Here is a 57671-nt window from a genome sequence, read left to right as displayed (position 1 = left end):
TTCGACACAGGCTTACAGGAAGCAGGCACTGAACTCATGACTAGCAAACGCGCACAACTGGCCAGGTGGAGTACTCTGGTCGCCGACACCGGGGACATGGATACGATCCGCGCCCTGCAGCCCGAAGACGCCACGACCAACCCGTCCCTGCTGCTGGCAATCGCCCGGGAACCGCGCTATCAGAGCCTGCTTGAGGATGCGGGCCTGCTGGCTCGGCAGCTGGGCCGCGAGGACAGCATTGTCCTGCGCTGTGATGCCTTCGCCACCCTGACCGGCCGCACCATCCTTGATACGGTGCCCGGCCTGGTGTCCACGGAAGTCGATGCGCGACTGTCTTTCGATACCATGGCCACCGTCGAGCGCGCTCGCAGCCTGATCGCGCTGTACCGCGAACTGGGCGTCGATACGGGCCGCATCCTGATCAAGATAGCGGCCACCTGGGAAGGCATACAGGCGGCAGCGATCCTTGAGCAGGAAGGCATCCGCTGCAACCTCACGCTGGTGTTTTGCCTTGAACAGGCACTCGCAGCCGCCCAGCATGGCGCCACGCTGATCTCTCCGTTCGTTGGCCGCATCTACGACTGGTATGTCAAACACGGCACCGTTGTCGAGAGCGCCGACACTGATCCTGGCGTGATATCGGTCAAGGCGATCTTCCACACACTCAAAAGCCAGGGGCTGGACACCATCGTCATGGGTGCCAGCTTCCGCAATGCCGGCCAGATCGAGGCGCTGGCGGGCTGTGATCGCCTGACTATCAGCCCGGCCCTGCTTGAAACACTGGAAAACGACACCGGCTCACTGACGCAGCAACTGAATGCCGATACGGTTGTTCCCGCAGAAGACCCGACTTCGACAGAGCAGCGGCCGGCACAGCTCAACGAGGCTGTGTTCCGCTGGGCCATGAACGACAACCCCATGGCCTGCGATCTGCTCAGTGATGGCATCCGGCGCTTCGCTAGGGACCAGGAGGCACTGGAGGCACTGCTGGCATGATAGCGATGCTGCGACAATTGCTTGGCGAGGCCGCTGCACCAGACGCCGACAAGCACGACCTGCATCTGGCCGCCGCCGCGCTGCTGTATGAAGTGGCACGGGCGGATGGGCAGATCGACCGGGACGAGCTCGACACCCTGCTTGACCGCCTTGAGCAGCGCTGGCAGTTGCCCAGAGCCCAGGTAAAGGAAAAATTCCAGCAAGCAGAAACGGCCGCCGAAGGTGCCACGGACTATTTTCAGTTTACGCGCTCACTGCGCGCTCACTGGTCCGCAGAACAGCGCCTTGAATTGATCGTTGATATGTGGGCGGTCGCCCATGCCGACGGGGAAACACACCCTCATGAAGAGTATGTGATCCGCAAGGTAGCGGATCTTCTGTACGTGGCGCACAGTGATTTTATTCGGGCACGGCATCTGATTCGCGGGCATTGATCCGTCGCGCTTACCAGTCGTCATCATCCCAGTCGTCTATATCCGAACCGAATTCGAAATCGTCGTCAACGGATCGCTGACCCGCCGCAGAGCGGCGGCTCTGCAGATAGAAATCGCGCAGGAAAGCATAGCGATCGCCACTGATGGCATCCTCAAAGTCCAGCACCCTGGCGCGCACATCCAGCAAATAGATCCCCGTATAGGTCCAGCTCGTCAACGTGTGGTCTATCTGCCGAGCCGGCCCCAGATAATAGTCCGGGTACATGGCCGGGGTGTCACGCACCGTTGAAGGCCCCAGACCCGGTAACATCAGGTAAGGCCCCTCCGGCACGCCCCAGCGCGCCAGAGTAATACCGAAATCACTGTCGCGTTTGCTCAGCTCGACACTGGTGGCCACATCAAAAAAGCCGGCGACGCCAAGCGTGGTATTAAGACCAAAACGGCCCAGATTGTTGCCCGCATCACGCCAGCGCCATTGCAGCAGGTTGTTCACGCCACTGCGCAGGTCACGCACGTTCTCGAAGAAATTGCCTATGGGCCGCCGGACAAAACCGGGCACAACTCGCCGGTATGCCTTCGCAGCGGGTTTGGCGGTGTATTGATCGACCGTTTCATTGAACGAAAAGATGCGCCGGTTCATGGCTTCCCAGGGATCATTGGGGTGACTCGCGGTACCTTGATAGCGCTCCCCGGTCTCAGCAGCACGGAGCGCGTCAGCATAGTCTGCCGCCGCCGCCATCGGCAGCAAGCTCACCAGGCCCAGCGCATATATCAGTACTGCTTTTACTTGTCTCACCCTGCCTCCCGGGCAGCTCCGCAACTGCCGGAGTATAGCAGGCCTGACGTGATCAGCCAGCCACGCCAGAAACCGTCTGCTCGCCCCGCTGAACGCGGCATGTCACGGCACTTCCGCGGGCGCAACACCCGCCAGAACACCCCGCTCGCGCAGCCCGGCGAGCAGGTCTGCGCCAAAGCGCAACACCGCCTCCGGATCAGGGTGGGCCAGGTCCGTGGCCAACTGCCGCAGCAATGCCTCCCCGGCACGACCGGGCCATTGCGTGATGAGCGCCAGCAGCTGTGCGGTCACGCTGTTTATTTCCATGAACCGGACACTGTCTGTGGCATCCCGATAGATCAACAACCACACCGGCGCCGGCAATGGCGCGTCGGGCTGATACTCGGCACCTATCTGATGAACCGGCCAGTCGTAGCTGAGAACCTCCACCAACGGCGACAGCACGGGGGCGCCTGCCAGCAGATCTCCGGACGGATCGCACTCCTGCGGCGTCACATCCCGGGTATCGAGTACCAGTTCCATCCACTCATAGTGCGCAAGCTGCTGCACAAACGGCGGATCGTCGGCGGTCAACGTCTCGCCGGCATCCAGAAAAGCAAGAAACGCCTCGGGAATATCGCGAAAGTACGGGGAGTGGCAAGTATGGTTGCGCATGAAATCCCGCACCAGCTGCTGCCAGCGCAGCTCCGGTAACAGGCTGTGCAATACAGGAAAACCGGTGCGCAGAAAATTGTCCAGATTATTGAAAAACAGGTCGCGGTATATGCGCAGACGACGGTCTTCGAGCCCCTCGGGAGGCAGGTTGTGCTCCGGATCCCGCAGGTGTCCGGCAAACATGCGCTGTACGCGTTGAAAATCCTGTTCGGTCATCGTACCGCAGCCCCACCGGCAGCGCTTTCCCCTGCAGATTGCAAAGCGCGGATCTGGCGCACCTCGGAAAGCAACTCCGGCACCGACGGAAAATTGAAATCACGCTCCAGCAGTGTGGGGAGCACTCCGAACTCAGCATAGGCATGTGACAACAGCGCCCACACCGGGTCTGTCACCGCACTGCCATGGGTATCGACCTTGAGATCTGCCGCTTCGTCAAAGTGCCCTGCAACATGCACATACATGATCCGCTCACCCGGCAGACCGCTGATGTACTGCGCGGCATCGTAACCATGATTGATACTGTTCACGTAGGCGTTGTTGACATCAAGCAGCAAACCGCAGTCGGCTTCCTCCAGTACCGCGCACACGAAATCCAGCTCACTCATCTGCTGCCCCGGTGCCGCGTAATAGCTGACATGCTCAATACCGATACGTTGACCGAGGAAATCCTGCACTTGCCGAATCCGTGCGGCGGCATGATGTACCGCCTCCTCGGTAAACGGAATCGGCATCAGGTCATACAGATGGCCGTGATCGCTGCAGTAACTCAGGTGTTCTGTATAACAACGCACATCGTTGTCACGCAGAAAATGCCTGACATCGTGGAGAAAACCCATGTCCAGAGGTTCCGGCCCTCCCAGGGACAACGACAAACCATGACTGACCAGGGGATACTGATCTGAAAATTCAGCGAAACGCCGCTTCCAGCGCCCGCCGAGCCCCACCCAGTTCTCGGGTGCGACTTCCATAAAATTCACCGCTGACGCTACCGCATCCGCGTGCTCTGACAAAGGCGCCATAAGGCCACGGCGCAGGCCAAGGCCCGCGCCGTGTATAGCAGGATCAATACGCCAGGGCTCAGGCTGAACCACACTTGCCCTCACCGCACTTACCTTCGCCGCACTTGCCTTCACCACACTTTCCCTCGCCGCATTTTCCTTCTGCATCCTTGTCATGATGCTCGGCCAGTTGATAGCCGGCGCTCAGGTCCTTGGCGGCAAACGGGTTTTCCGCAGCCTGGACCGGTGCCGCTGAAGCGCCCGCCAGCATGGCGGCACCCAGCGCTGCTGCCAGGGTATGACGTCTGGTTGATTGAGACATGGGGAACTCCTTCTTTTGTCAGTGGGATACTGCACACTACTCCGACGGCAGTTGCAGGTAAATACTGTCCCAGCACACCGGTGTGCATACCGTGAAGGGTGTGTAAACAGCAAAAAGCCCGGCTGTACCGGGCTTTTTGCTTCTTACGTCCTTGTAATCAATACAGCGCGCTTACCAGCCCGGCTGCTGCGTCCCTTCTTCGTCATCGTCTTCGGTTTCATCTTCACCGGTATCCCAGCCCTGCTCAGCCTGATAGCTGGTCGGGCCCTGTGCGCCATTATCGGAAGCGACCGCCGCGTGGGTGGCCGGAGCAAACATGGCGCCAACCAGGAAGGCGATGGCGGCAATGGCAGCGAACGGGTTCAGCTTTTTGATATCCATGGTGCTTCTCCTCTCAATTGACGGTATGCCAAATGAATTGTGGGTTGCATGGTTTTCGTCATTGGCAACACCACGATGTTCCAGAAGCAGCATGGAAACGGCCGATGTTTTACACGCGTTTAATATTCCGCGGAACAGGTTCACATTCTGACGTGCGCCAGCGCGCTTTCTGGCTCACAGCTTCTCCAGCACCACGCTACCAATGGAGTAGCCCGCCCCAAATGAGCAGATAACACCGCGATCACCGGCTTTCAGGTCCTGATTGTATTTGTGAAAGGCAATAATGGAGCCGGCAGAACTGGTATTGGCGTATTCATCCAGAATAACCGGTGCCTCTTCACGAGTGGCCGGGCGCCCGAGCACACGGCGGGAAATAAACTCGTTCATGCCCAGATTGGCCTGATGCAGCCACATGCGGCTGAGCGCATCCGAGGTCATACCCAGATCGCTGATATGGCTGCTGATCTGCTCGGCCACCATCGGACACACATCCTTGAAGACCTTGCGCCCTTCCTGACGGAACAGTTTGTCACGCGCGCCGACGCCGGATTCATCTGCTCTGTTGAGGAAGCCGAAATTATTGCGGATATTATTGGAGAACTTTGTTTGCAAGCGAGTACCCAGCACTTCCCACTGATTGCCGGACGTTGCATCCTCCCGCGCCTCCAGTACCAGCGCCGTGGCCACATCACCGAAAATAAAGTGACAGTCACGATCTTCCCAGGCCAGATGCGCCGAACAGATTTCCGGGTTCACCACCACGACACAGCGAGCACTGCCGGTACGAATCGCATCCACCGCCGCCTGCAGGCCGAACGTCGCCGCAGAGCACGCCACGTTCATGTCGTAACCCCAGCCCTTTTCCATGCCCAGGTAGTGCTGTATCTCGATGGCCATGGCGGGATAAGGTCGCTGCAGGTTGGAGCACGCGACCAGCACGGCGTCCACGTCTGCCGGTGTGCGCCCGGCACTCTCCAGCGCCCGATGGATCGCGCGCACCCCCATTTCGGCCTGCACGGACATCTCATCATCGCTGCGTTCGGCGATATGCGGCGCCATCCGCTCGGGGTCCAGTACACCGTCCTTGTTCAGCACATAGCGCTGACGAATCCCCGACGCCTTCTCGATAAACTCGGCGCTTGACGGTTGCAGGGGTTGCAGGGTGCCCGCTTCGATGTCCGCCGCGTTGCGGCTGTTATACAGCTCTACATAGCTGTTGTAGGACACCACCAGTTCCTCGTTGGTGATGAACTCTTCCGGGGTCCACAAACCGGTCCCGCTGATAACCACTGCCCGCTGTGTCACTGCCCTGTCCTCGCATCGAAAAGGCCAGCCGGTGCCCCGACTGGCAAAAAGAAGGTCTCAAGCCACGGATTATCGCGGTTACGGCGGCGATAGGCAAAGACACCGTCGACTCAGCCACTCAGCAGGCTTCCCATTGCTGACGCAGACGTTTGGCAGAGACCGGCAGCTGCGTGCCCAGTTGCTGGGCAAACAGGCTGACCCGATACTCCTCCAGCATCCAGCGGTAGTGTGCCAGCGGTTCAGGCCACTGCCACAGCGGCTTGTCGCCACTCCGGGTGCTCAGCTGTGCCTGCAACACGTCCAGTTCGGCCACCACGGTGCGGTCGCGCCCCAACTGCCCGCCGAGACGGTCAAGCCGGTGGGCCAGCGCACTGATATAACGGGGATACTCGGCTAGCCATTGCGCCGGCACCTGCTGCAGGAAACCGGGAAAGAACAAGCCTGCCAGCTGGGTCTTGATGTCCCGATGGGCATGCGCCCAGGCCAACGGGAAGTGCTTCTCCAGCTTCACGGCAATTGCCCGATACTCCGCCAGCAAGCGCCCCCACTCCGCCAGGCGCTGCTCCGCCACGGCCACGAAATCGCCACGCCCCTGTTGCAGGCACGCCCGAAAGGCGGCCTCGTCACGCACCGAGGCGGCCGCGGGGAAATGATCACGGGCGCAGCGCAGCAAGGCATCGTCCAGCACGCTACGTCCCAGCGCCGACTTCTCCGCTGCCATCTTCTGAAAACCGGCTTGTTGGCCCGCGAAACGCTTGAGCAAACGCACCTGCTCGCCCTGACGCAGCAACAACAGACGCGCCACACCCCAGCCATGCACCCAGGCGGCCTCATCACTGCTCGAGCACAGGATGGCCGCCACCTCACGACCACGGTCCTCGAGCGCTGGCCAGGCCCGCATGACGACCCCGCCACGGTCGCGTTCTTCCACGGCAGGCAACGTATCGAAAACCCAGTCAGTCCCGGATAACGGGTCCGCCCCTTGCTCTGCTCCGACGGCAGCCACAGCGTGTTCAGCAAACCGGGCCTGCAAGGCCACCAGATCTCGCCCCTCCGCCAGTACCCGCTCGCCCTGGATCACGCGGATATGGCATTGCAGGTGCGGTGGCAGCGCTGCCGGCTGCCATTCCTCGATCTCGACGCGCACGCCGGTGATCCGGGCCAGCTCGCGGATCACCACCGGCAGCAGCGGTCCGTCACCCGGCACCAGCACCTCCATCAGCGCCCGCACATAGTCCGGCACCGGGACGAAATGCCGTCGTCGCGCCTTCGGCAGCCCACGAATCAACGCCTCCAGCTTGTCCGGCAACAGACCGGGAACCAGCCATTCCAGACGCTCGGCAGAGACCTGGTTCAGCACCTCCGCCGGCACGCAAACCGTCATGCCATCGCGGCTACCGGTGGGATCAAAGCTGTACTCCAGCGGCAGACGCAGGTCACCGCACAGCAGGTCATCCGGAAATGCATCTGCAGCCATATCCGGCACCCGTACCAGCAGGTCCTCTCTGGTCATGTGCAAGGCCTGGCGTTGCGCCGCATCCGCCTTGCGCCGGTACCAGGTTTCAAGATGCCGCAGCGTGTACAGATCCTTGTCCGGCAGACGGGCGTCATAGAAAGCAACGCAGGTGTCCTCATCAGCCAGCAGATCCCGACGTCGGAGCTTGTGCTCGTAAGCCTCCAGCTCCTCGCGCAACGCGCGATTGGCCGCCACAAAATCAGGTTCGCGGGGCAGCGCCCCGGCCACCAGCCCTTCGCGGATCAGCATCTCCCTGGCCAATACCGGATCATGCGGGCCGTAATGCACCCTGCGACCGGCGACCAGCAGCAAACCGAACAGATTCACCTGCTCTTTGGCCTGCACCGCGCCCTGCTTTTTCGACCAGTAAGGCTCGACATATTTTCGCTTCACCAGGTGTGCACCTTCCTGTTCGATCCACTCGGGTTCGATCTGGGCCACACAGCGGGCAAACAGGCGGCTGGTATCTACCATTTCTGCGGCCATCAGCCAGCGCGCCTTGCTTTTCGACAGGGCCGAGCCGGGCCAGATCACCGGCTTGCGATTGCGCGTGGACAGCCACTCTCCTTCGTCTGTTCTGAACATCACCTGCCCGAGCAGACCGCACAGCAGCGATTGATGAATCGCGGTATAGCTGGCCTCCACGGTATTGCGAGCCCAGCGCATTTCGCGGCACAGCAACAACAGTTGCCGGTGCGTATCACGCCATTCGCGCATGCGCGTCGGCGACAGGAAGGTTTTCTTCAGCAGTTTCTCGTACTGATTGCGGCCCAACTCTTCGCGCTGTATTTCGGCCCAGCGCCAGAGCCGCACGAAAAACAGGAAGTCCGACTGCTTGTCGACAAACGGCTGATGCGCCTGGTCTGCCTGCTGCTGGAGTTCATGGGGGCGCTCACGGGGGTCCTGCACGGCCAGCGCCGAGACAATGATCAGCACTTCCTCCAGCGCGCCATGATCCACGGCTCGCAGCAGCATGCGGCCCAGGCGCGGGTCCAGCGGGAAGCGCGCCAGCTGCCGCCCGACCGTCGTCAGGGTGCGCCCGCTGATCGCGCCCAACTCTTCGAGCAAACGGTAACCATCGCGCACCAGACGGCCATCCGGTGCATCGATAAAGGGAAATTTTTCGACATCGCCAAGACGCAAATCCGCCATCTGCAAAATCACAGCGGCGAGATTCGTGCGGCGGATTTCCGGGTCGGTAAATGCCGGGCGTCCGAGATAATCCGCCTCGCTATACAGGCGATAGCAGATGCCCGGCATCACACGGCCACTGCGCCCCTTGCGCTGGTCGGCGCTGGCGCGGGACACGGGCTCGATGGGCAGGCGCTGCACTTTGGAGTGCACGCTGTAACGGCTGATGCGGGCAGTCCCGGCGTCAATGACATAACGCACACCGGGCACCGTCAGGGAAGTTTCTGCCACGTTCGTGGTCAACACGACCCGACGCCCGCGATGGGCCGTGAATACCTTGTGCTGTTCCTGCTGACTCAGGCGCGCATACAAGGGCAGAAATTCCGTGTCACGGAAATTACAACGGCGAAGATGATGATGCAGTTCGCGAATATCCCGCTCACCGCTGAGAAACACCAGCACATCCCGGGCCGGCGGCACCTGGCCGCGTTCTTCGCGCTCGATGTCACGCAGCACGGCCTCCACATCCTGACGCAGATCCCGTTCGCCCTCTTCAGCACTGTCACGGTATCGCACTTCCACCGGGTAGGTGCGCCCGGACACTTCGATGACCGGAGCCTGCCGGAAGTGCGCGGCAAAACGCTCGTGATCAATGGTCGCGGAGGTGATGATGACCTTGAGATCCGGGCGCTTTGGCAACAGTTGCCGCAGGTAGCCAAGCAGAAAATCGATATTCAGGCTGCGCTCATGCGCTTCGTCGATAATCAGGGTGTCGTACTGATCCAGCGCGCGATCCTGCTGCATTTCTGCCAGCAACATGCCGTCGGTCATCACCTTGATCAGGCTCTGCTCGCTGAGTTGCTCCTGAAAACGCACCTTGACGCCAACCTGCTCGCCGACCCGCGTCTGCAATTCTTCTGCCAGACGGGTTGCCACCGCCCGCGCTGCCAGCCTGCGGGGCTGGGTATGACCGATCATGCCGGCACGCCCGCGCCCCAGTTTCAGGCACAGCTTGGGCAGCTGCGTCGTCTTGCCGGACCCGGTCTCCCCGGCCACAACCACCACCTGATGCGCGCTGATAGCTGCTTCCAGCTGGTCCAGGCACTGCACCACCGGCAGATCCGGCCAGCTCAACACCACCGGAAGCGCCTGGCGACGCGCCAGATGCTCGGCCGACGCGGCGATAGCCGCTGCCAGCTTGCTGGCCTGCCCCGCATCAAAACGCTTCTCCAGCTGTTGCAGGCGACGCTGCAAACGTGGCCGGTCGCGACTCAAGGTCGCGCTTAGTGCACGCTTGAGATGGGGAAGATCCGTCGTCATGCCGGTATTCGACTCACGTGCCTCACTTGCCATCGGGGTAACGCAGCCACAGCTTCGCCGCCTCGTTCAGGGTGTCTCCCTCAAGCGTCAACACGGCTGTATCGGGTTCACCAACACTGAGCAGGACCTCATGCTGTAACAGCTCGTCACCACGGAAGGCATGGATGCGAATACGTTCACCCGGCTGGTACGCCGCCAGTTGTTCATCAAAACGCCGCGCGTCCGTTTTCAGCCCGTCCAGGGCAACAATCACATCACCCGCCGACAAGCCGGCGGCCATGGCTGCGCCCTGATCATGGGCTACCTGGATGCGTGCGCCCATGGGGTCTTCCGCGAGCCGCATGCCCAGATACACAGGCGCCCGGGTTGCCGGCTTGCCACCGGTGTCGGCATGTCCCGCAGGAGAACGCCACTGCAACTGCACCCCTCGCTTTGCCAGCAGATCAGCCAGCGGCAAAGGATCCGTGCTGTAAAGCGCCAGATCAAAGAAGTCGGACATCGGCTGCTGGACCAGCTCTTCCGACAACATGCGAATGCCTTGCTCGGGCAGGCCTACTCCGCGCTGGCCGTAGCGACGCCAGAGCATCCGCATCAGGTCATCCAGCGATTTTTTCTCGCCGGTCATGTCTCGCAGGGTCAGGTCCAGCGCCAGCGCGATCAGTGCGCCCTTGGCGTAATAACTGACGATGGCGTTGGGCGCGTTCTCATCCTGTTTGTAAAACCGGGTCCAGGCATCAAAACTGGATTCGGTCACCGTCTGTTTGTCTGTACCACTGCCCCGCTGCACCCGTGTCAATGTCTGACCCACCAGCTCAAGATAGGCTTGCGGGGTAATCAGTCCCGTGCGCACCAGCGCGAGATCGTCGTAATAACTGGTGATGCCCTCGAACGCCCAGAGCAGCTCGGTATAGACCTCCTGGCTCAGATCAAATGGCGTGAAGGCTTCCGGTTTGATGCGCTTGATATTCCAGGTGTGAAAGTACTCGTGGCTACAAAGCCCGAGATAAGTCCGGTACCCGTCTCTGAGGCTGTCAGGCGCATCGGTGCGTCGCGGCAGATCATTGCGGGCGCACATGAGGCTGGTGGAGTTGCGGTGCTCAAGCCCGCCATATCCATCCCCGGTCACCAGCGTCATGAACATATAGTCCTCCACCGGCGCGGGCTCGCCGAACAGACGGATATGCTCTTCACAGATCGGCTTCAAGTCTCGGCAAAGCCGTGCCATATCGGTCTGATGGCGGCCACTGATGACAACCTGATGGGGCACGCCGCAGGCTTCGAACGTGGCATGCTCGAAACGCCCCATCTCCACCGGGTAATCGATCAGTGCATCATAGTTTTCCGTCACGAAAGTGCCGAACCCCAGCGCCGGGCCGCTGACTCTGGGCATGCCGGTTGCCAGTTGCCATCCGCTGCACTGCGGGTGCTCGGGAGCAATAACCGTCATTTCACAGGGCAGATCCTCGTGCCCTTTCGCCGCAGGAAACACACAGCTGCCGTTAAAATAGCCCCGCTGCAGATCCAGGTAAGCGCCACGTACCGACAGGTCCCGGGCATACACTTCAATGCGCACCATGATCGGGCCCTTGACGGGCGCCAGCTGCCAGGTCTGCTTGTCCAGCTTCGCCCAGGACACCGGAGCATCGGCCGCGCTGGCACGAAAGCTGACTACATGACGCGCAAAATCACGGATCATATAGCTGCCGGGAATCCAGGCCGGCATTGCGAAGGCCTGCCCTTCGGGAGTGGGTTCCGCAACAACTATTTCGATGACAAACAGATGCGCTTCTGGGCGCAGGGGCTGGATACGATACTGAATCACAGGTGCTCCGGTTTACTGCACAGGAAAGCCATAGTATACAGGTCTGCCTGCGTGTTTCAGGAGAACCCATGCCCATCCAGGAGGCACCATGCCAAGTTCTGCATCATTGTCCGCATCAGACCCTGTAGTGAAGCGGGTCACTGCCAAAGACGGGCACGAGATCACCGTGCGCCTCTGGCCCACCGCAGCCGTTCCGTGCGGCGTAATCCACTGGCTGCATGGCATGGCAGAACACAGTGGCCGCTACGCCTCGCTCGCAGCGGCCTTGAATGCCGGGGGGTGGCATGTCTGTGTGCACGATCACAGAGGACACGGTGAAAGCGTCTCTGCAAACTGCCCCCAGGGGCATTTTGCCGATCTCGGTGGCTGGCAAAGCGTGCTGGGAGACATCAGTTGCGTGCAGCACTGGTTGCGTGAGCAATACCCGGCTTTGCCGCATGTACTGGGCGGACACTCCATGGGCAGCTTCACGGCGCTGGCGTGGGCAGAGCAGCATGCCAGCGACCAGGATACGTCCCTTGCCGGGTTGATACTCTGCGGCAGTGATTACAGCCCCGGCTGGTTCTACCGTCTCGCAAGACTGCCCATACTGTTTGAACGCCGCCGAAGAGGGCCTCGCGGCACCAGCCCCCTGATTCGTGGCATGACGTTCGATGCCTGGGCCAGGACGCTGAAGGCGCGACACACGGACTTTGACTGGCTCAGCCGCGACAGCGACGAGGTCAGCGCCTACATCAAGGACCCTGCCTGTGGTTTCGACTGCACCACCCAACTCTGGTGCGATCTGATGGGCGGCCTGATCCGTGCTCATGCACCCGCCAACTTGCGCCGTCTGCCGGCAGCGCTGCCCATACTGCTCATTGCCGGTGACAGCGACCCCATGAGCCGGCACGGCAAGGGCATGCAAGGGTTGTACAAGGCACTGCAGCGAACAGGCAGTGCCGTCATACGGTTCACCGAGTTCCCCGGTGCGCGGCATGAAATCCTGAACGACTACTGTCGCGCAGAAGTACACGCCACCCTGCGCGGATGGCTGGATGATGTCATTGCCGCGCCCGCAAACTGAACCGGCCGGCCAGGCAATGTCAGGCGCGCTCCTGATCCTCCTGAAAAAGCGCATGCCAATACTGCGCCTGGCTTCGGGCCAGCTTTGCCAGCACCAGTGCTCTTCGCACCCCGGCATCGCTGCCGGATGACTGCTCCAGCGCATCGACGATGGCGGCATTGAGCATCTCGAGATACTCCAGCTGCTCGATCGAGAGTGTCAGGGTTTCTCTGAGGCGTGTCTGATAGCAGCCCTGTGGAGAACGGGCCACAAACGGGCTTTCACGAAGAGGTCGACCACTGAAGTGAGCGTAACTGGCACCCGCGCCGCGGGTACTTGCGCAAAGCGCTTGTGGATAGCGTGCTGTGGTTTGCATAAGAACTCCCTGTCCTGGTGCTCCGAACTGACAGGGCTACTATAACGAAACAACTGTCCATATGTACAGCTGTTTGACGTGCCCCGGCACCCGCCAGGACACGTCAGGGGCTCAGCCGAACAGCTTGTCCTTCATATCCTTGATACCCCGGGAGACAGAATCCCAGGTTTCATCCATGTTCTTCTTCAGATCGCCCCATGTGTCATCCGCGCTGTTGCGCAGCTTTTCCAGGCGGCTACTCAGATCCTGGCGCTTCTCCTGCAGATCAAGCTTTCGCTTTTCCCACTGATGTCGCAGGTCCTCGTTGGATTGCCGTGCCTTGATCTCGAGCTTGTCGATTTCCTTGTCCCACTCGTCCAGTTTGGTCTTGAGCTTGTCGATATAATCCTGACGGGCTGACATATAGAACCTCCTGTAAGTGAACGATCCACCGAAAGCTTAGGTATTTAAGCTGACGTCTCAAGCCATCGGCAGTTAAAAGAGGTTAAACCTGTTCTGATTCCGTGGCGCCTTCAGCTGGCTGCGACGCTGTACCTGGCGGGCGATACACACGGCGATCTTGCGAGAGCATGGTCATGAAATTTCGCCCAAGCTGCTCAAAGCGAATCATGTCGGCGAGCATGGCGCTGGCCTCACGCAACAGATGACGGCGCGGCAACAGCCGCTCGAACCCGAATCCGGCCACAAACGCCACCGGCAGCCATTCCGGTCTGGCTATACGCGGATACCATTTACGCCGCGTATCAATCAGGTGAACGTTGAGTACCGTTCTGCGGTCCAGCACTCTCTGCAGCGCCGCCTCGGCCCGGTGTCGGTCCTGAATCTGTTTGATTATCACCTTGCTCCTCCTCGGGCAGCGTCCAGCGCAATGTCGTCAGCGCAAGCATTGCATTACGCGTGCCCCTGAACATCAGATCCTTGCTCAGGCGTCGCGTCCAGATGTAGGCCAACCCGGTCAGCGTCAGCAGAAAAACGACCAGCAACAAACCGGCAATCACAGGGCTCGCGAGGCCTGTCGTGACCAGCATCCAGGCAGCACTGCCACCCAGAAAAATGAATGCGCCTGCCACCAGAAGCCCGCTCATGGCAGCAAGCGCTATCATCACCAGTATTGTGGACAGACTGAGGCGCAGCTCGGCGACAAAAAGCGCCAGCATATCCCGGGCGAGACCGGAAGCGTCTTTCCCCAACTGACGAAAGTCGCTGCCGGTTCCGCTCGGGCCGCGCTCGCCCTGATCATCTCCTGCATCGGGCAGTGCGCCATCCGGCCCTTCCCCGGCTGCGGGTGCCACCGGATCGTTATCTTGTGCGGACCGTGGCCGTTCCGGCTCTCTTTCGGTCTGTACCATTCATACCCCTCGGCCCTTGGGCTTCAGCAGTGACCGACTTCAACGGCGACGAGTCAGTGCCGAGAACAGCGTGCCCGCAGCAAATGCCAGACCCAGTGCCATCAGAGGATTCTCTCTGACATAGCCGGTGACATTGCCCGCCAGCTCCTCGGTACGGCTTCGTGCATACTCTGACCCATGCCGCAGTCGTTCGCTGGCGTGAGCTGCCTCCTGACGCAAGCGCTCTTCTGTCGTTGCTGCGCGAGCTGCCGCTGTGTCGACAGCGCCATGCAAGGACTCGGCCACGCGGTCCGTGGTCTGATGATGAGTTGTATTTCCTTTGGCCATGATGTGTGCCTCCTTATGAAATGATGCGTTCATTCAGTGAATAATCCATTCCGTGATTCGCACTGTCCCGCTACACGTCCATACAAACATACCCCTTCCGCGGACGAAAAGGGATATATCGACAAAGCACCGGTAAAACACTGTAAAGAGGCGGGTATGGAGGCCCTTGCGGAGGCCTCTGTGGAGTCCTCTGTTGGAGAGGCTGACCGCACGCCAGGGCGGCTGCGGCCTGACGGTCAGTCAGCGACTGAGGTAGCGCATGGCATCCTCAAGCCCCTTGATGGTCAGCGGATACATATGGTGGTCCACCAACTGCTTGGTCCATACCGTGGAAGTCGTCATATCCCAGCCACGCTGGGGCTCCGGATTCAACCAGGCAACCTTGTCGAAGGTTTCCACAATACGTTGCACCCAGACCGCACCGGGTTCGTCATTCCAGTGTTCGACGCTGCCGCCCACCGAGTTGATCTCATAAGGGCTCATCGCCGCATCCCCGATGATAATCACACGATAGTCCGAGGCATATTTATGCAGCAGATCCCAGGTCGCGGTCTTTTCATCCCAGCGCCGGCGATTATCCTTCCAGACATATTCATAGATGAAATTATGGAAATAGAAATATTCCATATGCTTGAATTCAGTACGTGCCGCAGAAAAAAGCTCTTCGCAGGTGCGGACATAGGGGTCCATGGAGCCACCCACATCGAAAAACAGCAGCACCTTGACGCGATTCTCTTCTTCCGGCCGCATGCGAATATCGAGCAGCCCCGCATTGCGCGCCGTGGAGCGGATGGTATCGTCCAGGTCCAGTTCTTCTGCGCGGCCAGTGCGGGCGAACTTGCGCAGTCGACGCAAGGCCAGCTTGATATTGCGCACTCCCAGCTCGGCGGAATCATCCAGATTGCGGTATTCCCGCTTTTCCCAGACCTTGACCGCACGTTTGTTGCGGGATTCGCCTGTCAGCCGGATACCTTCCGGGTTGGCACCGTGCCCGCCGTACGGCGAGGTACCACCGGTGCCTACCATCTTGTTACCACCCTGGTGCCGTTTGTGCTGCTCCTCCATGCGCTTGCGAAATTCGTCGAGCAGTTTCTCCAGGCTGCCCATTTTCTGAAGCGCATCAAGCTCCTCAGGAGAGAGGTTCTTCTCCAGTTGCTTGCGCAGCCACTCCTCCGGGATTGCCTTGGAAAACCAGTCGGGATCAATGCTCTCAAGGCCTTTGAAATAGAACTCAAACGCCCGGTCGAAGCGGTCATAGTACTTTTCATCCTTGACCATCACCGCCCGCGACAACATATAGAAATCATCCACGCTGCCAAACGCCAGGTGCTCACCCATGGCGGCATGGAGATCCAGAAGCTCCCTTAGCGTGACCGGGACCCGATACTCACGCAACGTGTCAAAAAACCGGACCAGCACAGCCGTTACCCCTCACGCCGGGACATGAAGGCCAGTCGCTCCAGCAACTGCACGTCAGCCTCGTTCTTCACCAATGCGCCGTACAAGGGCGGAATGGCTTTTCTGGTATCCCGGTTACGCAGTACATCCTCGGGGATGTCATCTGCCAGCAACAACTTCAGCCAGTCGATCAGCTCTGACGTGGAGGGCTTCTTCTTCAGCCCTGGCACCTTGCGCAGATCAAAAAAGATCTCCATCGCTTCCTTGACCAGGCTTTGCTTGATGTCCGGATAATGCACATCAATGATGCGCATCATGGTCGCCGCATCCGGGAAATTGATGTAGTGGAAGAAGCAGCGACGCAGAAAGGCGTCTGGCAGCTCTTTCTCGTTGTTGGACGTGATGATCACGATCGGGCGTCGCACTGCCTTGACCAGCTGCTGGGTCTCGTAAACGTAGAACTCCATGCGGTCGAGTTCCTGCAGCAGGTCGTTCGGGAATTCGATATCGGCCTTGTCGATCTCGTCAATCAGCAGCACAACCTGCTCGTCCGCTGTGAATGCCTCCCACAGCTTGCCCTTCTTGATGTAGTTGCTGACGTCTTCAACACCGCCGGAGCCCAGCTGCGAATCCCGCAAACGGGACACTGCATCGTACTCGTACAGCCCTTGCTGGGCCTTGGTAGTGGACTTGATATTCCAGCTCAACAGCCGCAACCCCAGCGACTCGGCAACCTGTTCGGCCAGCAATGTCTTGCCTGTTCCTGGCTCCCCCTTGATCAGGAGGGGCCGCTGGAGGGCTATCGCGGCGTTTACCGCCATTTTCAGATCGTCGGTGGCGACGTACTGGTCGGTACCCTGAAACTGCATTTGTCTTTCTCCACTACGGACGTTAACGGCAAGTTGCTGCAAGCTGATCTACCCGGCGCACCGGTCTGTAAGTCATTGGCTGCCTGTTGGACAAGGGTACTACTCTAGCAACCCCAGACTCTGTGACAAGGGCAATACGGCCATGAGACTGAGCAGTCAGGTCAACCCGTCTGCGGGGCCTGCCGCCGCCACTGCCGCTCGCGCTGTAGGCCAGCGCTGTGGGACAATCCGCACCATGAACCTGCTGCTGCTGACCCCCGACGACCACCTCCACGATGACCTCTGGCGCATCTCGGATCGGCGTGCGCAACACATCAGGCAGATACGGGTCCTGCAACCCGGCGACTCGCTCATGGCGGGCCTGCTCGACGGCGATACCGGCCCCGCGGCACTGGAGCACGATGACGGCATAGCTATTACCCTCAGATTCACGCCCCGGACCCCGCCACCCCAACCGCTGCCACTGACCCTGGTACTCGGCCTGCCGCGCCCGAAGATGCTCAGACGCATCCTGATTGACGCGACGAGCCTCGGCGTCAAGCGCATCGTTCTGCTCAATAGCTACAAGGTCGATAAAAGTTACTGGCAAACCCCCGAGCTCAAGCAGGAGCAGCTGCGGCAGAAGTTGATACTCGGGCTGGAGCAGGCCGGGGACACCGTGCTCCCTGAATTGATTCTGGCCAGGCGTTTCCGCCCTTTCCTGGAAGATACACTGCCATCGCTGAGCGCAAATAGTCGCTGCCTGATCGGACATCCCGGCGCGCCTCCACTCCTCTCTCAAGCGCCCGGCCATGAACCCGTCACCCTTGCCATTGGACCTGAGGGAGGCTGGACGCCCTATGAGTCAGAAATGTTTCTGCTGGCAGGCTTCACAGGGTTTTCACTGGGGCGTCGATTACTCCGGGTTGAAACGGCTGTTCCAGCATTGATCAGTCGCATCGTCGCCCTGCCCTGAAAGCGCCTCGCGGATGCGAATCGTCGATGTGCGGATTGTAATATTCTATTTTGTTTTCTCCCGCCATATTTACGCTACCGCAGCAATAACCCACACTACTCTCGCATATTGAGATTACTGCCAAACAAATCATTTGCGAAAAAGATGTGCTTCATGGAACGGCGCAGACCTCAGCGAGATACTTTTCACCACCAATGCATTACCAAATGCATACACCGGGCAAACTGAAACCTTGCGTGCGTACGGATAAAATATCAGAGAAGCCGTTCTTAAAAGCAGTCAAATGAGCAACTTCAAGCATTTTTGGGATTTCAGATAACCATCAAGGAGCTGACATGAATTCGCGTCTTCTAGCCATCCTGAGCATACCAGCATTTACCGCTTCCTCTTTCGCTGTTGCCAGTGGCAACATGCCGGACAGTTACGGCTACATCGGTGGTCGCGCCAGCCACAGCTTCTTTTACGAAAACAGAGTCTGGGAACCAAACTCGGACGGGCTCGAAAACAACACCTTCTTCGGTGGTCAGATTGGCTGGCGCTTCAATCCCGCCTGGTCTGTGCAAGCTACTTATGAAGAAGCTGAAGGCAAGCTGGACAGCAAATACAACACCGGTGTTCGGCTGGACAACAACACCTACTACGTCAGCCTCCGGAACCACTTCCACAACACCAGCCTGTTCGGCTTCGAACCCTACGCGGGTATCAACGTCGGTGAGAACCGTCAGAAGCTGCGTAGCGCACCCGGCGACCGCACAGAAGAAGATCTGATGGCGGGTGTCGAGCTGGGGGTTCAACGCGCACTGATTCAGGATCGTCTGGCTCTGGATATTGGCACACGCCACGCTTATAGCCACGACCGTTATTACACCTATGGTCAGGTCTATGCCGGCCTCAACCTGATGCTGGGTGCTCGTACCGCGTCCCAACCCGAGCCGGAGCCGCGCGCCGAGCAACCTGCACCGGCGCCCGCACCACAACCACAAGTGGTACGCCGTCAGGTTGAAGAGACTCACCAGGCCACGTTCGACTTCGACGATGCATCAATCAGCGACAGCAATCGTGCTGATCTGGTCGAAGCGGCACGCTTCCTGCGCGCGCATCCGCAAACCCGCGTCACTCTCGAAGGTCACACCTGTAACATGGGCCCGGAAGAGTACAACCAGCGACTGTCCGAGCGCCGGGCTGAAGCTGCCAAGCGCCTGCTGGTCGACGAAGGCGTTACCGAAAATCGTGTGGAAGTTGTAGGCAAAGGCGAACGTGAGCCGACTGCTGATAACAGCACCCGCGAAGGTCGCGCCGAGAACCGTCGGGTTGAAGCCATCATCACCGGTACGGTAGAAGAACGCAGATAATTCAACTCTCTGCGTAAAAAAAGGCCGGCTCATAATTGAGCCGGCCTTTTTCATGCTTGCTGTCTTGCTTTACATTGCCGGGCTTGTACTTGCCCGGCTTATACGTCACCGGCGATAAGGGTTCCGGCGTGGCTTGCGTGGCGGCTTGTCACCCGAGCGCTGGGTACGTAAACGGGCACGGCCATAAAGCCCCGTATACTGCTTGCCTTTGAGATCCACCTTGCCCGCCAACTCGCCCATCTGCTCAGGAGGCAGATCCATCCAGCGCCCTTGCCGTAACTGCGGGGGCAACGGAATATTGCCGAAACGCACCCGTATCAGACGCGCCACTTCCAGATCCTGGGATTCGAACAGGCGGCGCACTTCCCGGTACTTGCCACCGACCAGCGACACCTTGTACCAATGGTTGGCCCCCTCTTCCGCCCCGCCCGCGTCGCCAATGCTCTTGAAACGCGACATGCCGTCTTCCAGCATGACCCCGTCAAGCATGGCCTTGCGCTTCTCCGGGGTAACCTCGCCATGAATACGCACCGCGTACTCACGCACAAAGCCGTTGGAGGGATGCATCAGGCGATGCGCCAACTCACCGTCAGTAGTGAACAGCAGCAAACCGGATGTATTGATATCCAGCCTGCCCACCTGCACCCAACGCATGCCCTTCAATCGCGGCAGATTGTCAAATACGGTAGGCCGTCCCTCGGGGTCGTTGCGCGAGCACACCTCCCCGGCGGGCTTGTGATACATGATGACCCTGCGCACCATTTCTTCCGGTGCCGGGGTGCGGACGACGTGTCCATCCACGCGAATAACATCCTCTGATTCGGCGCGATCACCAAGCGTGGCAATCTTGCCGTTGACGGAGACCCGACCGGCGCTGATCCAGGTTTCCAGCTCACGCCGCGAACCCAGCCCGGCTCGGGCCAGGACTTTCTGTATTTTCTCACTCATCTCGACTATCGGCTCCAGCGGTAGAGGAATCCTCCGCCGCTTCAATGGCCTCCTGTGGCGACGCAGGCTTCCGCCGATACTGGGCATCAAATTCCGCCAGCACCGCATCCACCTTGTCCATGTCCATCAATGTGGACTCGTCGATCTCCGGTTCATCGGCAGACATTATATCAATACCCACCTGACGCGGGACGTCCTCTTCAGAGCGCTCAACTGCCGCCCCCTCGACGCCATCTGCCTCGGCGTGCTCCGCCGCGACATTCTCCGTACCTGCTGTCTCAGCCGAACCCTGATCATCCAGAGCCAGCTCTTCGTTGAATTTGTCCAGATCCTTGATCTCCGCCAGCGATGGCAGATCCTCAAGGCTCTTGAGGTCAAAATAATCCAGAAACTGCCGCGTCGTAGCGAACATCGCCGGGCGACCCGGCACATCCCGATGCCCGACAACGCGAGCCCAGCCACGCTCCAGCAGCGTTCTGATAATGTGGCTGCTCACTGCCACGCCCCGGATTTCCTCAATCTCGCCCCGGGTGATCGGCTGCCGATAGGCCATCAACGCCAGCGTTTCCAGAATCGCCCGACTGTATCGGGGGGCTTTTTCCTGCCACAGACGACTGACCCAGGGCCCCATTTCCTGGCGCACCTGAAAACGGAAGCCGGAGGCCACTTCCTTCAGCTCGATGCCTCTGTCGGCATAGCTTTCAGTGAGCTCCTCCAGCACCTTGCCCAGCACCGCCTTGTCCGGGCGATCGCCTTCATCAAACAGCATCAACATGGCATCGCGATCCAGCGGCGCATCCGCTGCAAATATGGCGCCTTCGACGATTTTCCTGATCTGCTCCGCTTCCACCTGATTGCCTATCCTTTATCTGTCCGGCGCTTATCTGTCCGGTTCGTCGTCAATGTCATGTTCTTCCAGAATGATCGTCCGTGCCTTGACATGGATCGGGGTAAACGGGCCATTCTGAATCAGCTCGATCAGGGATTCCTTGACCAGCTCAAGCACCGCCAGGAACGTTACGACAACGCCGCCACGCCCCTCCTCCATGGGAAACAACGCCACGAAGGGGACGAATTCACGCCCCTTGAGGCTGTCCAGCACGTTCGCCATGCGCTCACGGGTCGATAATTTCTCCCGCGACACATGGTGACTCTCGAACATGTCCGCGCGATGCAGCACATCACGGAACGCCAGCAACAATTCGCGCAGGTCGAGATCCGGCTCCGGCCGCGGCCGGGAGTACTCGGGACGCCGGGCGGCCGCCGGAAAGATGTCCCGCTCCAGTCGCGGCAATGCGTCGATATCTTCCGCCGCCTTCTTGAAGCGTTCGTACTCCTGCAGGCGGCGAATCAGTTCCGCGCGCGGGTCCTCCGCCTCATCCTCGGCATCAGCCTCAGGACGCGGCAGCAGGCTGCGGGATTTGATCTCGCCCAGCAACGCGGCCATGACCAGATATTCCGCCGCCAGCTCGAAATTCAATGCCTTCATCAGCTCCACGTACTTCATGTACTGGGCTGTGATCTGCGCCACCGGGATATCCAGGATATCCAGGTTCTGGCGCTTGATCAGATAGAGCAGCAGGTCGAGCGGGCCCTCGAACGCCTCCAGAAATACCTCCAGGGCATCCGGGGGAATATAAAGGTCGTCCGGCAATTTGGTGATCGCCTGCCCGTACATCAACCCGAAGGGCATCTCGCTTTGCCTGGGATTGAACGGCGCCGCGTCAGCGCTGGGCGCTTCCGCGTCCGGCAAGGTCGCGACGTCTGTCGTGTCGTCCATCATCGCTCCTGGCTCGTCAACGGTAGTTCAGCCCCATGGCAGCCCGTACCTCATCCAGGGTGGCCCTTGCCGCTTCGCGGGCTTCTTCACACCCTTCCGACACAATAGTACGCACCAGATCGGGGTTACGCATATGTTCCTCTGCCCGGCGACGGATCGGCTCCAGCTCCGCCTGCACGGCATCAATCACCGGCTTCTTGCAATCCAGGCAGCCAATACCCGCTGTCGTGCAGCCCTCCTGCACCCAGGCACAGGTGGCATCGTCCGAGTACACCTTGTGGAACTCCCACACCGGGCATTTCTCCGGGGTGCCGGGATCGTTGCGGCGCACCCGGGCGGGGTCCGTCGGCATCCGGCGAATCTTCTGGTCCACCTCATCCGGCTCTTCACGCAGGCCGATGAAGTTGCCATAGGATTTGGACATTTTCTGACCATCCAGCCCCGGCATTCTGGACGCAGGGGTCAACAACGCCTGCGGCTCGGGCAGAATCACCTTGCCACCGCCCTCAAGGTCACCAAGCAGACGCTCACGGTCACCCAGGGTGATATTCTGCTGATCCATCACCAGCGCCTGCGCGGTTTCCAGGGCGTTGTCATCGCCCTGCTCCTGATACTTGCGGCGATTATCCAGATAGATCCGCGACTGTTTCTTGCCCATCTTGCGGATTGCGGCTTCCACCGCCTCCTCGAAGCCGGGCTCGCGACCGTAAAGATGATTGAACCGGCGCGCCACCTCGCGGGTGATCTCTACATGCGCCACCTGATCCGCGCCCACCGGCACCATGCCGGCCCGGTACATCAGAATGTCTGCGGACTGCAGCAGCGGGTATCCCAGGAAACCATAGGTTGCCAGATCTTTCTCTTTCAGCTTTTCCTGCTGGTCCTTGTAGGTCGGCACCCGTTCCAGCCAGCCCAGCGGCGTCATCATGGAGAGCAAGAGATGCAGCTCGGCATGCTCTGGCACCCGCGACTGAATGAACAGCGTGGAAGAACCCGGATTGACGCCGGCCGCCAGCCAGTCCACGACCATGTCCCAGACCGCCTGTTCAATCTTCTGCGGGTGCTCGTATTCGGTGGTCAGTGCATGCCAGTCAGCCACGAAGAAGAAACATTCGTACTCGTGCTGGAGACGCACCCAGTTTTTCAGCACACCGTGATAATGCCCCAGATGAAGACGTCCAGTAGGCCGCATGCCGGACAAGACGCGCTGGGATGAGACCGCAGAACTCAAAACAGACTCCTGAAAACCACTTGATAGAAGTGCGGCAGTATACCGGCTCCCGGGACATCTGATCCACGAATACCGAACCCGCCATGGCAGGGAATGCAAAAAACAACAGGATACGACAAGGCTGTCCGGATCAGTGGCGCGCCAGGCCGCTGGCCAGGCTGTTCGTCAGGCTGTTCGTCAAAATATGCCGTCCAGGCTACCGGCCCCCTCACGCACCACTTCAGGCCCGTCACCCTCGGCCAGCGAAATGACCGTCGTCTCGGTCAGGCCACAGAAGCCGCCGTCGATAATCAGGTCCACCTGGCCGTCAAGAATGTTGCGGACATCCACAGGATCTGTCAGCGGAAACTCATCCCCTGGCAGCAGCAGTGTCGACGTCATGATCGGTTCGCCATGCTCCGCCAGCAGCCCCTGGCAGATGGCGTGGTCCGGTACCCGTATACCAATGTTGCGCTTTTTCGGGTGCATCAGGCGCCGCGGCACCTCGCTGGTGCCTTTCAGTATCCAGGTGTAGGGCCCCGGGGTATGCGCCCGCAGCAGACGATAATCCGGATTGGCCACCTTGGCGTACAGCGCCAGCACCGACAGATCTGCACACAACAGCGAAAACTGATGCTTGTCATCCAGTCGGCGCAGACGAATCAGCCGTTCCAGCGCACCTTTCTCACCGATACTGCAGCCCAGGGCGTAGGTCGTATCCGTGGGATAGGCAATGAGGCCGCCGCTGCGCAGCACATCCACCGCCTGTCTCAACAGGCGGGGCTGCGGCGTTTCCGGGTGAATATGGAGTACCAGCGTCATGACATATCCTGCTCTGGGCTCAGGCCGCTACTGCAGCGTGGGGGCCAAACAACTCACTGACGGCCCGCGCGCCTTCCGGCAGCGCCGGCAGCCGCCCCAGCGTCAGCCACTTCTGCGCCGGAGTATGGAAATCGGAGCCACCGGACGCATGCAGCGGGAAATCGCGCAAACACTCGCCCAACAGCGCTTTCTGCGCCTCGTTCAGACGCGGCATGGCCACTTCAATCGCCTGACCACCGTCCTCACAGAAGTCTGCCAGCAGCTGGCGCAGCTTGCGGCGCGTCATGCCGTAACGAACCGGATGCGCCACCACCGGCACGCCGCCTGCCTCTCGCACGGCTGCCACCGCATCACTCAGCGTCGCCCAGGGCGTACTGACATACGCCGATTGCCCTGCCTTGAGGTAGCGATTGAAAGCATGTTGCTCATCACGCACCTTGCCGGCCGCCACCAACATGCGTGCAAACCAGGGGCGGCCCGGGGCGTCGGTGCCGGCCAGGTCAGCAGCGAGACCATAGCTGTTGGCCAGCCCTGCCGCCTTGTCCAGGCGCTTGCCGATCAATTCGGCACGGTTTACCCGGGCATGCTGCTGCGCGGCAACCAGCGTCTGCAACGCCGGCGCGCTGGTGTCCATGCCCAGCCCGACCAGGTGTATCTCACGCTTCGACCAGATCACCGAGAGCTCAATGCCCGACACCAGTTCCAGCCCATGCTCCGCAGCAGCCCGCGCCGCTTCCGGCAGCCCTGCCAGGGTATCGTGGTCGGTAATGGCCAACTGCTGCACGCCTGCCTCGGCCGCCGCGCGCACCAGCTCCGACGGCGACAGAACGCCGTCCGAGGCGGTGCTATGGCAATGAAAATCGTAGATCTCAGGCAAGTGGCATCCCGTCATGACGTGGCTAATTGGGCGCAGAGTAGCCCACTACCGCCCTTTTTTGCCAGCAAAAGCCCGCCGCCGCCCGAATAGCACGCACAGCGGTGGCTGAGGCCGCCACCCGCACCTATACTAGAGCCCCTCAACGTCAGGCCCCTGCATCGCACCCGGGGCGGCCGACAGGCAAAACGCGCCTCTGGCATCCTGCTCGAGCGGACTGCCGGCCCTGACGTCTCTTGCTGACTGGAGCAGGCATGAAGAAGTTGTTCGACTACTTGCCCGTGGTGGTGTTTTTTGCCCTCTACTTCCTTAGCGGGCGGGATATCTACCTGGCAACCTGGGGCATTCTCATTGCCTGCCTGATACAGGTCAGTGCTGGCTGGCTGATCTGGCGCAAAGTCGAGCGCATGCACCTGCTGGTCTTTGTCGTCACCGTGATTTTCGGCGGCCTGACCTTGCTGCTGCGTGACGACATGTTCATCAAATGGCGGCCCACCGTCATTTACGGTCTGCTGGCTGCGGTATTGCTGATTGGCCAGTTCCTGCGCGAGCGCATCCTGCTGCAACGTATGTGTGAAGCGATGATGATCAGCGGGCTGGGCTATATCGTTCCCCTCGCCAGGCGACAGTGGACCCTGCTGAATGCCGCATTCGTGCTCTACTTTGCCTTTCTCGGCGCCTTGAACATCTATGTCGCCTACCAGTTCAGCACCGATTTCTGGGTAAACTTCAAGCTCATCGGCTTCACGGCCCTGAACTTTGTCTTCTATATCAGCCTGTTCGGCTATGTGTATTCCATCCTGCCCGAGGAAGAGCGAGCTCGCCTGTTCAAGGACAGGGATGCACCCGCAGCGCCCGACAGCCCCGAGAATATCCCGGCCGCGTCAGGTGACGCCACGACCGGCAACATCGCGCCGTCAGCCAGCCAGGAAGACAGTAAGAGCGGCCCTCAGAACGACCCTCAAAACGACAAGGAGTCCCATGTTTTACGCGATCATCAGTGAAGACAAGCCAGATACTCTGGCCCAACGCCTGCAGGCACGACCAGACCATCTGGCCCGCCTTGAGGCACTGCGGGATGCCGGGCGCCTGCTGCTGGCGGGGCCACACCCCGCCATCGACAGCGAGGACCCGGGCGAGGCAGGCTTCACCGGGTCGCTGGTGGTCGCAGAGTTCGAATCTCTGGAGGCTGCGCAACGCTGGGCCGATGCAGACCCCTACCTCACCAGCGGTGTTTACCAGCGCGTCACGGTAAAACCATTTCGTAAAGTTCTCCCCTGATGTGATGTGCGTCACAAACGGTCAGAACCGCTTTTTTCTACACTGCGCGCCGGATACGCCATCACGGTCGACCCGCCCCACCCTGTATCAATGGAGAGAATGATTCGATGCGTCACTGCCTTGCCCTTTGTCTGGTTATTATCCTGAGTTTCGGCCTGAGTCTGCCCCAGGCCGCCCACGCCCAGACCGGCTGGATCGGCGATACCCTGTTCGTTCCGGTGCGTGCCGGGGCAGGTAACAACTATCGCATCGTGCACCGGGGCCTGCGCACCGGCACCCGGGTCGAGATTCTGGCATGGGAACAGGGTGCCGACTGGGCCAGCATCCGCACTGGCGATACTGAAGGCTGGGTGGAAACGCAATACCTGAGCCGCAGCCCCATCGCCCAGGTGCGCCTGGAGCAGGCGCAGCAGTCAGTGACGCGCCTGGAGCAACAACTGGCCAATGCCCGCAGCGAACTTGCAGAAGTGACCGCCGAACGGGATCAGTTGGCGGGCCGCACCCGGGAGCTGGACCAGAATCTGAGTCAGCGTGGCGAAGAGCTGGAAAAATTGCAGGAAGTTGCCGCCGACCCGATGCGACTCGACCGGGCCAACCGGCAACTGAATGAGGAACTGAGCCTGCTGCGCACCGAACTGGATCAGGTCCGTGCCGAGAATACCCAGTTGCGTAACGACAAGACGTTCCGGGGCTGGATGTTTGCCTTGCTGACGGTGTTCGGCGGCATGCTGCTGGGCTGGTACTTCAAATCACGGAGCAGCCGTCAGCGCACCAGCTGGGTATAACGCCACGTCAGAGGCCGCATCAGAGAATGCCGAACTGGGTTTCGATCCGCAGCACTACCCCGGTAGTGGTGCGGTATCGACTCTCCCGAGGCCAGAGCAAATAAGGTTCAATCTCGTAGAAGAACCACGGGCGCCAGGTATTGCGCCGGTAGGTCACCCCGCTACGGTAATTCTCCACTCTTGTTTCCGGGCGGGTATAGCCCTCAACGCTGACCAGATAACGCAGAGCCGAGCGTTTCGTCAGCTCTATCCCGAGCGCCCCGCTCTGCTGCCAGAACCAGTGCCGCCCCTCGTCAACAAGCTCGTTGCTGACTTCCGCATAGCTGGTAAGCCGAAACAATCTGTGCCGCCCCACAGGACGATCAAAATCCAGCACTGAACGAGATCTGAAGCCCCGCGTGTCGCGCCAGTCTATGGTTTCAGTAAACCGCGATGACCAGTTCTCCGACAGCGGATGATTGACCCGATAGCGTGTCCGCCAGAACGTCTTGAAGTTGGAACGCAGGCCGATATCCATATCCAGATCGGAATTCTCTGCGGCAGACAACACCCAGTTCAGCCCGGCGCGAAATGCATTATCATCGCTCTGCCCGGTGGTTTCCGGCGCGCCCGGCAGACCCGCATTGTCATCCTCGAAATCCCGCTCACTGGAAAACACCAGACTCAAGCGGCGCTCGACACCCGGCAGATGAGCCCGCACCCGGAACCGCACATCACTACTGTGGTCGCCATCTTCCTGCAGCAGCTGCGCGCCTACGATACGAACCGAAGTGCCGACACTCTCCCGGTCCTGATCGTCCGCATCACCGAATACGCCATCGAACCACCGCGTCGGCCAGCAAAACCCGCGGGAAAAACTGTAATGGGTGCGATCCACCCAACGCATGCCTTCGGTAGACCAGGGCTCACAATCATCCGGCACCCGATAGGCCTGCCCACTCTTCTCATCAATGTCCAGGACAATGCTGCCGTCAGCCTCTCTGTGCCAGCCCTCCGGATCTTGCAACGGTGCATCGGCGTCGGCCGATTCGTCGTCCGGCTCTTCATCCGCCCAGTCCGGCCCCCAGTAAGCAGGCCGTTCATCCTGAGCCTCCGGTGAGGCGTTGTCCGTCGAGGATGTGTTATCAGAGGCCGCCGCGGTCTGCGCGACCAGAAACGACGTCGCGCATAGCATGACCAGGGCCATCAGAACGCTCGTTGGCAAACGAGCGCTTCCTGAACGCAATAACCCCCCTGATACTGCTGTTCCCGACGAATCCGACACGACTGCTTACCCGCACCTGTTTTTGCGAGCATAGCCGCGCTACCGCAGAGGGGCCAGCGTGCGATTGCAAAATCTGCGGACTTTCACAGGATGGCACCGCCCTTGCGCAAGGCGGCAATGTCCTCCTCACTGAAGCCCTGTTCCGCGAGCACTTCTGCCGTGTGGGCGCCAAGCGCCGCACCCGTAAACCGGTAACCCGGCTGTGTTGCCGAGAATTTGAACGGTGACGCGACCTGACGCTGTGCCGCCCCGCCACTTGCGGGGACGTCTACCAGCATCTTGCGCGCCTGTAGCTGGGGATGCTCACAGGCCTCCGACAGACTCAGCACCGGCTCAACGCACGCATCAATGCTGGCGAAAATGGCCAGCCACTCGTCGTAGTCCTTCTCTTTCAGTGCCGCAGCAATCTCGCCCTTCACCTCGGCAACGATGTCCGGCGCCATGGCCAGCCCGCGCCCGGCCAGCTGAGGCCGCCCGATGGCCTGGCAGAATTGCATGAAGAACTGCGGCTCGATACCCGCCACCGAAAACCAGCGGCCGTCCCGGGTTTCATAGCAGTCATAGAAAGACCCGCCATTGAGCTGGGTCCGCTCCAGTGCCGGATCTTCACCCGCCAGCAGCGCCGCCGGTGCCGTCAGCGCGTGCAGGCTGAATGCCGCATCCGTCATGGAGATGTCGATATGCTGCCCCTCACCGGTCTGCTGACGATGGATCACCGCCGCAAGAATGCCCATCACTGCGTGGCATGAACCGCCCGCCACATCTGCCGTCTGGAATGCCATGGGCGCTGGCCCGGACGCCCGCCGACCGTTGTAGGCTGCCATACCGGCCACCGCCAGATAATTGAGGTCATGGCCGGCCCGATCCCGGTACGGGCCGTCCTGCCCGTACCCGGTGATGGAGCAGTAGATAAGCCCGGGGTTGATCGCCCGCAGGTCTTCATACCCCACACCGAGGCGAGCCATGACGCCAGGCCGGAACTGTTCGACGACGATGTCGTAATCCTTCACCAGCTGCTTGATCACCGCCACGCCTTCCGGCTTCTTGAGATCGACCCCCAGGGAACGCTTGGATCGGTTCAAATAGCCATGCACCGCTGAAATGCCCTGATCCATGGGCGGCAGCATGCGCACCATATCCGGCCGGGTGGGCGACTCCACCCGCAGCACATCCGCCCCCAGATCGGCCAGAATCAGCGTTCCAAACGGCCCCGGCAACAGGGCACTGAAATCAAGTACTTTGAGAGAGGAAAGTGGACCCGCCATAAATAACGCCTCACCAGATCAGATCAGACACCCCGGAGGGAGCATCGCAAGCCGCCGAGCATAGAAAGGACCGGGCCGGTGGCCAATGACGCAGCAGCTCAAAATCCCTGACCGGAAACACCAGCGCCTACGCTGTTGACCCGGGCAGTGACCATCGCACCGGGCATCGGCACCGGGCAATGGTCGCCAGCGGCGGGCTTTTCCGATAGCATGGCGCCTCTCTGAATTACTATACAAGTGTATGAATATCATCCATCACATTCGCGCAGCACTGGCCCTGACCCTGATCGCACTGAACACCTTCATTCTGTGCGTCCCCCTTTACCTGCTCACGCTGGTCAAACTGGCCATGCGCGGCGAACAGGCTCAGATACGCCTGTCCCGGGCACTGGTGCACATCGCCGAATTCTGGATGTCGGTGAACAACGCCATCATCAGCCTGATCAGCCGCCCTCGCTGGCACATCGAGGGCCTTGAATCGCTCCGCTACGACGAATGGTATCTGGCCACCAGTAACCACCAGTCCTGGGCCGACATTCTGATCATGCAGAAAGTGTTCAACCGCAAGGTGCCGATGCTGAAATTCTTCCTCAAACAGGAACTGTTGAAGGTGCCGGTTCTGGGGCATGCCTGGTGGGCACTGGATTTCCCCTTCATGAAGCGGCATACCCGGGAAGAGATCGAGCGCAACCCCGCGCTCAAGGGCAAGGATCTGGAAACCACACGCAAGGCCTGTGAGAAGTTCGCCTATTTCCCTACATCGGTCATGAACTTCTTCGAAGGCACCCGCTTTACCCAGGCCAAGCATGATCAGCAGCAGTCGCCGTACAAATACCTGCTCAAGCCCAAGGCCGGCGGCACCGCCTTCACCCTGGGCGCCATGGGCGGCAAGTTGCAAAAGCTGCTGGATGTCACGATCATTTATCCCAAAGATGCACCCCGCTCACTCAATGCCTTCCTGGGCGGTGCGATACGGGACGTGCAGGTCGTGGTGCGTGAGCGGGACATCCCCGCCTGGACCGCACAGGGGGACTACGAAAATGATCCTGCATTCCGCGCCCGATTCCAGCAATGGATAAGCGAACTCTGGGCAGAAAAAGACGCGCTGTTACAGGCCCGCATGGATTAGGCCCGCATGGATTCCTGACGCTATGCTGCGTCGGCGCCATGCTGTCCTGCGTGGTGCCGGCGCCGGCCCATGGCAACGGCCTTTACCGCTGGCAAGATACGGAGGGTCGCTGGCACTTCTCTGACCGCGCACCCGCCCAACAAAACGCCGAAGACGTCGCAGCCCGTTATCAGCAACCGGATGCCCCGGATATCCGTATCGAAACACGGGATTATGTACTCCCCACACGCCTGCAACAGCGTCTTGAAGTGACCGTCACCCGGGTTTTCAGCATTTATCGACACACCCTGGCCGTCAACATGCCCACCGACATGCCCTTCGAGATCATGCTGTACGGCGATGCCAACGCATTTCGTCAGTACCAACGTCAGGTCGCCCCGCGTCTGGAGAACCCTGCCGGCTTCTTCAACGGCATGAATGGTCGTATCACGGCCCTGGCACTCGACGACCATGATGCCTTGCTACGCCTGATTACCCACGAATGCTCCCATGCCATTGCCGCCCGACAGGCCGGCTATATGCCGATCTGGCTCAATGAGGGTCTGGCGGAATACTTCTCACAGCTACAGATCTACGGGCTGACCGCCGAAATACCTGTGGCAGCGCACTGGTTGCAGCAATTGAGAGGCGCGCCGCCCGCACCCGGCGTCCTGCGTCATAATGTCGACGCCAGGCACGAGGTCTGGCAGGCGCAAGCAGCGCGGGGCGGCAACTACGCCATCAGCTGGTCACTGGTCTGGTTTCTGATGGACACGGCCGAGGGCCGTCAGCTCCTGCGGGATCTGCTGGCACGGGTAGCCAACGACCCACGGCCGCTGACAGACAGCAGCGCCTTTATCGACGATCACTGGCCGGGCGGTTTCGCCGCACTGGAGTTGGCCTGGCAACAATGGCTGCCCCGGGCCTCAGGGCGCCATCGCTATTGATCTCCTGCATAAACGGATGCTGGCACATCCCGCGTCAATAGTTATCATGGGTCCCTTGCAGGTTTCAGCGCCGCTTTCAGCACATCAGCAATCTTTTCGGCAGCCCGTGTTGCTGCCGGGACACAGGGGAATTCAATGCTCGGCAAACTCTTCAAACCCCGCTGGCAGCACAACAGTGCCGACCAGCGTCTGCGCGCCATCGGAGAGCTGTCCCTGGACGATCCCCAGACGGCACAGATACTGACCACCCTCGCCCGCGGCGACAGCGATGCCTCGGTACGAGCGGGCGCTGCCGGACGTCTGCATGATTTCAAACTGCTGGATCAACTGGTGCGGCAGGACCCGGACAATCTGGTGCGTGATGCCGCCGCCCTGCAAATCAACCGCCTGCTCGCCGGGCTCGCCGAACAGTGCCCCGGCCTGGACAACCGCCTGCGCCTGGTGCGCCTTACCGACAATCAGGCGGCGCTGGCGTTTGTCGCCCGATCCAGCCCGGACGGCACCTGTCGTATCGCGGCCATTGAACGCCTGGACGACGAAACCGTGCTGCTGGATATTGCCCTGCATGGTGACGAGGCCCCACAGCGCATCGCCGCCGCCGCGCGACTGCGCAGCGACGAGGCACTGCGCCAGCTGGTCCGCGACGGCCGCGACAAACGCGTGCTGCAGCAGGCCCGGGAGCGCCTGAAACAGCGCCAACAGGCAGAACAGGCGGCCCAGAGTCGTCAGACCCAACGCGACGCCGTACTGGCAGAGCTGACCCAGCATGCCCGGCGCACGCCGGACGCACTGTACGGCCCACGCCTGACCCAGCTGTGCCAACAATGGCAGGACGTCGCCAGCGATGCCGACACGGCACAGACCGACGCCTTCCATACCGCCGAGGCAGCATGCCGGGCACAACTGGCGCAACTGGCCCGCGAGGCAGCACAGGTTGCCGAGCGCCGGGCCGCCGTCGAGGAACAGCAAGCGGCGGTCGCCATGCTGACCCAACTCCACGATGATCTGGATATGAACACGCTGGAGCAGGATATCGGCAGTTTGCGCGCCGCCGTCGCGACCCAGCAACGACGCTGGGAAGAGGCCATCACCACCTGCCCCGCCGAAGAAGCACTCGCCAAACGCTATGCCGCACTGACCGACATCTGGACTGGGTTGATCGGCGCCATGGAAGACCTGCTGGCACGCCGCGAGGAAATCGACGCCCTCACAGCCCGGCTCAGTGGCAACCAGAATGAAGAGGGCAATGAGAAAGAAGACGCGCGCGTCGCGGCCCGTGCATTGCTGCAGGCGTGGCCGGTAGCAGGCAACATGCCGCCGCTGCTGGCGGCGCTCACCGATGTGTGCCAAGCACCGTCGAAGCCCACTGCCGCGGCAGCGGAAAAAAACCGCCCCCGGCGCACCGCCGAACAGGAAGCCCTGGACAATATTCTCGGCGCCTTGCAGCGCGAACTCCGCCAACGCAACCTGCGCCATGCCAACCGCCTGTGTCACAAGGCCGAAGGCCTGCTGGCCGAACACCCGGACAGCAGCCGCACCGCGCGGCTGGACAGACTCCGCCCGCAACTGGATGAGCTGCGAGACTGGCACGCCTTTGCCGCGGAGCCGAAAAAACCCGCGCTGTGCGAACGCATGGAAGCCCTGGCTGACACCAACATGGATGCGGAAGAAAAGGCCAGTGCCATTCAGGCGTTGCACGACGAGTGGCGCGCCCTGATGTCCTCAGACCAGGAAGCGGATCAGGCACTTTGGGATCGCTTCAAGGCTGCGTCGGACAACGCCTACGAACCCTGCCGCGCGCATTTCCGCGAGCAGGATGCCGAACGCAGCGCCAACCTGGCGCGCCGTGCAGCACTGTGCGACCAGTTAAGCACCTTGCTGGCACAGCAGGACTGGGAGCATGGTGACCTTGCTGCACTGTTCGAGATCCGGCGCAAGGCACCCGACGAATTCAAACAGCACCAACCGGTGCGCTTCACCGATGCACGAGAGGTGGGGCGTCGCTTCAGCGACCTGCTCACCGAGTTTGACCGTCACCTGACCGAGGCCAGCGAACGCCATGCCGCGACGCTGGAAGCCCTGACCACAGAAGTGGAAGCACTGTGCGACAGCGACGACCTGCGCGCGGCCACCGAGCACGCCAAGCAACTGCAACAGCAGTGGAAACAGGCGGGCTGGGTGCACCCGCAGCAGTACCGCACGCTGCACAAACGCTTTCGCAAAGCGTGCGACACATTGTTTGGCCGCCAGCAGGAAGCTCGCAAGGCCGATCAGGTAGCTGAGAAAGCCCAGCGCGACAATATCCAGGCACAACTGAGCGCCTTCGCCGCATTGTTGGCCGAGGACGGACCAGACACCGAGACCGACGCCCTGCGCAGCGCGTTGCGGGATATCGAGCGCCTTACACCGCCCCGGCGCGACAGCGCCCTGCAAAAGCGGCAACAGGCACTCGTGCAGCAAGCCCGGCAATTACTGAGCGACCTGCCCCGCCGCAACCGCAGCCGACAACTGCTGGCGAAGATCCAGCAAGCCCCTGCGCTGGAAAGCGCCTGCGCGCAACAGCGCGAGCTGGCCGTGGCCCTTGAAGTCAGCGCCGATATACCGAGCCCGGAAACGGCCCGTCAGGAACGCATGCGCTGGCAACTGGAGAAGCTGCCCCAGGCCATGAAGCAGCAGGCCAGCCCGGACCGCTTTGAAGAGTGTGCCAAGTTGCTGGAAGGTGCCGAGGCGCTATTGGGCAATGGCCTCGCACCGGACATTCGTGAGCGCCTGCGCAGTGCACTGGAGGCAGCGACGCGCTGAGGTACTACTGCCCGAAGCTGGGCCCGTGTTCGAGAAACGCCAGCTCCTCGCCGGTGCTCTCACGGCCCAGCGCACGGTTGCGGTAGGGGAAGCGACCAAAGCGCTCAATGATCTCGGCATGTTCGCGGGCAAAGCGGATATTACTCTCCAGCTTTACCGCGATATCCGCTGGCGCCGCATCCCGGGCACGCTCAAAGCAGGTAATGCAGCGTCGCTGCAGGTCAATATCTTCTGCGTGCATGAGCGGCATATAGAAAAACACCCGCCCCGCCCACGGCAACTGTTCATCCATGCCGATGGCGAGCCCCTCGTTGACCAATGTCACCGCGCGATGATCCCCTGCGAAAGCACGGGCCTCGCCGCGATAGATATTGCGGGTGAACTGATCCAGCACCAGGATCAGTGCCAGGCGAGACAGGGGGCGGTTTTCCCAGTCCACCATCTCACTCCATAGCGCTGCATCCACCACGTGGCCAAAGCGCTCTGCGATCTCGGCGTCCAGCGCGGCGCCGCCGCGAAACCAGCGTTTTTCCTGCTGCGGCAACGGCCAGTTCTCTTTAGCAGAAAGAGAGCCCTCAGAAAGAAAGCCCTCACCAAACCAGAAGCGCAGCACTTGCTGCCATACAGGGTCCTGCTCAAACATCATCAGCCTCGCAGTGGTCGCGTACTGCCGAGGCCAGCACAGCCCAGGCGTTGTCCAGCAGCACCGGCTGGGCCGCCGCCGTCGGATGAATGCCGTCGTCCTGCATCAGCGCCGGATCATCACCAACTCCCTCAAGAAAGAACGGCACAAACGGAATCTCTTCTGCCTCGGCAACATCACGAAATGCGCTCTCGAACATCGCGTTGTAGGCAGCGCCATAATTCGGTGGAATCAACATGCCGAACAACAGCGGCTCAGCACCCGCCTCGCGCGAAGCGGCGATCATGCCGCGCAGATTGCGCGCCATCTGCGCCGGCGGCATGCCGCGCAAACCGTCATTACCGCCCAACTCGATCACCACAATAGCCGGCGCATGACGCTGCAACAGCACTGGCAATCGCGCCAGACCGCCCGCCGTCGTTTCGCCACTGACCGACGCATTATTCACTGCCATGCCGGGACACTCTTCGGCAACGCGCTGTTCCAGCAACGTCACCCAGCCCTGTTCCTTGTCAATGCCGTACGCAGCGCTAATACTGTCACCCACAATCAGCACGTCGGCTGACGCAATCAGGCTCAACAGGCCGCACAGTAACCCGAGCATATAACGCATGATTTCTACTCCTCAGGCGACCGCTGCCACCGTACCGATTCTGGACGCCAGCAACCTTAGCAAACGGGTTCCCGGGCCGGAAGGAGAACTGACACTCCTGCAGCATATCGCAATGACCGTGCTGCCCGGTGAAAGCGTGGCCATCACCGGGCCCAGCGGTAGCGGCAAATCCACATTGCTGGGCATCCTCGCCGGGCTGGACGTCCCCTCCTCCGGCACTGTCAGTCTCGACGGGGCGTCGTTCAGCGCGCTCAACGAGGACGCCCGCGCGGTGCGCCGCGGCGAGCTGTGCGCTTTCGTTTTCCAGTCTTTCCATCTGGTCAGCGACCTCAATGTGCTGGAAAACGTGATGCTGCCACTGGAAATCCGCGGCACCCGGGATGCGGCACGCATCGCCCGGCAATGGCTGGAGCGTGTCGGCCTGGCGCATCGCCTGAAGCACTTTCCCACCACCTTGTCGGGCGGCGAGCAACAGCGCGTCGCCCTGGCGCGTGCCTTTGCCGTGGCGCCGCGCCTGCTGTTTGCGGACGAGCCCACCGGCAGTCTGGATCACGCCAACGGGCAGCGCGTCATTGATCTGCTGTTCGCCATGAATCAGGAAGCAGGCACCGCACTGGTGCTGGTCACCCACGATGACCAGCTCGCCGCACGTTGCGGCCGCCACCTGCGCCTGGATGACGGCCGGTTGAACGATCAATGACGCTGATGAATCCTGCGGCGTTTATGGCCACTCTTATGACCACGTTTTTACGCCCCTGGCGTGACAGCGCCTTCCGCATCCTGGCGCTGGCGCTGGCGGTTGCCGCACTGTCGCTGGCCAGCATCGTGCTGCTGCGCGCGGAGCTCGAACAGCGTTTTGACGTGCGCACCGCCGAAGTGCTCGGCGGTGATCTTGTTCTGGTGGGCAGCTACCCCGCCACCGATGCCCAGCGCGCGTTACTCCACGCGTTGCAACAGGCGGAGATCGCCGACTTTCCCACCGTGCTGGTGCACGAGGAAGAAATGCTGCTGGTCGCGGCCAGAGCAGCCGCCGACAGCTATCCGTTGTACGGCGCCCTGCAGATTGCCGACGACCGCTTCGGCCCGGCTTACCCTGCAGAAGGCGCGCCCCCGCCCGGCGAGCTCTGGGTTGCCGACCAGGCACTGGATCGTCTCGGCATCCAGTTGGGCGAGCAGATCACCGTTGGTCGCAAGGCGCTGACCCTCACCCGCATCATTCGCCAGGAGCCAGACCAGGGCGCCGGTTTTTACAACATGAATCCGCGCATTCTGTTCAACAGCGCCGATCTTGAGGACACCGGCATCCTGGGGCCGGGCACGCGCGTTCGCTACCGCCTGATGTTGGCCGGTGACAGCGCTGACGTCAGTGCCGCCGAAGCCGCGCTGCCGCAAAGTCTGCGTCCGGATCAGCGGCTGGACACGGTGGCGGATGCCGCCACCCGCACCATGGGGCCGATGCGCCAGTTGACGCTGTGGGTCAGCCTCGGCGTGCTGCTGGTCAGCCTGCTGTGCGGCGCCGCCATCTATCTGGCCACCACGCAACGGGTCCGGCGCCGGGCGCGCATGGCCGCACTGTTGCGCAGCTTCGGTGCCCGCCGCAGCCAGGTGCTGGCGCGCTTGCTGGGCCAGGAAGGTCTGGCGGTACTGCCCGCAGCGCTGGCCGGTTCGCTGGCTGGCGTGCTGTTGATTCTCGCACTGCGCAGTACCCTGGGCTGGGAAGGCCCCCTGGCCGCTGGCCTCACCGAATGGCTGACACTGCTTCTCGGGCCACTCGTGCTGTGGCTCGCATTTGCCCTGCCAAGGCTCACCACGCTGGTGCGCACCCCGGCCATGCAGGTGCTCAACGACCGGCTCGCCCCCCGTCAGCTTGCCGGCATTATCGAACTGGCTGCAGCGCTGGGTGCGCCAGTGCTGCTGGCCGCACTCCTCACCGGCTCGCTGCGCGAGCTGGCGCAGTTGCTGGCACTGCTGGTGATTCTGGGGGCGTTACTGCCCGCCCTGCTCTGGCCACTGCTGAAAGCGCTTGATCTGGGCAGTCGCCATTTGCCCCTGTCCGGGCGGCTGGCGGTACGGCGGCTGAGCCGGCGACCCGGTCTGACATTGCCCCTGCTCGCCTCCCTGACGGTGGCGATCGCCGTGCTGGGCCTGGCCGGGCAGACCGGTAACCAGCTGCTCAGCGAATGGCGCCAGAAACTGCCGGCGGACGCGCCCAATCACTTTGTCTTCAACCTGTTCGACAGCGACCTGCCGCGCTTCCAGGACTGGGTGACGCAACACGATGCCAGAGCACAACCTGCTTACCCGGTGGTGCGCGGTCGCCTCACCGAGGTCAACGGTGTGCCGGTGCGCGATGCCGTCGCCAAGGAAAGTGATCAGAGCGAGCGTGCCCTGAACCGTGATCTGATACTGACCGAAGCCGACGCACTCCCGGCCAGCAATCGGGTACGGGAAGGCGCCTGGCAGGCAGATGCCACTGGCGAAGTGTCCGTGGAAGCGGATCTGGCCCGCACCCTGGGACTGGCCATGGGCGATATGCTGCAATTCACCACCAGCCAGGGCATGGTCAGTGCGCGCATCGCCAGTATTCGCGAGGTGGACTGGGAAAGCTTTGAACCCAACTTCTATTTCATGTTTGCCAAAGACGGCCTGGCCGGGCAGGACATCACCTGGCTGAGCAGCTTCTGGTTGCCGGAAGGCGATGGCGCCCGGCTTGCGGCGCTGCTGCGCGACATGCCGCATATTACGGTGCTCGACGTTAACGCCATTCTGGATCAGGCCCAGGATGTGATCGCGCAGGCCAGCCGCGCTACCGGGTTGATGGCCGTGCTGCTGATGGCCGCCGCCATACTGGTATTGATGGCGGCCCTGCTGGGCGCTCAGGCGCAGCGCGGCCGGGACAACGCCCTGCTGCGCACACTGGGCGGCAGCCGGCAGCTGATTCGGCGCGTTACCTGGCTGGAGTCACTGGCCCTCGGCGGCGGCGCTGCGCTGGGCGCCACGCTGATCATGCTGGCTGCCCTGTTTCCCCTGGGCCAACGCCTGTTCGGCGGCAGCATCCCCTGGTCCCTGTGGTTACTGCTGCCCACCCTGGTGGGCCTGATGGTCGCCGTGGCCGGTATGGCGATGGGCGCTGGCGCGCGCCGCCAACCGCCCCTGGCACTGCTGAGGCAAGAAGCAGGCTGACGCCTCAGCGGCGCAGCGACAGGCGATGATGGCGGGCGATGTCGCGACGCAATGCGGGGAACACCCCCGCCTTGTCAGCGTAACGCTCCCACCCCGCCACAACATCTATGACCTGCTCGATAATCGTGCCCGCCTCGCGGCGGAAATTGCCGATCAGTGCCGCCACAGCCAGCAGATCATCACGCACGAAATCATCACGCTTGCCGTTCAGGCTGAGCTGGTGGCTGTTGACCCACGGCGATCCGGGTTTATAGCTGTAGGCCACATCAAACGCTGGCGCCAGACGCCAACCCGCATCCGGGGCAGCCAGCAGAAAACCGAAATTCTTGGCATGATCATCGTGGTTACGCGCCACCACGTTGAAGACCATGCGCCGGAATATCTCGACGGCGTCGCGACGCGGCAGACGCAACTTGCGCGCCGTGGCCAGCAGTTGCTCGTAGCTGTACGCACCGGGGGCCTTGTAGTCGGCATGATCCATCGCACACAGCGACAGATAATGCAGTTTGCGATTGCCCTCGCGATCAAAACGGCGGGTCATGAAATGCGCACGGGGCCCATCTTCCAGCACCTCGCTGGGGGACATATCCAACCCCGCATCGCAGGCCATCAGATAGTAGGCGTACTCCATGCGGCCATAGCCCAGCGGATCGCCGGACAGTTCTGTACCCGCCCGACCCTCCACCACACCATCGAACTTCAACAGGTAATGCTGAAAACCCTCCGGCGCCGGCAGCTGGCCAGAGCGCAACTCCGTGCGCGCCGCATTGATTGCCACCAGCGCCTTGGGCCGGGCGCCGCCGGCGGAGGTACCGACCTGCAACAGGGCACGCATGCCTTCATCTTCCTCACTCCCCGGCACCGCAGCGATCCCCGCGCGCTGATCCAGCACCGACTGCGCCATGCGCACCAGTGACGCCAGCGCCACCTCGGTGTTCGGCGAGGCCGCACGATCCAGCGCGGGCGCATACTCCAGTGCGCCCATCCCCCGATTGCCGGTGTACAGCAAACGCTCCAGCGGCGTGAACGACGCCGGATCACGCCCCTGCCGCGCCAGCCAGGCATCAATCACGGCGTTGCCGAAATCATCCGGCAGGGTATCGGCAAAGGCGGCGGGCAATCCATGCCAGGTCGCCCTGTTGAGACCGGGAAACGTAAAGATGCTGCGCGCCAGCGGCAGGTGCAGCGGCGCCACCGCAAAGCCCCGGGCCAACCAGGCCCGGCTGTATTCGAACGTGCCGAATCCGGTTTCCGTGTCATAGGCCAACGCGCCCACAAACTGATCCCAAAGCCGTACTTCCGCCAGCTGCTGCATTACCAGTCCATCCCGTCGTCGCCGCTTTCACCGGCAGCCGGTTCTCGCACACTGTCACTCATCGTGTCATTGGCAGTGTCGTTGGCATGGGCCCCACTCGCACGCTGCCGACGGCGGCCCTGAAGGCGTAATTGCTCAATGGGACTGAACGGCGTTTCCGGGATAAACTGATCCAGACGCTCCAGCTCACCCAGCGCGCGCAGGATACCGATCAGGGTTTCGAACTTGCCGCCGCCCTGAATGAGCTGCCGGTAGGTCTTGGGCGTGATGCCCACCTCGTCGGCCAGCGCCTGTTGCGTGATATTGCGCTCCAGACGCAGCTGCTCCAGCCGTCGGCCGATCTCCGCTGCAATGGCGCTGTCTGTCATACCATAGAGTTTCATGGGTAAATTTATACCGCAAAAGTGCCATACAGACAATTAAAGAGTATTAAATTACCCATAAATAAAACAAGTAATACGCATCATTCTTATTGCACGATGGTACACATAAGACATAAGCTCTCACGCCTGCTCACTGCCCTACTCACAACCCTGCTCACAACAAGGACCCCGACATGCGCAGACGCCGCCCCCGCCGCTGGCTCAAAATCCTTGCCCTGGCACTTCTGATCACCGGCGGTGTGCTGCTGCATCTTGCCTGGCCCTTCATCGCCTATCCGGTGACGGTGCTGGACATCGAGCGCAAGGCCCCCTTGCCCGCGGAAAATATCCGGGTGCCCCTGGCCGGCATCGCCGAAGTCGATATCACGCCGCCCGTTGGCATTCCCAAATTCGGTTACTCCGCCTGGTCGCGCCCCGCTGACGGGTTCCGCACGCGGCTGCGTGCGAAGGCCTTCTACCTGCATGCACCGGACAGCACGCCGCTGGCCCTGGTGACGCTGGATCTGGGCGCCGGCTCGCGGGTACTGCATCACCGCGTCGCGGAAATCATCGCCGCCGAAACCGATGTGCCCGCCCACGGGCTCAGCCTGCTGGTCACGCATACCCACTCCGGGCCCGGCCAGTATCTGGACAGCGACTTCTACAATGTTTTCGGCAGCGACAGCCCCGGCTTCGACCCGCAACTGGCCGAGTTTCTCAGCCAGCGCATTGCTGCCGCCGTCATCAGCGCCTACCAGCAACGTCGCGCCGCCCGCTTCGCCAGCGGCCAGACCGACATATGGGGGCTGACCCGCAACCGCTCCATCGAAGCCTGGGCCCGCAACTTTGATCTGCCGGAAGAACAGGTCACCGAAGCCCTCGCCTTGCAGGCCGTCAACCCGGCCATGACCATGCTGCGGATTGACCTCGAGGCCGACGACGGCCGCTTCTATCCGGCCGGGGCGCTTACCGCCTTCTCCATTCACGGCACCGCCATACCGGCTTTTACGCGCCCGTGGCATGCCGATGTCTGGGCCTGGCTGGGACAGGACGTGGCTCGGGGCATACAGTCCCGTTACGACACCCCCTTCACTCCCGTGCATGGCGCTTACCAGGCCACCCATGCGGATAACAACCCCGCCTGGGTGGAGGGCCTGCGCGGCGACCGGGAGGCGCGCCGCATCGGCGAGGCGCTGGCAACACGTGCACTGGCACTGTTTGACACGCTGGGCGAGGACATTCCGGGGCAGGAAGACGCTGCACTGACAACCTGGATCGGCACCCGCCAGTTGAATTTGCTGACACTGACCGATGCCGAACGCTTTGGCATCTGTGAGCGCGCCGCCGTCGGCGCCGCCACCGCCGGTGCCGCAAAAGGCGATGAGGTATTTCCCATCTCCTGGCTCCCCTATCTGCAGCACGGCTGGCCCCGCCGGATCTTCACCGAGGGGTGCCATGGCACCAAGCAATGGATGCTTTCGCGCCTGCAACGGTTACTGCCGGCTGAACGCTTCCCCCATGAAGCACTGTTCCAGGTCATTCGCATCAATGATCTGGTGCTGGTCGCGGTCCCCTGGGAAGTCACGCTGGAAAGCGGCAACGTGATCCGCGAAGCCGTGCTCGCCGAATTGCCCCAGGGCGACTGGACCGTAGAAATCTCCAGCCTGGCCAATGGCTTCTTCGGCTATGTCACCACCCCGGCCGAATATGGCATTCAGTATTACGAGGGCGGGCATACACTTTACGGGCCCGGCACCCTCGGCCTGCTGGCCGGACAGAGCGCAATACTCACACGCGACCTGGTCCGCGAAGGCGAGATCCAGGACCTGCCGGACCGATGGCAATTTGCACTGCGCAGCCGGGCCTACTGGCCAGATACAGCGCTTGATCCAGCCCCCCGGTCATTGCTCAGCGCGCCAGTGTTCTCGCCTGCGGAAACCGGGCATGAAGCGTTCTGGGCCTTTCGTTTTGCGGGGGAACATCCGGCCTACCTGCAACTGGAGCAGCCCTTGCTGCAGGTAGAAGTGGATGCAGGTAACGGCTGGCAACCACTGATCACCGAAGGCGTCCGCGTCAATGATCAGGGCACCGACCTGCAACTGCGCATGGATCGCGAAACCGACACCGGCGCGGAATACACGGTGCGCTGGTTCAACCCCTTGCCACCGGCACCGGATCAGCGCTTCCGTATCCGGGTTGCGCCCCGCCCTGTCGGCGCGGAACCATCGCAACGCAGCTTTTATTCTCCGGCTTTCTGACGCAGGTCAGACGACGCAGCCCGCATTGCTGCGTCGTCTGTCAGGATTGCGGTATGCTCGGTCATGAGACTCACCGGAGATGCCGCCATGAAAACCCCGCTGTCCTGTTCCCTGATGCTGGCCACGCTGCTGACCGTCGGCTGCGCCAGTACCAGCCAGATCACCACCCACTACCCGGAAGGCGGCTATACCGGCGAGATCAGCGGGCAAAAAATCCTGCTGGCAGGACGCACCCCCGAAGGCAGCATCCGGGCAGAGTGGGAAGACGCCTGCGCCCCGATACTGGAGCACGCCGGCTTTCGTGTGACCCGCAGCCACCGGGTCATGCCGCAGTGGTACGAACCGGGCAACGAAGCATTGAAACGCTGGGCAGCCACCCATGATGCCAGCATGATCATGGTCGCCGAACTGACCGGGCTATTGCTCGCACCTTTCCAGCAAGCCCGGGAATATCGCCTGAATCCGGATGCCGGCATGGCCTATGACCCGGTGCGCGAAGAAGTCGGTGTGATCACCCCGATTCGGGGTTACCGCGAAATGCGCGATGATCCGGCACTGGATCAAAGCATTGAAGTCACCCTCTTTGCAGGCAATGGCGACGCGCTCTGGCGTGGCGAAGTGGATACCCGTGAAGCCAACGAGGTGAAGGCCATCGCCCGCAGCCAATGTCAGGCACTGGTCAAGATGCTCGGCGGTCGCTGAGCATCATCTTCCCTGTCCTGCCTGTCCTCCGCGTACTTGAGCGTGACCCAATGGTCAGCTAGTGTGGCTGACTTTCGCGTACACCACGCTGCAACCCTTTGCGTTATGAGGACACAACCATGAGCGGACCTCTCCACGGCCTGCGCATCATCGAATTATCCGGCATCGGCCCCGGGCCTTTCTGCGGCATGATGCTGGCCGACATGGGCGCGGAAGTCATTCGCGTCGACCGCCCCGGCGGCAATCCGGTGGCCGAGATCGGTCATGATGTGCTGTTTCGTAATCGCCGCAGCATTGCGCTGAATCTGAAGTCACCGGAGGGCGTCGCCGCCCTGCTGAAACTGTGCGAAAGCGCCGACGGTCTGTTCGAGGGCTTCCGCCCCGGCGTAACCGAGCGCCTGGGCATCGGCCCCGAGGCCTGCCTGGCGCGCAATGAAAAACTGGTTTACGGGCGCATGACCGGGTGGGGACAGACGGGCCCGCTGGCCAGCGCTGCCGGGCATGACATCAACTACATTGCACTCTCCGGCGCACTGCATGCCATGGGCCGCAAAGGCGACAAGCCCCTGCCGCCGCTTAATCTGGTCGGCGATTTCGGCGGTGGCGGCATGATGCTGGCGTTCGGCATGGTCTGCGCGCTGCTGGAAAGCAGCCGCTCCGGCAAGGGCCAGGTTATCGACTGTTCCATGGTTGAGGGCGCTGCGGCATTGATGGCCATGTTCTACGGCCTGCAGGGACGAGGCATGTTCAGCAACGGCCGCGGCGGACACATGCTCGATACCGGCGCGCACTTCTACGAGGTCTACGAAACTGCCGACGGCGGTTATATTTCCGTAGGCAGCATCGAACCGCAGTTCTACGCGCTGCTGCTGGAAAAAGCCGAACTCGACCCGGCCGTGTTTGGCGTGCAGATGAACCCGGCCCAGTGGCCGGAGCAGAAGAAAACACTGGAGCACGTTTTCCGGCAGAAAACCCGCGCCCAGTGGTGCCAGATCATGGAAGGCACCGACATCTGTTTTGCCCCGGTACTGGATCTGCAGGAGGCACCGGCCCACGCGCACAATCAGGCCCGGCAAAGTTTTGTCGATGTGGATGGCATGACCCAGCACGCACCGACGCCGCGCTTTTCCCGCACCCGCAGCGCGGCCCCGCAGCCCGCACGCAAACCCGGCACCGATACCCGTGCGGTGCTCAGCGACGCCGGTTTCAGTGAGGCCCACATCGAGGCACTGCTCCGCAGTGGTGCGGCGTCGCAGCTGTAACGTAAACACCCGGGTGCACACTTATGCCAGACACTGGCGTCAACGCCTGCCCATGACGTTAGTGTCCACCCGGGCTGTACAACCGTGTCATTGCCTTTCCACACGCAGCCACTAACATGGGTCGATGACCAATGAGTCACCCATGTATACAAAAATGCGCAAGGAGAGGACCATGAATGCCGTCTCGCCGATCAAGGAACGGAAACAGGAAAGTGCCGCTGAACGCTGGGCACGCTTCCCCACCATCACCAACGGCGACGAGTATCTGGCCAGCCTGCGCAACCGGGGTACAGATCTGTACCTGTTCGGCGAACGCATTGAAGAACCCGCCGATCACCCGATCATCAAACCGTCGATCAACGCCTTGCGCGCCAGCTACGATCTGGCCATCGAAGACCCGGACCTGGCTACCGCCTGGTCACCGCTGATCAATGCCCAGGTGAACCGCTTCCTGCACATCGTCGAGTCCCCCGATGATCTGGTCATGAAAAACCGCATGCAGCGCCGCATGGGCCAGATCACCGGCACCTGCTTTCAGCGCTGCACCGGGCTGGACACGATTTCCGTTTTGCACTCGATCACCTACGAGATCGATGAGAAGCACGGCACCCGATACCACCAGCGCTACCTGGATTTTCTCAAGGAAGCCCAGCGCAAGAACATCCTGATCGCCGCCGGCATGACCGACCCGAAAGGCGATCGCTCCAAGCGCCCCCACGAGCAGGCCGACCCGGACATGTTCATGCATGTGTCCGGCCGCAATGACAAAGGCATCTTCGTACGCGGCGCCAAGGCGCACATGACCGGCGGCTGGAACCAGCACTGGATCTGCGTGATGCCGACCATGAACCTCACCGAAGAAGACAAGAACTATGCCGTGGTCGGCATGATCCCCGGCGACGCCGAGGGCATCACCTATATCTATGGCCGTCAGTCCTGCGATACCCGCGCCATGGAAGAAGGCAATATCGACCAGGGCAACGCCGAATACGGCGGTCAGGAAGTGCTGGTGTATTTCGATGATGTGTTCATCCCCTGGGAACATGTGCTGATGGATGGCGAGTACGAATTCGCCCAGGACATGGTGGCGCGTTTTACCGCGTATCACCGCGCCTCTTACGTGTGCAAGACCGGCCTGGGTGATGTCCTGGTCGGCGCTGCGGCGTCCATCGCCGAGTACAACGGCCTCGACAAGGTCAGCCACATTCGCGACAAGCTGGTGGAAATGGTGCACCTCAACGAAACCATTTTCTCTTCCGGCATTGCCAGCTCCCACGAAGCAAAAAAACTGCCCAGCGGCATCTTCATGAACGACGCCATGCTGAGCAATGTGTGCAAGCACAATGTCACCCGCTTCCCCTATGAAATTTCCCGCCTGGCCCAGGATCTGGCCGGCGGCCTGATGGTCACCATGCCCAGCGAACAGGACATGAATTCCGAGGAAGTCGGCGGCATCATCAAGAAGTTTCTGAAAGGGCGTGACGATATTGCGGTGGAAGACCGGGTGCGCATCCTGCGCCTGATCGAGAACATGACTCTGGGGCGTAACGCCGTCGGCTACCTGACCGAATCCATGCACGGCGCCGGCAGCCCGCAGGCGCAGCGCATCCAGATCCTGCGCGGCATGAACGTCGAGGACAAGAAATGGCATGCGCGCAAGCTGGCCGGGGTGAAACAGGCCTGACCTGAAGAAAAGGACCTGACAGGCCTGATTGACGGTACTGGCGCGGCGTTCTGATCCCGGATTATGATCAAAACGCCAGACCGTCCCGGCGAACCTCAGCGCCCCCGGATGTGCGCGGCATTATCCTGAATAACGCCATATCCGGAGGGCTCTCCATGCGCCTTGTCATACTGCTTGCCACACTGGCGCTCACCGCCTGTGCGACCCCCTTGCCCAATACCTACGAAAACGTCGAGTTCTTTATCACCAGTCAGTCCCGCGAACCCGTGATGGTGGAATTCTATTCCCAGCATCGCAATGCCGCCTGGCCCGGCGGCGGCAAGGCCTATGTGGTGCGTGACTACGAAGAGCACCGCTTCGCCCTGCACTGCCGCAGCACCGAGCAAATCTGCTACGGCGCCTGGGTGGAACATCGCCCCAACGAATACTGGGGCGTCGGTATGGACGACGCCCATTGGTGTGACAAATGCTGCATGACCTGCAGTGAAGGCAACCGCGCTCGCTTTACCCTGCATGACTGACCGCGCCGAGGTCAGCCCTCAGTCACAGCCGGCCAACAGGCCATCGCAGGTCTGACGACGACCCTCACGATCCGTAAAGTCACGGGCGCTGGCGTGATAGAAACTCCAGCGCTCGGACCAGTCCTCATCGGCCAGCAACCGGGCATCTGCATCATCAAACCCCGGCTCCCCCGGCTGTTTCAGATAGCGATCAAACCAGGCCAGCGTATAGTGCTGCGCCATCGGCAAGCCCCACCCGCCTACGCAACGCCCCTGCTCGATGCGCGGGCACCATGATGTCGTGGGAAAGCTCGGCAATAGCGACCACTCATAATGCGAACTGCCCCGAATGGTGAAGCCGAAGGCGGGCACGTCCGCTGCCTGCCAGGCGTCGAACCAGCCCAGGCGCGCACGCGGCTCAGGTGGCGAGCTGAACGGCACCGGCGTCAGACCGTATTCGGAATCCTGGCTCATCATCGGCACCCGGGGCACAAACACCGGCCGCTCGACATCGCCCCCCAACAGACCAAAGACCAGGCTGAGCGGGCTGCCACCGCCGCCACCCTCGGCAGGCACACTACCCGGCGGCGTCGCCGCACCGTCCCAGGCCACCGCCACTTTCACCGGGTTCTCCACGTCGAGCTGGCCGTCCCAGGGATCAGCACCGACCCCGCCCAGCCCCTGCACCACTGACACCCCGGTACCGCCCAGTGAATGCCCGGCAATGCCCAGACGCTCGGCGTCGATATGATCGTGATACGGGTTGAAGGCGGTCACCGGCGTAGGCCAGGTCCCCGCGCAGGTGTCGTTATGCGGATACGGTTGCTCCGGCGCGGAACGGAAGAAGTCGATGGCGTCCACCAGTCCTTCCCAAAACACCGCCGGATTGAAATTGCTGCCCTGCGCCCCTTGCGGTGTGCTCAGATCCGAACGCCCCTGACCGCGCGGGTCAAAGGTCAGTACCACATAGCCGCTGTCCACCAGCATCTGCGCCGCCCACCAGTAGAGCGTCTCCGGCGCCTGCACCGAACCGTTCTGGATCACGATACCCGGCAATGACGCCCCGGCCGGCGCATTCAAAGGCCGCCACACCCGCCCGGACAAACGCGCACACTCGCGGTCATAAAACACCACCGGCTCTACCGTGCCGACGCTGCCATAGAAACTGTCCACACCCGGATACCGGAACGGGTCCCCCGCACACTGCGCCGCCCAACTAGTGCACAGCGGTGTCACCGGCGTATTGCCGAGCAGGCCGATGGCCGCCATTGGGTCGTTCTGCAGGGCCTCGGCGGTGTCGGTCACAGTGTCCTGCACCAGCGTCAGCAGCGCCTGCGGGTCCGTCAGGTTGTTGACGATGCCACCCAGCAAGCCGGTGATGCCGCCCAGCAACCAGGTGTTATCCGCCGCCGCGCGTTCGGTAAAGCTGGCCGCATTGGCCAGGCTCTGGCTGGTCCAGCGCAGCATGAAGGCCGGACTGGTCACCTGCTCCACGGGTGCTTCCAGCACCCGCGCATAATTCTCCGCCTCGCGGGCATACCACTCGGGCGACGGGAAGGCCGGGCCCTGCGCCTGCGCCGCATCATCATCGGCTATCGGGTCATCATGCCCGGGCGCGTCTTGCTCCGGCGCATCGGTACGCGGGCCGCCGTCATCCGGGGCCGCAGACAGGTTGTCGCTGCTGCTGCCACCGCAGGCGGACAACAGAAACAGGGTGAGCGTGACGACGCCCAGCGTGGACAGGTAGCGCATGATCTCGATCCAGTTGTTATTGTGACTCGAGTATCCGCGTCCTGCCGCCACGCTCAATTACCCTGCGTTGGCTTTGTGTTGGTGATTGGTACGACCGTGCGCCTTCATGACTATTGATGCCAGTGGCCCGCGCGATTAAACTCTCGCGCTTCGCCGGTGTAGCTCAGTTGGTAGAGCAGCGCATTCGTAATGCGAAGGTCGTAGGTTCGACTCCTATCTCCGGCACCATCTGCAAAGAAAAAGGCCACCCGTAAGGGCGGCCTTTTTTTGTTTCTTGCGCTCGACCAACCTTGCTGCTGGCCGTCGCTCCAGCACACGGCTCAGGCACAGAGAGAAGGTCAGGACAAGCAGGCCCCGAGGATCGGACGCGCCCATTCGGGCGTATCGGCAAGTTGCTCCGGGGTATCCGGCCACACCAACCTCCCCTCCTCAATCCGCGCCACCGGCAACGGATCAGGAATCGGTGTACCGGGCGGCACGGTATGGCTGTTATCGAACAAATTGACGCGCTGCACATGGGGCAGCAGGCCGATCAGGTTGGCGCGGGCGCTGTCGAAACGGGCGCGGATCTTGTCTTCGGGGATGTCGTGGCCGCCGACTGCGACGCGGGCCAGGACGCGCTCACGGTGCAGGGCCGGAGAGGTCAGGCCGCAGAACCAGATCAGGACGTCATGGGTCTGAGTCGCGGCGAGAATGCGTTGCGGCAAGGTATTGCCGCCCAGGGTGGTTTCCAGGGCATGGTGCTCTCCGGCGGCCAGCGCCTGATCCAGGCGGCGAACGCCTTCCTGCCAGGCCAGCGCGTTGGCCTGTTGCTGCGGGCAGCCGGTGGCGTCTCTGAGTTCCCGGGCGAAGGTGTCGGGGTTAAACCAGTCGAGGCCCTGCCGACGAATCAGATGGCCGCCAATGGAACTCTTGCCAGCGCCATTAACCCCCGCCAGCACGAACAGGACCGGGCGCGCCACTAATGGCTCTCGCCAGCCCCGACGTCACCGCCCAGGGTGGCGGGATCATCCATGAGTGCCCGCAAGCGGTCTCCGGCATCGGCCTGCTTGAGCCCGGCCAGATGGGTGTCGAAACGCTGGCGTAACTGCGCCAGGGCCGACGCCTGGGTGCTGTCTGCCTGCTTGAGCAGCTGCATCAGCTCGCTGTAGGCCTCGGCCGACAGGATCACGGCTTCCGGCTGGTTGTGGTTGGTCACCAGCAGGCGCCCGCGCTCGCGGACCGAGCGCATGACATCGCGCCAGCCCGCTCGCTTCAGGTCAGAAGCCGGGCGCCGGTCAAGTTCGTCAAACGCTGTATGGGTTGCCATGGGGAGCACCTCGTTGATTGCCTGACCTTGATGCTAGGCCAAATGGGCAAATATGGCAAATTTACCCATTTTAGCCTTACAAAAAAAGCCCGCGAAAGCGGGCCTGGAAGTGTATCAGCAAGGCTATTTATTCAAGGCGCTCAGAGCACTCGGCCCGGCCACCGTCATGACGGCACCGGATATTGCGCAGCAGTGACATCATGTCGGCGTTGTAGACGCCCTGCTGCGTCAGCGCAACGCGCGCCTCGCGCATCATTTCGTCATAACGCAAGGTGTCTTCCTCGTTGATGTTGATCCAGCGATCATCGCTGACATCGTTGTAGGCGTTGTCGACGATTGCCTGCGCCCGGTCATGCAGGTTCTGGAATACATACTCACGGGACCAGTCAGCAAAACCCTCGGGCAGCTTGTCGTGACGCGCGATGATCTGCAGCGTCAGCTGGCCCAGTGTGTAATCCACGATACCGCCATCCGGGCCCATGCCGCGATAAAGCTCCAGCGCGCTGTAGGCCATCATCGGTGCGAAGCAGATGTCGACACTGTGGTTATTGAAACGCCCGGCGAAGTTGGTGATATCCGACATCACCGGCGACATGCCGACCCGAGAGGCCATGCGACCCTGGGCAACGTCGTATTCCATGACAGAAATGGACTTGCCGGCGAGCGCGTTGACGTTGTTGATCGCCTTGTCCTTGACGAACAGATAGGCCGCGCCCATTGGCGCCATGCCAATTACCTCGTAAGGGCCGCTGCGCATGTTCTCCGTAATGCGGGGGTTATTGCTGGCCAGAACCCGCGCCACGGTGCGCATGACATCGTAGTTCGGTATCGCGCCGATGGAATCCAGGCTGCCCACATAGCTATTGAGGTTACGGGAGCGGATGCCGGTTATCGCAGCCATGTCGCACTGGCCACCGATCAACTCTTGGTAGGCAATATTCTCATCCGTAAACGCACGCACTCGCAGGTCCAGCCCGTGCTCCAGCGCGGCAGTACGATAATCGCGCATCAGATTGAAGGTATCCCCTGACGTGCCGATGATATCGAACACACAAAAGTCGAGACGCGTAGTATTGGCGTGCGCCGTTCCCGCGGAAACACCCAGGCTCACACCCAGACTCGCACCCAGCACAACAGAAAGCAGTTTCTTGAAACGCATTGTCATCTCTCCATAGGCCACGCTGCCCGCACACCCGCCTGGATCGGCAGGTGCGCTGACAAAGTAGCCTTGCGTTGATTCAATCCTTAAAGCAGATCGTCAATATTGATATCGGATTCGCTGTCACGCGTGTCATCCCAGAAGGTACCGAGACGCTTGAACGGCGTGCGCTGCCCGGTCGCCTCGGTCCACAGGCGGTCAGAGACCCCCTCGACCATGAAGCCGGAAATGGCATCAAGCATGGCGTAGTCGGGATCCAGCTCTTCATCGTTGGCCGCAAAGCCACGAATGCCGCGGCGCACACGTTCTTCATCACCGACGCTGTAAGCGGTCACGACATACAGGGCGCTGGCAAGACGCACACCGGCGGCATAGCCCTGATCTACGGAGCTTTCCAGCTGGCCCCAGGCATCGACACCCTCCGGCGCCAGCATCGGCAGGATATTCCACAGCGATGCGCGAATGCCCTGCGGCACGCCCCACCATTTTTCGCTGTCCAGGCAGGTCGCGGCGCGCTCCACCTTGGCAGCAATATCCCGCGGCACACCGACGGCAACGTCTGCTGTCGCATCATGCAACAGCGCCTGCACACCGCTGATCAGACCGACCATGAACACCAGTTCATCGAACTCCGAGCGCAAACGTGGACACTGCCCGCCGTGTTCCACTTCGCCGTATTGTTTGACTGAACGCTGGTAGGACTCATAGAGGCGTGATGCAGCAACCTCGGAGTGGCGCTTCTGCAGCGTGCGCGCATCCTGTGCTTCAGCCGTATCCCCACGCTTCATCGCACGGCTATAACGCAGCTCTTCCTGCAGCGCCAGACTGTCCGCGCACACTGCCGCCATGCTGTTGGTCAGAACCGCCAGGCGTGTGGGCCGTGAATGCACAGATTCAAAAGAGACCAGGAAAGGTGTCAGGCCTTCGCCTGTCGCACAGGCCATGCCCATGTCGTTGTAGGTCAACAGATAGGGCGTCATTTCCGAGCGGCCGTAATTGACCAGAATGTCGCCAGTGGTCTTGTAGATCACGCTACAGCCCTGCAGAACCATCACCCCGGCGAGTAGCGCAGCCAGACGAAACGGACGCAACAGACCGGCCAGGCCAGCCGACACCGATGATCCGGTGTTTCGGCGCGCTCTGTGCGCCCGGCTGTGCGACCGGTGTAGTTCGGTTGTAGCGGATGAGAAAGGATTCAACGAGAACAGGTTAAGCCTCATGCTGCAAATCTCCTTGCGTTCTTCGGGCTCGTTTTTGTTGATATGCGATATGAACGAGCTCAGTCTGGCCACAGCCATTCTGCAAGCCGATCTCTGTGAACCGGTCAATGTGAACTGAGTCATAGGCAGGCTAGTATTTCGGGGCAAGAACCGAAACAGATCAGGAAGAAAAGCTGCTTTTCATAAAATTACACTTGCGATATCCCTCAAGCGACTGATGGCAAAGTGCCATTAGCACACAGGGCGCCATAGACAGGGCGCCATGGCATAACACAGCTGTCGCTTACCGAACATTACATAACAGCACGAATCAGCACTGCAGCTTTCACGTGACCTTTCTACCGGGGCGTCTGAACTGAACAGACCAGCGGTCATACCGATACCCGGAGAACACCATGTATTCAACCAGGCTTTACCCCTTGTGCGCGACCATTGCCCTCGCCGTTACCCTCACGGCCTGCGGGGGCAGCTCCAGCGGCAACCTGCAACCCGCCGATCCACCGCCACCGGATGAACGCGGCGAACTGACGCCCGGAAACATTATGGTGCTGAGCAGCACCACAGACAACGACACCCCCGTATTCTCACTCACTTCTCTGGACCGCACCGAACCCGACGCTCCCTTTGACACACTCAGCATCGAGGGTCTTCCCGATGCGGAAGCGCTGCTCGGCATGGCGTATCGCCCGGCCACCGGTGACCTGTATGCGCTGGGGCGCTCCGGAATGCTGCATGTCATTGATCCCGTCAACGCCACCGTGATCAGCAGCGTGGCGCTGACACCGGCGCCAGACACCATGCCGCAATTCGTTGCACTGGAAGGTACGCAATTCGGGGTCGATTTCAACCCGGTACCAGACCGTCTGCGTGTCACCTCCGACACCGGCCAGAATCTGCGTATCAACGTTGATACCGGCGCCACCATTGTCGATGGCGATCTGGACAGCGGCACTGACGACACCCGCATCACCAGCTCGGCCTATACCAACAGCTTCGCCGGCACCGCCAGCACGCGCCTGTTCAATATCGACAGCGGCGATGACCTGCTCTACCTGCAACAGCCTCCCAATGACGGCAACCTGGTCAATCCCGTATCGCTGGGCGTAAATGCCAGCGCTGACGGCGGCTTTGTCATTGATGGGCTCAACAATCTCGCCCTGGCCGCGCTGACAGTCGACGGTAGCAATGGGCTCTACGTCATTGATCTCAATGGCACCGCCGATGTGGCCACCCTTATCGGGCCTCTCGCCGTGAACGGCACCATCCATGGCCTCGCCCTGCCACCGCCGCAACCCCCGCAAGTGATAGCGCTTACCGGCGACAATACGCTGGCCACCTTTCCGCTGCTCATGCCTGCCAGCCTCAACACCGTGATGGTGACCGGACTGATGGCAGAGGAAGCTTTGATTGGCGTCGATGTGCGCCCCGCCACGGGCGATCTTTACGCCGTCTCCGATCAGGGCAACATCTATATTGTCGACCCGGACACCGGCACTGCCACCTTCCAGGCAACACTCAGTGCGGCACCGGATGATCCCTTCACCATGCTGACAGGCACCGATTTCGGCATGGATTTCAATCCTGTGCCCGACCGGCTGCGGTTGATCAGCGACAGTGGCCAGAATCTGCGCATCAACGTTGAAACCGGCGCTACCATTACCGACGGTGATATTGCCTATGCTGAGGAAGGTGATCTCGGCGGCATTGAAGACATCCCGTTGCTGGGCCCGCTGCTTGGCATCATCGGCAGCATATTACTGCCCGAGGACGATGCGCCGGTGCCTGCCATCACTGCTGCGGCTTACACCAACAGCTTCGCCGGCACCGCCACCACCGAGCTGTTTACGCTGGACACGCAGAACAATTCCCTGAATCTGCAAAGCCCGCCCAACGACGGTGTACAAGTGCCATTGGTAGACACGCCGTTTGCCCTTCAGGGCGATCAGGGTTTTGATATTGCGGGAGGAGACAACGGGATCGTCATAGCGGCACTGAGCGAGAATGGCATGGCGCCCTATGTGCTTTACCGAGTCAATCTGATGAGTGGCGATTTCACGCCGGTTACCGGTGACGTGACGAGCTCCACCATTGGTGGCGCCGACGCTCCTGCCATACGCGGCATTACCGTGTTCTTCCCCGCGCCCTGAAACCCTGCGCTGATCATCTCGCTCCGGGGTGATCAGCGCAGGGTCAGCCAGGGCCTTCTCAGCGCGCGCTCGTCTGTTCTGCCTCCGACCAGCCGCCACCCAGCACGCGATACAGCGTGACAATGGCCTGCATCTGCGCCAGCCGCAGCAGGCCATTGTTTTCTTCTGCCTGATACAACGACTGCTGGGCATCCAGCAATGTCAGAAGGTCATCCGCCCCCTCCCGATAGCGCGCTTCTGCCAGCGTGAACGCGCGGCGTGTCTGTGTCAGTTCGATATCCTGTTGAAAGGCCTGCTCCGCCAGCGTCTCGATGTTGCTTAACGACAGGTCCACCTCGGCAAAAGCCTGCTGTATGGCACCGCGATACAGCGCCAGCAATTCCAGTTTGCGCGCTTCGCTGAGATCACGCTGCGCGCGCAAACGCCCGGCGTTGAAAATGGGCTGGGTCAACGAAGCGCCCAGGTTATACAGCAGATCACCGCTGAACAGCTCCGAAAACATATCGCTGCGTGTTCCCACCGCGCCGGTCAGGCGCACACTCGGGAAAAAAGCCGCCCGCGCCACCGCGATGTCGGCATCCGCCGCCAGCAAGCGTGCCTCCTGCTGCCGGATATCCGGGCGCCGCACCAGCAACTCAGCGGGCAGACCTGCCATGACTTGTGGAATCAGCATATCGGCAAGCTGCCCCTCCACGGCGAGGCCCTGGGGGACTTGCCCCAGCAGCAACGCCAGCGTTGCGCGGGCATCCCGCTCCTGTTGCAGCAGAGGCTGCACGCTCGCCCGCTGGCGCGCCACCACCGCACGCTGACGCGCCAGGTCCAGTGGCGTGCCCGCGCCGCTGCTGACGCGTGCCTCGACCACCCGCAGAATTTCTTCAGCAAGGGCCAGGTTCAGCCGGGCAATTTCCAGCCGCTCCTGGAGCGACAGCACTTGCAGATAGCTATTGGCCACGCCTGCCGTCAACGTCAGCGCCACCGTTTCCCGGTCATAGGCTGTCGCCGCCAGTGCCGCCCGGGCGCCTGCGCGCTGCGCCCGGTTAGCGCCCCAGAAATCCAGCTCATAGCTGGCGCCCAGGCTGGCACTGTAACTGGCGCTGCCGCCGCCCTGATCAACAATACCGCTGCGCCCGGCATCCAGGCCCGCGTCCACATTGGGCAGCAGGCTGGCGCCGGCAATCCGCGCCTGCGCCTCGGCCTGAAGAATACGCGCCGCTGCCGCGTTCAAATCCGGGTTATTGGCCTGCGCCTGCTGCATCAAGGCATCAAGCTCCGTGCTGGCAAAGCCCCGCCACCAGTCCCGCGCAGGCCAGGCGTCCGTGACGCCCTGCCCGTACTCCCACCCTGCTGGTGGCGCGGGCTGCACCGGTTGCACGGGCGTGGTCCCGCAGGCCATCAACCAGAAAGGAAAAGTCAGCAGCAATGCCGTACGCACAGGATTCATCATTCACTACTCAGGGCAACAACAGGGTTCAAGCGCGCGGCCTTCAAGGCCGGCGCAAAACCGAAAATCAGGCCAGTACCCGCGGCACAACCAAATGCCAGCACCATGATGGGGACGGAAAACTGCACCGGCATGGCAAACGCGCCGATCAAGGCGCCCACACCGACACCGGCCAGCACACCGACAACACCGCCCATGGCGGACACCACCACCGCCTCCACCAGAAACTGCTGCAGGATATTGCGCGTACGTGCCCCTGTTGCCATGCGAATACCGATTTCCCGGGTGCGCTCGGTGACGCTCACCAGCATGATGTTCATGACGCCAATGCCGCCCACCAGTAGCGAAATCGCCGCGATGGAACCCAGCAGAATGGTCAGGGTGTTCTGCGTGGCAGAGGCGGTTTCGACAATCGCCGCCATATTGCGAATCCGGAAATCCTCCACCCCGTGACGCTCACGCAGCAGCTCCGCCACCAGGGCTTCCGTGGCGTCCATCTGGCTGACGTCATCCACCGCCACGGTGATCGAGCGCAAATGACGCTGCCCCGACAAACGGAGGCTGCCGGTGGTCAAGGGCACAAACACGATATCGTCGGCATCATCCCCCCAGGCAGTCGCACCCTGCTCGCCCATTACGCCGATAATCTGGAACGGCACATTATTGAGCAGCAGGAATTCACCCAGCGGGTCCCCCTGGCCGAACAGCGTGCGGGCCACGGTTTGCCCGATCACCGCCACCGCCGCATAGCGATGCTGGTCCTCATCACTCAGGAATATGCCCCGCTCGGGGTGCCAGTTGCGCAACAGCGGATACGCTGCTGTCGTGGCATTAACTTGCGTGGTGGTGTCGCGCCCTGCGGCACGGGCCGTCGCACGGCTGGTATTTTCCGGCACCGCCGCGATGATGTTCGGCAATGTCGCCAGGGCGACAGCATCCTCCGGCGTCAGCGTGGCGATCTCCCCTTCCGCGCTGCGCCGCCCGAAGCCCTCGAAGCCGGGCCGCACCACCAGCAAGTTGGTCCCCATGCTGCTGATGCGCTCCATCACCGACGTGCGCGCCCCCTCGCCGATGGCCAGCATCGCCACCACCGACCCCACACCGATCACCACGCCGAGCAGTGTCAGCAAGGTACGAAACAGGTTGGCGCGCAACGACCGCAACGCCATGCTGCACGCCTCGAGTGCTTCCGGCACCATCGACACCGGCGATACCGTATCCTGCGCCCCCGGCGCGGGCACCCCCCGCGCAGGATGGGCAGACGGCTTGCTGCCGCTGTCACGTACAATCTCACCATCGGCAATCTCGATCACCCGATCCGCGTGCGCGGCCACGCTGGCGTCATGGGTAATCAGGATCACGGTATGCCCTTCTCGCGCCAGTTCACCCAGCAGCGCCATCACCTCTGCACCGCTGTGACTGTCCAGCGCGCCCGTAGGCTCGTCCGCCAGAATGATGTGGCCGCCGTTCATCAGCGCCCGTGCAATGGACACCCGCTGCTGCTGGCCGCCGGACAACTGGTTCGGGCGATGATCCAGCCGCTCTGCCAGCCCCAGACGCGACAGTAACGCCTGGGCCCGCGCCCGCCGCTCGGCGCGAGGCATACCAGCATAGACCGCCGGCACTTCAACATTTTCCGTCGCCGAACCGGCGGCAATCAGGTGATAACTCTGGAACACAAAACCAAAC

Annotated in this window: 53 protein-coding genes and 1 tRNA gene (1 of these 54 only partly in view); 20 read left to right on the top strand and 34 right to left on the bottom strand. The window is 61.6% G+C overall.

Annotation, left to right across the window (positions count from 1 at the left end):
* The first annotated feature begins 36 nt into the window (after window positions 1-36).
* Window positions 37-996: a transaldolase gene (locus K8B33_RS00775; RefSeq protein WP_223422205.1), complete on the top strand. Its 960-nt coding sequence runs from the start codon at window positions 37-39 to the stop codon at window positions 994-996.
* Window positions 993-1430, top strand: coding sequence for a tellurite resistance TerB family protein (locus K8B33_RS00770; RefSeq protein WP_223422203.1), 438 nt, complete (start codon window positions 993-995; stop codon window positions 1428-1430). Before K8B33_RS00775 ends, K8B33_RS00770 begins: the two co-directional genes overlap by 4 nt.
* A gap of 10 nt (window positions 1431-1440) precedes the next feature.
* Here K8B33_RS00770 and K8B33_RS00765 read toward each other — a convergent pair whose 3' ends face one another.
* The 8 genes from K8B33_RS00765 to K8B33_RS16170 all read right to left on the bottom strand — a co-directional run bounded on the left by K8B33_RS00765 (window position 1441) and on the right by K8B33_RS16170 (window position 11675).
* Window positions 1441-2226, bottom strand: a complete 786-nt coding sequence (locus K8B33_RS00765) for an MlaA family lipoprotein (protein WP_223422201.1) — start codon at window positions 2224-2226, stop codon at window positions 1441-1443.
* Between the two features lie 102 nt (window positions 2227-2328).
* Window positions 2329-3096, bottom strand: coding sequence for an HvfC family RiPP maturation protein (locus tag K8B33_RS00760; RefSeq protein ID WP_223422198.1), 768 nt, complete (start codon window positions 3094-3096; stop codon window positions 2329-2331).
* Window positions 3093-3971, bottom strand: a complete 879-nt coding sequence (locus K8B33_RS00755; protein ID WP_223422195.1) for an HvfB family MNIO-type RiPP peptide maturase — start codon at window positions 3969-3971, stop codon at window positions 3093-3095. The genes K8B33_RS00760 and K8B33_RS00755 overlap by 4 nt, the downstream gene beginning before the upstream one ends.
* Complete coding sequence (locus tag K8B33_RS00750; protein WP_223422192.1) at window positions 3958-4200, bottom strand: HvfA family oxazolone/thioamide-modified RiPP metallophore; 243 nt, start codon at window positions 4198-4200, stop codon at window positions 3958-3960. The genes K8B33_RS00755 and K8B33_RS00750 overlap by 14 nt, the downstream gene beginning before the upstream one ends.
* 171 nt (window positions 4201-4371) lie before the next feature.
* Window positions 4372-4581, bottom strand: a complete 210-nt coding sequence (locus tag K8B33_RS00745; RefSeq protein WP_223422190.1) for a hypothetical protein — start codon at window positions 4579-4581, stop codon at window positions 4372-4374.
* A 174-nt stretch (window positions 4582-4755) separates the two neighbouring features.
* Complete coding sequence (locus K8B33_RS00740; RefSeq protein ID WP_223422188.1) at window positions 4756-5886, bottom strand: beta-ketoacyl-ACP synthase III; 1131 nt, start codon at window positions 5884-5886, stop codon at window positions 4756-4758.
* A gap of 118 nt (window positions 5887-6004) precedes the next feature.
* A complete protein-coding gene (gene hrpA / locus K8B33_RS00735) occupies window positions 6005-9853 on the bottom strand; it encodes an ATP-dependent RNA helicase HrpA (protein ID WP_223422186.1) in 3849 nt (1282 codons plus the stop codon).
* Window positions 9854-9875: 22 nt separating this feature from the next.
* Window positions 9876-11675: a M61 family metallopeptidase gene (locus K8B33_RS16170; protein WP_223422183.1), complete on the bottom strand. Its 1800-nt coding sequence runs from the start codon at window positions 11673-11675 to the stop codon at window positions 9876-9878.
* Window positions 11676-11763: 88 nt separating this feature from the next.
* Between K8B33_RS16170 and K8B33_RS00725 the strand changes: the two genes are divergently transcribed.
* Window positions 11764-12741 carry an alpha/beta fold hydrolase gene (locus tag K8B33_RS00725; RefSeq protein WP_223422181.1) on the top strand — a complete coding sequence of 326 codons (978 nt, stop codon included), beginning with the start codon at window positions 11764-11766 and terminating at the stop codon, window positions 12739-12741.
* 19 nt (window positions 12742-12760) lie between these two features.
* On the opposite strand, the gene K8B33_RS00720 is transcribed toward K8B33_RS00725, so the two are convergent.
* The 7 genes from K8B33_RS00720 to K8B33_RS00690 form a co-directional block, all read right to left on the bottom strand.
* Entirely contained in the window at window positions 12761-13096 is a 336-nt protein-coding gene (locus tag K8B33_RS00720) for a hypothetical protein (RefSeq protein ID WP_223422179.1), read from the bottom strand.
* A gap of 111 nt (window positions 13097-13207) precedes the next feature.
* A complete protein-coding gene (locus K8B33_RS00715) occupies window positions 13208-13498 on the bottom strand; it encodes a sll1863 family stress response protein (protein ID WP_223422177.1) in 291 nt (96 codons plus the stop codon).
* A gap of 82 nt (window positions 13499-13580) precedes the next feature.
* On the bottom strand, window positions 13581-13880 hold the full coding sequence (locus K8B33_RS00710; RefSeq protein WP_223422175.1) for a hypothetical protein: 300 nt from the start codon (window positions 13878-13880) through the stop codon (window positions 13581-13583).
* Window positions 13840-14445, bottom strand: a complete 606-nt coding sequence (locus tag K8B33_RS00705) for a phage holin family protein (RefSeq protein WP_223422173.1) — start codon at window positions 14443-14445, stop codon at window positions 13840-13842. The genes K8B33_RS00710 and K8B33_RS00705 overlap by 41 nt, the downstream gene beginning before the upstream one ends.
* 39 nt (window positions 14446-14484) lie before the next feature.
* Window positions 14485-14772, bottom strand: coding sequence for a DUF883 family protein (locus tag K8B33_RS00700; RefSeq protein ID WP_223422171.1), 288 nt, complete (start codon window positions 14770-14772; stop codon window positions 14485-14487).
* A gap of 240 nt (window positions 14773-15012) precedes the next feature.
* Window positions 15013-16191: a vWA domain-containing protein gene (locus K8B33_RS00695; protein WP_223422169.1), complete on the bottom strand. Its 1179-nt coding sequence runs from the start codon at window positions 16189-16191 to the stop codon at window positions 15013-15015.
* Window positions 16192-16196: 5 nt separating this feature from the next.
* Window positions 16197-17039 (bottom strand): AAA family ATPase, encoded by an 843-nt coding sequence (locus tag K8B33_RS00690; protein WP_223422167.1) that lies wholly within the window; start codon window positions 17037-17039, stop codon window positions 16197-16199.
* A 235-nt stretch (window positions 17040-17274) separates the two neighbouring features.
* Here K8B33_RS00690 and K8B33_RS00685 point away from each other — a divergent pair, with 235 nt between their 5' ends.
* Both K8B33_RS00685 and K8B33_RS00680 read left to right on the top strand, forming a co-directional pair.
* Entirely contained in the window at window positions 17275-17994 is a 720-nt protein-coding gene (locus tag K8B33_RS00685; protein ID WP_223422164.1) for a 16S rRNA (uracil(1498)-N(3))-methyltransferase, read from the top strand.
* Window positions 17995-18329: 335 nt separating this feature from the next.
* On the top strand, window positions 18330-19346 hold the full coding sequence (locus K8B33_RS00680; RefSeq protein ID WP_223422162.1) for an OmpA family protein: 1017 nt from the start codon (window positions 18330-18332) through the stop codon (window positions 19344-19346).
* Window positions 19347-19451: 105 nt separating this feature from the next.
* Here the strand turns inward: K8B33_RS00680 and rluB are convergent, their stop codons facing one another.
* The 6 genes from rluB to K8B33_RS00650 all read right to left on the bottom strand — a co-directional run bounded on the left by rluB (window position 19452) and on the right by K8B33_RS00650 (window position 24983).
* Entirely contained in the window at window positions 19452-20294 is an 843-nt protein-coding gene (gene rluB / locus K8B33_RS00675) for a 23S rRNA pseudouridine(2605) synthase RluB (protein WP_223422161.1), read from the bottom strand.
* Window positions 20287-21144 (bottom strand): SMC-Scp complex subunit ScpB, encoded by an 858-nt coding sequence (scpB, locus tag K8B33_RS00670; RefSeq protein ID WP_223422159.1) that lies wholly within the window; start codon window positions 21142-21144, stop codon window positions 20287-20289. Before scpB ends, rluB begins: the two co-directional genes overlap by 8 nt.
* Before the next feature lie 30 nt (window positions 21145-21174).
* Complete coding sequence (locus K8B33_RS00665) at window positions 21175-22074, bottom strand: segregation and condensation protein A (protein ID WP_396020952.1); 900 nt, start codon at window positions 22072-22074, stop codon at window positions 21175-21177.
* A 16-nt stretch (window positions 22075-22090) separates the two neighbouring features.
* Complete coding sequence (locus tag K8B33_RS00660) at window positions 22091-23305, bottom strand: tryptophan--tRNA ligase (RefSeq protein ID WP_223422157.1); 1215 nt, start codon at window positions 23303-23305, stop codon at window positions 22091-22093.
* A 177-nt stretch (window positions 23306-23482) separates the two neighbouring features.
* Window positions 23483-24106 (bottom strand): L-threonylcarbamoyladenylate synthase, encoded by a 624-nt coding sequence (locus K8B33_RS00655; RefSeq protein ID WP_223422155.1) that lies wholly within the window; start codon window positions 24104-24106, stop codon window positions 23483-23485.
* A gap of 19 nt (window positions 24107-24125) precedes the next feature.
* Window positions 24126-24983 carry a PHP domain-containing protein gene (locus K8B33_RS00650; protein ID WP_223422153.1) on the bottom strand — a complete coding sequence of 286 codons (858 nt, stop codon included), beginning with the start codon at window positions 24981-24983 and terminating at the stop codon, window positions 24126-24128.
* Window positions 24984-25234: 251 nt separating this feature from the next.
* Here K8B33_RS00650 and K8B33_RS00645 point away from each other — a divergent pair, with 251 nt between their 5' ends.
* From K8B33_RS00645 to K8B33_RS00635, 3 genes are all read left to right on the top strand, one after another.
* Window positions 25235-25984, top strand: a complete 750-nt coding sequence (locus K8B33_RS00645) for an inner membrane-spanning protein YciB (protein ID WP_223422151.1) — start codon at window positions 25235-25237, stop codon at window positions 25982-25984.
* Window positions 25962-26261, top strand: coding sequence for a YciI family protein (locus K8B33_RS00640; protein ID WP_223422148.1), 300 nt, complete (start codon window positions 25962-25964; stop codon window positions 26259-26261). The genes K8B33_RS00645 and K8B33_RS00640 overlap by 23 nt, the downstream gene beginning before the upstream one ends.
* 107 nt (window positions 26262-26368) lie before the next feature.
* On the top strand, window positions 26369-27046 hold the full coding sequence (locus tag K8B33_RS00635; RefSeq protein ID WP_223422146.1) for a TIGR04211 family SH3 domain-containing protein: 678 nt from the start codon (window positions 26369-26371) through the stop codon (window positions 27044-27046).
* Window positions 27047-27065: 19 nt separating this feature from the next.
* Here the strand turns inward: K8B33_RS00635 and K8B33_RS00630 are convergent, their stop codons facing one another.
* Window positions 27066-28232 carry a hypothetical protein gene (locus K8B33_RS00630; RefSeq protein ID WP_223422144.1) on the bottom strand — a complete coding sequence of 389 codons (1167 nt, stop codon included), beginning with the start codon at window positions 28230-28232 and terminating at the stop codon, window positions 27066-27068.
* A gap of 161 nt (window positions 28233-28393) precedes the next feature.
* Complete coding sequence (locus K8B33_RS00625) at window positions 28394-29575, bottom strand: CaiB/BaiF CoA transferase family protein (protein ID WP_223422142.1); 1182 nt, start codon at window positions 29573-29575, stop codon at window positions 28394-28396.
* 241 nt (window positions 29576-29816) lie between these two features.
* On the opposite strand from K8B33_RS00625, the gene K8B33_RS00620 reads away from it, so the two are divergent.
* The 3 genes from K8B33_RS00620 to K8B33_RS00610 all read left to right on the top strand — a co-directional run bounded on the left by K8B33_RS00620 (window position 29817) and on the right by K8B33_RS00610 (window position 34432).
* Window positions 29817-30704 carry an acyltransferase gene (locus tag K8B33_RS00620; RefSeq protein WP_223422139.1) on the top strand — a complete coding sequence of 296 codons (888 nt, stop codon included), beginning with the start codon at window positions 29817-29819 and terminating at the stop codon, window positions 30702-30704.
* 38 nt (window positions 30705-30742) lie between these two features.
* A complete protein-coding gene (locus K8B33_RS00615) occupies window positions 30743-31630 on the top strand; it encodes a DUF4124 domain-containing protein (RefSeq protein ID WP_223422136.1) in 888 nt (295 codons plus the stop codon).
* A 135-nt stretch (window positions 31631-31765) separates the two neighbouring features.
* The gene (locus tag K8B33_RS00610) at window positions 31766-34432 is read left to right on the top strand and encodes a DUF349 domain-containing protein (RefSeq protein ID WP_223422134.1); all 2667 of its coding nucleotides are present in this window, start codon (window positions 31766-31768) and stop codon (window positions 34430-34432) included.
* A gap of 4 nt (window positions 34433-34436) precedes the next feature.
* Here K8B33_RS00610 and K8B33_RS00605 read toward each other — a convergent pair whose 3' ends face one another.
* Window positions 34437-35075 (bottom strand): DUF924 family protein, encoded by a 639-nt coding sequence (locus K8B33_RS00605; RefSeq protein ID WP_223422132.1) that lies wholly within the window; start codon window positions 35073-35075, stop codon window positions 34437-34439.
* Window positions 35068-35688, bottom strand: coding sequence for an arylesterase (locus K8B33_RS00600; RefSeq protein ID WP_223422130.1), 621 nt, complete (start codon window positions 35686-35688; stop codon window positions 35068-35070). Before K8B33_RS00600 ends, K8B33_RS00605 begins: the two co-directional genes overlap by 8 nt.
* On the opposite strand from K8B33_RS00600, the gene K8B33_RS00595 reads away from it, so the two are divergent.
* Complete coding sequence (locus K8B33_RS00595) at window positions 35687-36388, top strand: ABC transporter ATP-binding protein (protein ID WP_223422127.1); 702 nt, start codon at window positions 35687-35689, stop codon at window positions 36386-36388. The genes K8B33_RS00600 and K8B33_RS00595 overlap by 2 nt on opposite strands.
* Before the next feature lie 35 nt (window positions 36389-36423).
* Entirely contained in the window at window positions 36424-38871 is a 2448-nt protein-coding gene (locus tag K8B33_RS00590; protein ID WP_223422124.1) for an ABC transporter permease, read from the top strand.
* Window positions 38872-38875: 4 nt separating this feature from the next.
* Here the strand turns inward: K8B33_RS00590 and K8B33_RS00585 are convergent, their stop codons facing one another.
* Window positions 38876-40186, bottom strand: a complete 1311-nt coding sequence (locus K8B33_RS00585; RefSeq protein ID WP_223422122.1) for a type II toxin-antitoxin system HipA family toxin — start codon at window positions 40184-40186, stop codon at window positions 38876-38878.
* A complete protein-coding gene (locus K8B33_RS00580; protein ID WP_223422120.1) occupies window positions 40186-40554 on the bottom strand; it encodes a helix-turn-helix domain-containing protein in 369 nt (122 codons plus the stop codon). Before K8B33_RS00580 ends, K8B33_RS00585 begins: the two co-directional genes overlap by 1 nt.
* A gap of 188 nt (window positions 40555-40742) precedes the next feature.
* Between K8B33_RS00580 and K8B33_RS00575 the strand changes: the two genes are divergently transcribed.
* The 5 genes from K8B33_RS00575 to K8B33_RS00555 all read left to right on the top strand — a co-directional run bounded on the left by K8B33_RS00575 (window position 40743) and on the right by K8B33_RS00555 (window position 46975).
* Complete coding sequence (locus K8B33_RS00575; RefSeq protein WP_223422118.1) at window positions 40743-42806, top strand: neutral/alkaline non-lysosomal ceramidase N-terminal domain-containing protein; 2064 nt, start codon at window positions 40743-40745, stop codon at window positions 42804-42806.
* 87 nt (window positions 42807-42893) lie between these two features.
* Window positions 42894-43508 (top strand): hypothetical protein, encoded by a 615-nt coding sequence (locus K8B33_RS00570; RefSeq protein WP_223422116.1) that lies wholly within the window; start codon window positions 42894-42896, stop codon window positions 43506-43508.
* 119 nt (window positions 43509-43627) lie between these two features.
* On the top strand, window positions 43628-44770 hold the full coding sequence (locus K8B33_RS00565; protein ID WP_223422114.1) for a CaiB/BaiF CoA transferase family protein: 1143 nt from the start codon (window positions 43628-43630) through the stop codon (window positions 44768-44770).
* 172 nt (window positions 44771-44942) lie between these two features.
* Complete coding sequence (locus tag K8B33_RS00560) at window positions 44943-46454, top strand: 4-hydroxyphenylacetate 3-hydroxylase family protein (RefSeq protein WP_223422112.1); 1512 nt, start codon at window positions 44943-44945, stop codon at window positions 46452-46454.
* A gap of 155 nt (window positions 46455-46609) precedes the next feature.
* Window positions 46610-46975: a hypothetical protein gene (locus K8B33_RS00555; protein ID WP_111656887.1), complete on the top strand. Its 366-nt coding sequence runs from the start codon at window positions 46610-46612 to the stop codon at window positions 46973-46975.
* Between the two features lie 18 nt (window positions 46976-46993).
* Here K8B33_RS00555 and K8B33_RS00550 read toward each other — a convergent pair whose 3' ends face one another.
* Window positions 46994-48706 (bottom strand): alpha/beta hydrolase, encoded by a 1713-nt coding sequence (locus K8B33_RS00550; RefSeq protein WP_223422110.1) that lies wholly within the window; start codon window positions 48704-48706, stop codon window positions 46994-46996.
* A gap of 152 nt (window positions 48707-48858) precedes the next feature.
* On the opposite strand from K8B33_RS00550, the gene K8B33_RS00545 reads away from it, so the two are divergent.
* Window positions 48859-48934, top strand: a tRNA-Thr gene (locus K8B33_RS00545).
* A 110-nt stretch (window positions 48935-49044) separates the two neighbouring features.
* Here the strand turns inward: K8B33_RS00545 and K8B33_RS00540 are convergent.
* The 4 genes from K8B33_RS00540 to K8B33_RS00525 form a co-directional block, all read right to left on the bottom strand.
* Complete coding sequence (locus K8B33_RS00540; protein WP_223422108.1) at window positions 49045-49668, bottom strand: AAA family ATPase; 624 nt, start codon at window positions 49666-49668, stop codon at window positions 49045-49047.
* On the bottom strand, window positions 49668-50015 hold the full coding sequence (locus K8B33_RS00535; protein ID WP_111656894.1) for a type II toxin-antitoxin system prevent-host-death family antitoxin: 348 nt from the start codon (window positions 50013-50015) through the stop codon (window positions 49668-49670). Before K8B33_RS00535 ends, K8B33_RS00540 begins: the two co-directional genes overlap by 1 nt.
* A gap of 127 nt (window positions 50016-50142) precedes the next feature.
* A complete protein-coding gene (locus K8B33_RS00530; RefSeq protein ID WP_223422106.1) occupies window positions 50143-51174 on the bottom strand; it encodes a putative solute-binding protein in 1032 nt (343 codons plus the stop codon).
* Between the two features lie 86 nt (window positions 51175-51260).
* Complete coding sequence (locus K8B33_RS00525; RefSeq protein WP_223422104.1) at window positions 51261-52289, bottom strand: hypothetical protein; 1029 nt, start codon at window positions 52287-52289, stop codon at window positions 51261-51263.
* Between the two features lie 500 nt (window positions 52290-52789).
* On the opposite strand from K8B33_RS00525, the gene K8B33_RS00520 reads away from it, so the two are divergent.
* Window positions 52790-54541 (top strand): DUF4394 domain-containing protein, encoded by a 1752-nt coding sequence (locus K8B33_RS00520; protein ID WP_223422102.1) that lies wholly within the window; start codon window positions 52790-52792, stop codon window positions 54539-54541.
* 58 nt (window positions 54542-54599) lie between these two features.
* Here the strand turns inward: K8B33_RS00520 and K8B33_RS00515 are convergent, their stop codons facing one another.
* Window positions 54600-55985 carry an efflux transporter outer membrane subunit gene (locus K8B33_RS00515; protein ID WP_223422099.1) on the bottom strand — a complete coding sequence of 462 codons (1386 nt, stop codon included), beginning with the start codon at window positions 55983-55985 and terminating at the stop codon, window positions 54600-54602.
* Window positions 55982-57671: the 3' portion of a MacB family efflux pump subunit gene (locus K8B33_RS00510; RefSeq protein ID WP_223422097.1), read on the bottom strand. 293 nt of this gene lie beyond the right edge of the window; the window shows 1690 of its 1983 coding nt (coding positions 294-1983); its start codon lies beyond the right edge, outside the window; the stop codon is at window positions 55982-55984. Before K8B33_RS00510 ends, K8B33_RS00515 begins: the two co-directional genes overlap by 4 nt.

This window comes from Alcanivorax limicola, assembly GCF_019931215.1.
Taxonomy (GTDB): Bacteria; Pseudomonadota; Gammaproteobacteria; order Pseudomonadales; family Alcanivoracaceae; genus Isoalcanivorax; species Isoalcanivorax limicola.
Note: the sequence above shows the minus strand (reverse complement) of the source record. Positions and strands in the feature narration are given on the sequence as shown.

Excerpts from the sequence above, each read along its gene's own strand:
- K8B33_RS00690 (WP_223422167.1), bottom strand. The coding sequence starts at position 17,039 with ATGCAGTTTCAGGGTACCGACCAGTACGTCGCCACCGACGATCTGAAA.
- K8B33_RS00635 (WP_223422146.1), top strand. The coding sequence starts at position 26,369 with ATGCGTCACTGCCTTGCCCTTTGTCTGGTTATTATCCTGAGTTTCGGC.
- K8B33_RS00700 (WP_223422171.1), bottom strand. The coding sequence starts at position 14,772 with ATGGCCAAAGGAAATACAACTCATCATCAGACCACGGACCGCGTGGCC.
- K8B33_RS00595 (WP_223422127.1), top strand. The coding sequence starts at position 35,687 with ATGATTTCTACTCCTCAGGCGACCGCTGCCACCGTACCGATTCTGGAC.
- K8B33_RS00560 (WP_223422112.1), top strand. The coding sequence starts at position 44,943 with ATGAATGCCGTCTCGCCGATCAAGGAACGGAAACAGGAAAGTGCCGCT.
- K8B33_RS00590 (WP_223422124.1), top strand. The coding sequence starts at position 36,424 with ATGACCACGTTTTTACGCCCCTGGCGTGACAGCGCCTTCCGCATCCTG.
- K8B33_RS00570 (WP_223422116.1), top strand. The coding sequence starts at position 42,894 with ATGAAAACCCCGCTGTCCTGTTCCCTGATGCTGGCCACGCTGCTGACC.
- K8B33_RS00600 (WP_223422130.1), bottom strand. The coding sequence starts at position 35,688 with ATGCGTTATATGCTCGGGTTACTGTGCGGCCTGTTGAGCCTGATTGCG.
- K8B33_RS00655 (WP_223422155.1), bottom strand. The coding sequence starts at position 24,106 with ATGACGCTGGTACTCCATATTCACCCGGAAACGCCGCAGCCCCGCCTG.
- K8B33_RS00745 (WP_223422190.1), bottom strand. The coding sequence starts at position 4,581 with ATGGATATCAAAAAGCTGAACCCGTTCGCTGCCATTGCCGCCATCGCC.
- K8B33_RS00615 (WP_223422136.1), top strand. The coding sequence starts at position 30,743 with ATGCTGTCCTGCGTGGTGCCGGCGCCGGCCCATGGCAACGGCCTTTAC.
- K8B33_RS00555 (WP_111656887.1), top strand. The coding sequence starts at position 46,610 with ATGCGCCTTGTCATACTGCTTGCCACACTGGCGCTCACCGCCTGTGCG.
- K8B33_RS00770 (WP_223422203.1), top strand. The coding sequence starts at position 993 with ATGATAGCGATGCTGCGACAATTGCTTGGCGAGGCCGCTGCACCAGAC.
- K8B33_RS00645 (WP_223422151.1), top strand. The coding sequence starts at position 25,235 with ATGAAGAAGTTGTTCGACTACTTGCCCGTGGTGGTGTTTTTTGCCCTC.
- K8B33_RS00640 (WP_223422148.1), top strand. The coding sequence starts at position 25,962 with ATGTTTTACGCGATCATCAGTGAAGACAAGCCAGATACTCTGGCCCAA.
- K8B33_RS00605 (WP_223422132.1), bottom strand. The coding sequence starts at position 35,075 with ATGTTTGAGCAGGACCCTGTATGGCAGCAAGTGCTGCGCTTCTGGTTT.
- K8B33_RS00680 (WP_223422162.1), top strand. The coding sequence starts at position 18,330 with ATGAATTCGCGTCTTCTAGCCATCCTGAGCATACCAGCATTTACCGCT.
- K8B33_RS00585 (WP_223422122.1), bottom strand. The coding sequence starts at position 40,186 with ATGCAGCAGCTGGCGGAAGTACGGCTTTGGGATCAGTTTGTGGGCGCG.
- K8B33_RS00720 (WP_223422179.1), bottom strand. The coding sequence starts at position 13,096 with ATGCAAACCACAGCACGCTATCCACAAGCGCTTTGCGCAAGTACCCGC.
- K8B33_RS00580 (WP_223422120.1), bottom strand. The coding sequence starts at position 40,554 with ATGACAGACAGCGCCATTGCAGCGGAGATCGGCCGACGGCTGGAGCAG.
- K8B33_RS00685 (WP_223422164.1), top strand. The coding sequence starts at position 17,275 with ATGAACCTGCTGCTGCTGACCCCCGACGACCACCTCCACGATGACCTC.
- K8B33_RS00705 (WP_223422173.1), bottom strand. The coding sequence starts at position 14,445 with ATGGTACAGACCGAAAGAGAGCCGGAACGGCCACGGTCCGCACAAGAT.
- rluB (WP_223422161.1), bottom strand. The coding sequence starts at position 20,294 with ATGAGTGAGAAAATACAGAAAGTCCTGGCCCGAGCCGGGCTGGGTTCG.
- K8B33_RS00665 (WP_396020952.1), bottom strand. The coding sequence starts at position 22,074 with ATGGACGACACGACAGACGTCGCGACCTTGCCGGACGCGGAAGCGCCC.
- K8B33_RS00750 (WP_223422192.1), bottom strand. The coding sequence starts at position 4,200 with ATGTCTCAATCAACCAGACGTCATACCCTGGCAGCAGCGCTGGGTGCC.
- K8B33_RS00520 (WP_223422102.1), top strand. The coding sequence starts at position 52,790 with ATGTATTCAACCAGGCTTTACCCCTTGTGCGCGACCATTGCCCTCGCC.
- K8B33_RS00620 (WP_223422139.1), top strand. The coding sequence starts at position 29,817 with ATGAATATCATCCATCACATTCGCGCAGCACTGGCCCTGACCCTGATC.
- K8B33_RS00535 (WP_111656894.1), bottom strand. The coding sequence starts at position 50,015 with ATGGCAACCCATACAGCGTTTGACGAACTTGACCGGCGCCCGGCTTCT.
- K8B33_RS00575 (WP_223422118.1), top strand. The coding sequence starts at position 40,743 with ATGCGCAGACGCCGCCCCCGCCGCTGGCTCAAAATCCTTGCCCTGGCA.
- K8B33_RS00775 (WP_223422205.1), top strand. The coding sequence starts at position 37 with ATGACTAGCAAACGCGCACAACTGGCCAGGTGGAGTACTCTGGTCGCC.
- K8B33_RS00565 (WP_223422114.1), top strand. The coding sequence starts at position 43,628 with ATGAGCGGACCTCTCCACGGCCTGCGCATCATCGAATTATCCGGCATC.
- K8B33_RS00630 (WP_223422144.1), bottom strand. The coding sequence starts at position 28,232 with ATGGCCCTGGTCATGCTATGCGCGACGTCGTTTCTGGTCGCGCAGACC.
- K8B33_RS00610 (WP_223422134.1), top strand. The coding sequence starts at position 31,766 with ATGCTCGGCAAACTCTTCAAACCCCGCTGGCAGCACAACAGTGCCGAC.
- K8B33_RS00530 (WP_223422106.1), bottom strand. The coding sequence starts at position 51,174 with ATGCGTTTCAAGAAACTGCTTTCTGTTGTGCTGGGTGCGAGTCTGGGT.
- hrpA (WP_223422186.1), bottom strand. The coding sequence starts at position 9,853 with ATGACGACGGATCTTCCCCATCTCAAGCGTGCACTAAGCGCGACCTTG.
- K8B33_RS00715 (WP_223422177.1), bottom strand. The coding sequence starts at position 13,498 with ATGTCAGCCCGTCAGGATTATATCGACAAGCTCAAGACCAAACTGGAC.
- K8B33_RS00550 (WP_223422110.1), bottom strand. The coding sequence starts at position 48,706 with ATGCGCTACCTGTCCACGCTGGGCGTCGTCACGCTCACCCTGTTTCTG.
- K8B33_RS00725 (WP_223422181.1), top strand. The coding sequence starts at position 11,764 with ATGCCAAGTTCTGCATCATTGTCCGCATCAGACCCTGTAGTGAAGCGG.
- K8B33_RS00625 (WP_223422142.1), bottom strand. The coding sequence starts at position 29,575 with ATGGCGGGTCCACTTTCCTCTCTCAAAGTACTTGATTTCAGTGCCCTG.
- K8B33_RS00515 (WP_223422099.1), bottom strand. The coding sequence starts at position 55,985 with ATGATGAATCCTGTGCGTACGGCATTGCTGCTGACTTTTCCTTTCTGG.
- K8B33_RS00760 (WP_223422198.1), bottom strand. The coding sequence starts at position 3,096 with ATGACCGAACAGGATTTTCAACGCGTACAGCGCATGTTTGCCGGACAC.